The organism is Kribbella sp. VKM Ac-2566 (assembly GCF_004366005.1).
GTDB classification, from domain to species: Bacteria; Actinomycetota; Actinomycetes; order Propionibacteriales; family Kribbellaceae; genus Kribbella; species Kribbella pratensis.
Map to the genome: position 1 here is coordinate 830,829 of NZ_SODT01000011.1, position 54,730 is coordinate 885,558.

The window sequence follows — 54,730 nt, forward strand, 5'->3', positions numbered from 1 at the left end:
CTCGCTGTCCAGGCCGCCGAGGGTGCGCGGGCGAGCCGCGCCGCCAAGCAGCTGGCAGCGGTCGCCCGCGAACACGGCGCCGGTCCGTCTAGACGGACACCTGAAAGCTAGTCGTGTGTGAGTCGCCGGGCTGGAGTACGACGAGGTCCTGACCGGTGCGGAACGCGTCCGGCGGGCAGGTCATCGGCTCGACCGCGAGCGCCGTACGCCCGACCGCCTCGCCGGTGAACAGCTGCATCCACGGCGTGTCACTCGTCAGCACCGAGCGGGCACCGCTGTCCGGATCGGTCAGCGACACCGACCACGTACCGCCGCCCAGTCCGGTGAACGCGTTGTCGATCGAGGTCGAGCCGATCAGCCGGGGCTCACGGAAGTCGTACGGCGTTCCTTCGACCGGTGTGAGGCCCGTCGGGACCATCCGGTCCGCGGATACCTCGAGCCGCTGCGCTGCGGAGAACTCGAGGAGGCAGTCGTCGATCTGGCGACCGACGCTGAGGTAGGGGTGTGCTCCATAGCCGTACGGCGCTGACGTCCGGCCGACGTTGGTGGCCGTGGCGGTCACGGTCAGGCGGTCGGTGAGGTGATAGGTCAGGCGGAGCTCGAGCTGGTGCGGGTACCCGGGCTGGCCGAACAGCTGGTGCCCGGCGACCACCGTCGACGGGTCGGATCCGTCGTCGACGCGCTGCCAATTCGCCCAGCGGGTCAGGCCGTGGATCGCGTTCTGGCGGGCCGGTTCGGTCAGGTACAGCTGCTGATCGACGCCCTCGAACGTGTACTGCCCGTCCGTGATCCGGTTCGGCCACGGGAACAGGTGCTGGCCGAGTCCGGCATGCGCCGCCTCGTCCTCGCCGTACGCGAGCAGGACCGGGCGCCCGCCGTACGTGAGCTCCCGCAGCCCGCCGCCGACACTCACCACCGTCCCCTCGTACCCGCCGCCACGGAGGACCCATTGCTCACCTGAAGGCAGAACACTCATGTCCCTATCCTCGCCGATCCGACGCCAACGACAGGAGGTAGTCCGCGATGGAGGACCCTTCCTCGCCTGGCTCCTGCGGTGGTAGCTGGCTGGAGCGGACTACTTCCTGTCCTTAGCGCTGTCCATCTGGGGCGACCCCGTTCGTGGTGATGCTGTAGACACGCTGACAGGAGGTACGACGTGAAGTACTTGTTGCTGATCAATGCCGGCGAGCTGGACCTGCAGGACACGCCGGTGGGGTGTGAGCCGGAGGACTGGATGCGGTTCGACAAGGAGATCACCGACGCGGGGGTGGTGGTCGCGTCCGAGTCGCTGGCCGATCTGGTCACCGCGACCCGCGTCCAGGTCGCGAACGACGGCAAGCGGACCGTGACCGACGGGCCGTTCGCGGAGACCAGGGAGGTGCTCGGCGGGTTCTACGTGATCGACGTACCGGACCTGGACGTCGCGCTCGACTGGGCCGCGCGGTGCCCGGGATCGCGGGGCGGCGGCTCGGTCGTGGTGCGACCGGTCGCGGAGTTCCCGGGAGCGTGACGATGGACCAGGTCGAGGCGGTCTTCCGGGAGGAGCGCGGCCGCTTGCTCGCAGCGTTGGCCCGGCGGTTCGGGGACCTCGACCTGGCCGAGGAGGTCACGTCGGAGGCGATCGAGGCGGCGCTCACGCGCTGGCCCGTCGACGGCGTACCGCCGAACCCGGGCGGCTGGTTGATGACCACCGCCCGGCGCAAGGCGGTCGACCGGCTGCGCAGGGACCAGGTGTACGCCGCCAAACTCGCGATCCTTCACGTCGAGGCGGACCGTCCCGCGCCGCAGGCGACCGGGGACGAACTGCCCGACGAGCGGCTGCAGCTGTTCTTCACCTGCACCCACCCGGCGCTCGCCGCCGAGGACCGTGGCGCGCTGACGCTGCGGTGCCTCGCCGGGCTGACCACGCCGGAGGTCGCGCGGGCGTTCCTGGTCCCGACCGCGACGATGGCCAAGCGGATCGTCCGCGCGAAGAAGAAGATCCGGGAGGCGCGGATCCCGTTCCGCGTCCCCGGCCCGGACGAGCTGCCGGAGCGACTGCCCGGCGTCCTGCAGGTGATCTACTCGGTCTTCACCGAGGGGTACGCCGCCAGCTCCGGACCGTACCTGCAACGCCTGGACCTGGCCGAGGAAGCGATCCGCCTGGCCCGGATCCTGCACCGGCTGCTCCCGGACGCCCGCGAGGCGACCGGTCTGCTCGCGCTGATGCTGCTGATCCACGCCCGCCGCGACGCCCGCAGCGGCCCGGACGGCGAGATCGTCCTGCTCGAGGACCAGGACCGGAGCCGCTGGGACCAGGAGATGATCGCCGAAGGCCGCGACCTGGTCGTCGCCGCGCTCACCGGCAGCCCACCCGGACCGTACGCCGTCCAGGCCGCGATCAACGCTGTTCACGACGAGGCGACCAACTTCGCAGACACGGACTGGCCGCAGATCGTCCAGCTGTACGACGTACTCCTCGAGCTCGACCCGTCACCCGTGATCGCGCTCAACCGCGCCGCCGCGATCGCGCTGCGCGACGGCCCCGAGGCAGGACTCAGCCTCCTGGACGAGCTGGCCGCGGAACCCGTCCTCCGGGACTACCACCCGTTCGCGCTCGCCCGCGCCGACCTCCTGCAGCGCCTCGACCGCGTCCCGGAGGCGATCGCCGCCTACGAACACGCGCTCACCCTCGCCGGTTCCGAACCCGAACGCGAACACGTCCGCCGCCGGATCGCCGTACTCAGATCTCCTAGCCGAACGGACCGCTGATCGGTCAGGATGCTGTGGTATGGAGACCGTTTACGAAGCTGCGGGTGGGGCGGACGGCATGCTGCGGCTGGCGGCGGCGTGGCACGAGCGGGTGATGGCGGACGAGATCGTCAGCCACGCGTTCCACGGCGGGGCGAAGCCGGATCACACCGAGCGGCTGGCGGCGTACTGGGGTGAAGCTCTCGGTGGGCCGCCGGCCTACACCACGACGTACGGCGACGAGGCGTCGGTGCAGCGCCGGCACGCCGGGAACGGCGAGCACGACGAGATGAACCACCGCGCGATCGCCTGCTTCGACGAGGCGGTGATCGCGGCCGGCATCGACGACGAGCGGACCCGGTCCGTGCTGCACGACTACTTCGCCTGGACGACCTTCAACACGATGTATCGGCACCGGCTCGACGACATCGACGCCGGTCAGCCCGTCCAGCGGTGGTCCTGGGACGGACTGGAAGCGTGACCGACCGCCTCTCCAGGCTCGCCCGCAGCTGGGACGAGGCGGCCGGCGGCTACGAGGCGTACTTCGTCCCACGCTTCGCCCCCTGGGTCCAGGCCGCGGTCGACGCCGTGCGCGAGCTGCCCGACGGTCCGGTCGTCTGCCGTGCTGCGGCACCTTCCCCGAGCTGGACCTGCTCGCCCCGCGCTTCCCGGACCGGCGGATCATCGGGGTCGACCTGTCGGCCGAGATGGTCCGGCTGGCCCGTCGGCGGGCGGGTGAGCGGTCGCTGGTCGAGGTCGTTCAAGGCGACGCCTCCAGGCTCGAACCGGCCTGGTCCCCGGCGGCGGTGGTCTCCGTGTTCGGGCTGCAGCAGCTCGCCGATCCGGTGACGGCGATCCGGTCCTGGTACGACGTACTCCGGACGGACGGCCGCCTGTGCGTGCTCTATTGGCCGGAGGTGATCGAGGAGACGGGTCCGTTCGAGTTGCTCGACAAGGTGATCGGCGCCGAGCGCGACCGCTCCTGGGAGGACGCGTTGCTCCCGGCGCTGGACGGCGCGGTGATCGAGCGGGACGACCTGATCTCGTATCCGATGACGCATCCCGACGCGGCGACGTACTTCGACGCGGCCGACCACGCCGGGCCGCTGCGGGCGCTCGCGTTGGCGCGCGGCGACGACTATGTTGCGGACCTGCGGGAGCGGTACGTCGCGGCGGCGCCGGCGGGAGAGTGGACCCACCGTCCGCGGGCGCGGCTGATCGCGGTCAGGAAGCCGCGGAGTCGTGCGGGGGCAGCGCGACCGACTTCGTGACGAGCTCGAGCGCGGGGTCGAACGGTACGGAGGGGTTGCCGTCGACGATGACGTGGGCGCGGGAGCGGGTGGCCTGCTCGGCGAAGTGATCGCGCTCCCAGCGCATCCACTCCAGCCAGTGGTCGCGGAGGGCCTCGCCGTCGCGTTCGATGCCGCGGTCCAGGCGGACCTCGTTGGACGTCTCGACCCAGAGTCGCAGCGCCTGCCAGTGCGCCGCGTCCCGGTCGCAGGCGGTGACACCGTCGACGATCAGCAGGTCCACGGTGTTCGGTACGACGTGCAGCTCGGCGTACGCGCCCTGGTACCAGTCGTACCGGCGGTACCGTCCTTCGCGGCCGTCGGCCAGCCGTTGCAGGACGTGGTCGCGGAGCAGCGCGAAGCCGCGCTCGGCTCCGGCCCAGCCGTCGTACAGGTCGTCCATGTGGATGACGTAGGTGTTCAGGTCACGGGCCTTGGCCCGGGCCTCGAGGGCGGCGGCGACGGTCGTCTTGCCGGATCCGGCGGGGCCGTCGATGCCAATCAGCCTGGTCCGGCCGAGGCGCGGCACATCGGCCTGGACGTTGTCCAGCAGCGAGTCGATGGTCAGGGGGTGCGGGCCTTGGTCAAGGGCCTTGTCAGTTGATTCCATGGCGCTTCAGGATGTCCTCGATCTCGTCGAACTCCGACGATTCCGGCTGCTTGGCCTTCCCCTTTGACGGTTTAGCAGCCTTGGCGGTGGTGGCTGATGCCGGCGCGGGTCCGGTAGCAGTCAGCTCTCCCGCGGGCGAGGCGGGCTTCTTCTGTGCCTTCTGGTTCCCACTGCGGCCGCGGGCCACACCGGAGACGACGTACAGCACGACTGACACGCCGAACAGCGCGACTCCGGCCCACACGGTCGGCGAGAAGATCAGGTGGGTGACCCAGCTCACGGAGGAGCGGACCACGTCCCAGACCAGTTCCAGCAGGCCGGTCAGGTACAGCGAGACCGGTAGCAGGGACCACGCCACACCGCGCGTGCCGGCCGCCAAGCCGCGGCGCCGCCAGGCGAACCACGAGCCGATCAGACCGAGCAGCGTGAGGCCTACGCAGAACGGCAGCAGCGTCAAATCGTTGAAGTCAGGCACATACCCAGGCTCGCACAGTTGGCGCGTGATCCAAGAGGGGAACAGCCCTGACGCACCCCTGAAACAGTGGTCCGGGGAGAATGAGCGCCGTGCAACCACCAGAGCGGCGTTTGGCCTTCACCGGTTTCGACAACGACGACGGGTCGGCGGACCCGGCGCTGGCTCGGGCGCTCACCGACGGCGACGGGGGAGCGGTGCTGGCGGCGCTCACCAAGGCACGGCTGCTGGTGCCGGTGGTCGCGATGCTGGGCGAGGTCGAGTACGACGAGAACGGGTTGGCGCACGACAAGACGTCCGACATGGCCGTCGCGCTGCTCAAGGGACAGGACGGGCGGAACGCACTGCTCGCGTTCACGGGCACTGAGGCCCTGACCCGTTGGAGTCCGGAGGCGCGCCCGATGCCGGCCCAGACGCAGTTGGTTGCCACCGCGGCGATCCAGGAAGGCGCGGCCGCGATCGTGCTGGACATCGCCGGCCCGGCCGCGGGCGTGATCGAGACCGACGACGTACGGCGTTTGGCCGCCGGCCTCCAGGTGGTGCGCCTGGAAGACGGCGGCTACGCGTGGATCGAACCGGCCGGATCAGACCCCTCCAACAGCTGAGCCGGCCGTCTTTCCGGAAACTATTCGTCGCGTGGTGACGATTTCTTTCCGGAAAGGTCAGCCGACCGGGGAGCTGAGTGCGTCCATCGGCTTGGAGCGCATGGCGATGCGGCCGGTGATCGCGGTGGTCGGCAGGACCAGGAGCAGGACGACGGCCACCCAGATCAGCAGAACCCAGACCGGTCCGGACGGGATCGGCCAGCCGCGGGTCGCCAGCGCGATCGGGAACACGGTGAACGCTGCTGTGACCAGCCCGGCGACCAGTCCTAGCGCCGCGATGAGCAGGCCCTCCAGACGAAGCATCCGGGAGACTTCGCGACGTGTAGACCCGGTCAGCCGCTGCAGCCCGAACTCGCGCCGGCGATCCAGCACCGCGACAGCGATCGTGTTGATCGACGCGATGGCCGTGTACGCGACTGCGATGGCGGCGAGCAGATAGGCGATCCACGCGTCCACGCCGAGCCCGGTGTCCAAGCCTTCGCCGAGCAGTTCGCGTTCACCGATCGTCGTACCCGGCCACTTCGACAAATCCGGGTGCACCTTGTTGCTGGTCTTCAGCAGGAGCTGGCTGGGCAGGCCGCTGGTCGTGTGGGCGGCGAGCAGTTGCGCGGGCAGCAGGAGAGACTCGTAGCCGGACGGTCCCTCGGCAAGGGCGACCACCTTCACCTTGACCAGCGCGTTGTCGCCGAGACGCAGGCCGATCTGCGAGCCGACGCCGACCTTGAGCTTCTTCGCAGTACCCGGCGGGAGCGCGACGGTGTCACCGGTCAAGTCGTCCAGCGAACCCTGCTTCACCTTGCCCTTGTAGACCGGACCGCTCAGGCCGAGCAGAGGCCAGGCGTCGCTGGTGTGCGACTTGTCGTACGGCTCCTCGATCCAGCCCTTGCTGCGGACCACCTCCGACACCGTGGTCACACCCGGCATCGACCGGACCGAGTCCGTCAGCGACGCCGGGATGCCGCCCGAGGTGGAGGTGAGGACCACATTGCCGGCCAGGTTCTTCGTGAACGCGTGGACTGCCGCCTTCTGCTGCGTGCTCTGCGAGTAGATGTTGCCCATGGCAATCGCCGTGGCGATGGTGATCGGGACCAGGATCGCGCCGACCTGCACCGCGCGGACCCGCAGGTTGATCACCGCGAGTGTGCCGCTGGTCCCGCGCTTCTCGACCAGCCGCGTGATGCGCGGGAGCAGCGCCCGCTGGATCACCAGCGGCGCGAGGACCGCGACCGCGATCGAGCCGGTCAGGCCGGCCGGTCCACCGATCGCCGCAGCGTTGGCCGGGCCCATGAACGGTGTGGACAAGGCGATCGCCGCCGTCGCACCGGCGAAGACGAGACCGATGACGATCCGCACTCGGCTCAGCGCCACGTTCGGTACGGCGGCCTCGGCCAGCGCCTGGATCGGGCGGATCCGGGCGGCCCGTCCGGCGGCGAACCCGACGGTCACCCGCAGTACGGCGAACGCGAGGACGGCCGCGCCGGCGAACGGCAGCGCGCCCTGGTCGAACCGCAGCTGTGACGGCACGATGCCGCCGTCGGCGAGCCTTCCGAAGATCCAGGTACCGGCGATCCGGCCGCACAGCAGCCCGAGCACGAGCCCGATCACCCCGACCACCATCGTCTCGGCGATCACCATCTTGCCAACCTGACGTGGGGTCGCACCGCTGGCTCGGAGCAGCGCGAGTTCGCGGCGGCGCTGGCGCACCGACAGCCCGATCGTGGCTGAGACCACGAGCGCCATCACAACGGCCACCATCCCACCGAAGACGCCGGACATGATGATCAGCGGCAGACCGGTCGCGATCCCGGAGAACTCCGCGACGCCGCGCTCGTCCCCCGTATAGGCCTTCACACCGGCCGGCAGGTCGAGCCGCTTCGCGAGCTCCCGAACCGACGTACCGTCCGCGGGGAACACCCCGATCGCATCCAGACCGTCCGGGACGTCCGCGTCGGCGAAGAAGACCGGCGGTACGTCGACCTGCTGCTGGGCGACCGCGATACCGGCGAGGGTGAACGTGCGCGGCTCGCCGCCGATGGTGACCGTCAGGGTGTCGCCGGGTTTCGCGCCGTCCGCCAGCCGCTGGTCGAGCACGACCTGCCCCGCCCGGGGTGCCCGGCCGGCGGTCAACGTGTAGGGAGTCAGCGCCGCAGACGTCCAGCCGTGACCCGCAAGCGCCGTACCAGACGGTTCGAGCGACGTGATGACGGCGGGGAAGGAGCGGTCGGAGATTGCTTTGGCGACGCCGGGCGTGGTGGTGAGCTTGGTGAGCAGGGCCGGGTCGAGGCGGTGGCGTTCCGGGAAGGCGGCGGAGCCGCTGCCGTTCGGTGGGTGGTATGCCGGGTCACCGGTGACCACGATCGGGGCCGCGGACAGTCGTTGGGGTGGGGCGTTCAGGCGCAGCCCGGTCTCGAGCAGACCTCCGGCGGCGCTGAGCAGCGCCCCGCCGAGCAGGACCGCGACGAAGATGGCGAGGAAGGCAGCGGTCCGGTACCGCAGGGTGGTGACGGCGAGGCGGAACATGGGTCAGCTCTCCGTGGGTGAGAGGCGGCCGGCGCTCAGCTGGGCGAGCTCAGCGGCGACGGCCTCGGCGGTGGGGTGGACGGCCCCTCGACGCAACTCGGACACGATCCGGCCGTCGACGAGGAAGACGACACGATCGGCGTACGACGCCGCGACCGGGTCGTGGGTGACCATCACGATCGTCTGACCGAGCCGGCGGGACTGGTCGCGGAGCAGTGTGAGCACCTCGAGCGCGGTGGTGGTGTCCAGCGCGCCGGTCGGCTCGTCGGCGAAGGTGATCGCGGTCCGGCCGGCGAGAGCCCGGGCGATCGCCACCCGCTGCTGCTGACCGCCGGACAACTCGCTCGGCCGGTGCTTGACGCGCTCGCCGAGACCGACCGCCTGGATGACCTCGGTCACCCAGGCGTCGTCCGGCTGCTTGCCGGCCAGCGTCATCGGGAGTACGACGTTCTGCCGCACCGTCAGCGCCGGCATCAGGTTGAAGGACTGGAAGATGAAGGCGACGTGCTCGCGGCGCAGCTCGGTCAGCGAGGTCTCGTCGAGGCCACGCAGTGACCGGCCCGCCAGGTGGACGTCACCGGTCGTCGGGGTGTCGAGGCCGGCCGCGCAGTGCAGCAGCGTGCTCTTGCCGGAGCCGGACGGGCCCATCACGGCGGTGAAGGTGCCGGCGGCGAACTCGTAGGTCACACCGGCCAGCGCGTCGACCGCGCCGGGCCCGGTGCCGTAGACCTTACGCACGTCGGTCAGTTGTACGGGCGCGTTGCCTGTGTTGTTCACGGCGCGACCAGTACGTCGGACTTGCGGTGGTAGGACTCGTTGGTCCACCACAGGATCGCCACGATCGCGCCGAGGCCGAGGTCCGACCAGAGCCACCACGGGCCGTCGAAATGACCGAAGACCGCCAGCGTCAGCCAGACCACGAACTGGACCACGCAGGCGACCACCCAGACGCCGGTGAAGGCCTGGAGCGCCACGGTCAGCCCGCGGGGCGGCGCCGCGTTCGCGACACCCGACAGGATGCTGCGCAGTTCGCCGCGGGTCCGGGCCGCGAGGACCTGGTCCTGACGGTCGCTTGCCTGCGACGGGGTCAGCGCGGCCTGTCGTACGGCGCTGTCGAGCTTGCTGATCGCGGCTCGGCGATCGGTGTCGGTGAGCTGGACCTGGTCCGGCGTCAGCAGGGGTTCGAGGATCGTGTTCATGAGCTGTTCCCTTCGGCTGGTTCCTGAGGTGGGGTTCCGATGTGAAACAGCGTATGGGTTGAACAGTTTCGGATCGCGGTGCTCAGGACCCGTTTTCGAGGTGGACCTAGCTCCACTGTTCGCCGGCGTACGGCGTGCGTCAGGATGGGGGTATGACCGAGGATCGCGCGGACCTGCCGCCGGGGCTCGCCCTCTCGTGGGGCGTGCAGCCGGTGCAGCGGCGCGGCCCGAAGCCGGCGCTGTCGGTCGAGCAGATCGTGGCCACCGGCATCGAGTTCGGCGACCGGTACGGGTTCGAGGCGGTCTCGCTGCAGCGGATCGCGGCACAGCTCGGCGTCAGCACGAACGCGATGTACCGCTACGTCCGGTCCAAGGAAGAGCTGATCGTCCTGGTTCACGACACGGCGGTCGGGCTGCCGCCGGAGCTGCCGTCCGGCTGGCGTGCGGCGGCGATCGCGTGGGTGGATGCGCAGGTCAAGTTGTACGAGGACCGCCCGTGGTTGCTCGACGTACCGATCCGTGGCGCGCCCGTCACTCCGAACCTGCTGCGCTGGGTCGAGGTGATGCTGGCGGCGCTAGCGGAAACCGGGCTCAGTCAGCACGACAACCTCGGGTGCCTGATGCTCCTGGACGGGTACGCGCGGAACTACGCCGGCCTGGCGCGTCAGCTCGGCGCGAGCGATCGCACGCCGGTGCAGGCGGAGGAGGTCGGACAGTTCCTCGTCCCGCGGCTGATGGAGGGCGAGTATCCGACGCTGGTGTCGCTCTACCTCAACCAGGAGTACGAGGACGAGCTCGACGACGACCTCGAGTTCGGCCTCGCCCGCATCCTCGACGGCATCGAAGTCCTGATCACGCGGAAAAGCTAGGGCAGGGCGATGCGGACGGGTCCGTTCGCGCGGGCCTCGACCCAGTGCAGGTGGAATTCGCTGCCGGGGGCAACTTCCGCGCGACGATCCGGCTCGGTGCGGAGGTTGATCGGCGCGGTCAGCGTGGTGGCGGCTGCTTGCTGTTGTACGCCGTTCGCTTGCACCTCGGCGATCACGCCCGCCAGTGCCTGCGCGGCCGGTTTACGTTGGTGGTCGACGGTGAACAGGCCGAGGTCGTACTCGCGGTCCGGGAAGTCGAGCAGGCGCCGGTCGATGTCGTGCGACGACCACCAGGTCACGCCGTACAGGGACTGGTTCGTGAGCACCGTCTCGACAGTACGGCGGGTGAACTCGGCCTGGAGGTCGACGGGGATGTCGGGTCCCGGCACGCCGATCTCCTGCAGCCACACCGGCCGCCCGGGATCGATTGCGGTGGCCCGGGCGAGCTCGATCAGGTAGTCGGCGTGGGTGAGGGTGGCCGGACCCAGGGGACCGTCCACTCGTGAGACCCCGTTGAAAACCCACGAGTGGACAGTGGTCAGGTCACCCAGGTCCACCGCGTCGACGGGGTGGAACGGATGGTCGCCCTTGTACCAGGCGTCGTCGAAGACCGAGTGCAGGGCGAGTACGTCGGGTGCCGCCTTCTTCAGCGTCGTCAGCAGGTCCTGTGCCCACGCGGTCGACGTCTCGGGCGTGGTGGTGCTGTCCGGCCAGAGGTTGTTGACCTCGTTGCCGAGCGTGATCGCGAAGACGTTCGGCTTCGTCGCGACCGCGCGGGCCACGGCATCGACGTACGCCGTGAGACCGTCGCGGACCGTGCTGTCCTCGAACAGGCTGCTCTTGTGCCAGGTCAGCACCCACGACGGGAGGAAGTCGAAGCTGGACAGGTGCCCCTGGATCAGGTCGACGGCGACGGTCATGCCGTGCTCCGCGGCGGCCTCGATCGTGTCGAGCAGGTCGGCGATCGCCTGCTCGCGGATGATCGCCCGGTTCGGCTGGATCCAAGGCCAGACCGGGAACACCCGGACGTGATCCAGACCCATCCCGGCCAGGTCCGCGAAGTCCCGGCGTACCGCGTCGCCGTCGTAGTCCAGCCAGCTGTAGAACCATCCCGCCGAGGGAACGTAGTTCGCACCGAACCGGGGCGTGACGGACTCCGAAGCCATGCCGAGGATGCTAAATCGGTTTAGGCCACAAGAGCAACTGCGGTCCAGATCAGCTCGGAGGCGCAGTCGACTCGCGGACCGTGAGGACCGGGTCGGGGGTGCGGCGGTTCACGACTGTGGTGGGGTCGGCGATGGTTTCGAGGAGGACCTCGGCGGCCTGGCGGCCGAAGTCGAACGTGTCGCGGGACAGGGCCGTCAGCGCCGGGTGCATGAGCTGGGTCAGGATCGAGTCGTCGAACGCGACGATCGACAGCTCGCCAGGCACCGAGACGCCCATCTCCATCGCGACGCCGAGGCCGGCGACCGCCATCACGTCACTGTCGTAGACGATCGCGGTCGGGCGATCGGACTGGGACAGCAGCTTGCGGGTGATCGCTGCGCCCTCCGAGTCGCTGAAGTCCGTGGTCAGCGACGGAGCGTCGAGCAGTCCGAGCCGGGGTGCGGCGTCGCGGACGGCCCGGATCCGGCGCTGCGTGTGCTGGAAGTTCGGCGTACCGGCGACGTGGGCGATCCGGCGGTGGCCGAGGGCGGCCAGGTACTCGACGATCGACAGCATCGCGTCGCGGTCGTCGGCCCAGACCGAGGCCAGTGCACCCTTGCCGCCGCGGCCGCCGATCACCACGGCCGGCAGTTCGAGCGCCCTGAGCTCGTCGACCCGCGGGTCTTTCACGGTCAGGTCGACCAGGATCACGCCGTCGACCCGGTGCTCCGACGTCCAGCGCCGGTACACCTCGATCTCGGCTGCCGTGTCCTCGACGATCAGCAACTGCAGCGAGATCGACTCCGCCGACAGCCCCGACTGCACGCCGGACAGCAGGTGCGCGAAGAACGGCTCGACCCCGAGCGTCCGGGCCGGCCGTGCGATCACCATGCCGACCGAGTCGACCCGGGACGCCCCGAGCGCGCGCGCCGCGCTGTGCGGCCGCCAGCTCATCTGCTCGGCGATCTTCAGGATCCGCTCCCGGGTCGCGTCGCTGACCCCCGGCCGCCCGTTCAGCGCGAACGACACCGCGCCCTTGGACACCCCGGCCCTGGTCGCGATGTCCGCGATCGTCGGTCTAGCCATCGTCGTACCTCCTGCCCTTGACAGCGGATTCTACGATGTGGATAGTTCGGGAGCTATACCGGTTTATCAATTCCAGGAGATCCCATGCGTAGACGCCGTTCGGCGCTCGTGGCAAGTCTTGCCGCCGCCGCCCTCACCCTCGCAGGTTGCGGCCTCGGTTCCGAGGACTCGGGCAGCAGCGGCGGCGCCAAGCCGACCGTCGACGCGGGAGCCCAGGTGACCGGTGAGGTCAGCTTCCAGACCTGGGCGCTGAAGCCCAAGTTCACGTCGTACGTCGAAGGCGTCATCAAGGCGTTCGAGGCGAAGTACCCGGGCACGCACGTCACCTGGCTCGACCAGCCCGGCGACGGCTACGACAAGAAGGTGCTGAGCCAGGCCTCGGCCGGCCAGCTTCCGGACGTCACGAACCTGCCGCCCGACTTCGCCCTCAGCCTGGCCAAGCAGAACATGCTGCTCGACGTCGCCGCCGCGGACCCGAAGCTGAACGAGGAGTACGTCGAGGGCGGCGTGCAGGCGTACCAGTACCAGGGGATGGACGGCACGTTCGGCTACCCGTGGTACCTGAACACCGACATCGACTACTGGAACGCGACCAAGTTCGCCGCGGCCGGCCTGGACGTGAAGAACCCGCCGAAGACCTTCGACGAGCTGCTCGCCGCCGCGAAGACGATGCACGACAAGACCGGCGGCAAGGAATACCTGATGAGCCGGCTGCCGGGCATCGGCGACTTCACCAACGCCGGGATCAAGATCCTCTCCGACGACGGCAAGAAGTTCACCTTCAACACCCCCGAGGCCGCCGCGCTGCTGGACAAGTACCGCGACGCCTACAAGGCGGGCTACATGCCGCGCGACATCCTGACCAACGAGTACCTGGGCAACTCCAAGCTCTTCACCCAGGGCAAGGTCGCCTGGACCACCGGCGGCGGCAACGCGATCCAGGACTTCGTGAAGGACAACCCGTCGCTGAAGGGCAAGGTCGTCCCGTCGCCGGCGCTGGACACCCCGCCGCTGTACGTGCAGGGGCTGTCGGTCTCGGCCAAGTCCAAGAACCAGGCCGCGGCGATCGCGCTCGCCCGCTTCGTCACCAACGCCGAGAACCAGGCCGCGTTCGCGAAGATCGTGAACATCTTCCCGTCCACCAAGGCCTCCGCCTCCGACCCGTACTTCTCCAAGTCCGACGGCACGCCGGAGAGTGACGCGAAGGTGCTCGCGTTCCAGTCGCTGGCCAAGGCCAAGGTGCTGCAGCCGCCGGTGATCAGCGGCGCGACCAACGACTTCATCGGGCAGCAGATCTCGCTGGCGATCTCCGGCAAGATCTCGTCCCAGGCAGCCCTCGACGCCGCGGTGGCCAAGGCCAACCAGCTACTCACTCAGTGATGCGTTACAACCGTTGGTTCACCCCGTGGGTGCTGGTGATCCCAGCACTCGCGTGGTTGCTGGTGTTCAACCTCTGGCCGTCGATCAACACCGTCATCTTGTCGTTCACGAACGCCAAGCCGATCGGCGGCGGCCACTTCGTCGGGCTGAAGAACTTCGAGACCCTGCTGCACGACGAGCAGTTGCGGTGGGCGCTGCTGAACAGCGTCATCTACATGGTGGTCTGCCTGCCGTTCCTGACCGTCCTGCCGTTGCTGCTCGCCGTACTGGTGGAGAAGAAGCTGCCCGGGATCACGTTCTTCCGGACCGCGTTCTACACCCCGGTGGTGGCGTCCGCGGTCGTGGTGGCGCTGATCTGGCAGTGGATCCTGGACGACCGCGGCCTGGTCAACGGTCTGGCCGAGAAGCTCGGGGTGATCTCCGGGCCGCTGCCGTTCCTGTCCGACCAGTGGTTGTTGTTGCTCAGCGCAATCAGTCTGACGATCTGGAAGGGGCTCGGGTACTACATGATCATCTATCTGGCCGCCCTCGGGAACGTCGGGCGTGAACTGCACGAGGCGGCCGCGGTCGACGGCGCCGGGCCGCTGCGGCGGTTCGTGCACGTGACCGTCCCCGGCGTACGGGGGACGATGATCCTGATCTCGATCCTGATCTCCGTGTCGGCGCTGCGGGTGTTCTCCGAGCTGTTCATCCTCAGCGGCGGCAAGGGCGGTCCGGGTGGCCGGGACAACTCGGTCGTGATGCTGATCCAGCAGTACAGCCAGGGCTTCGAGGGCAACCTCGGGTACGCGTCGGCCTTGTCGATCGTGCTGTTCTTCGTCACCGTCGTACCGATGCTGGTGCTGGCCCGTCTCAACCGCCGGGGAGCAGAAGCATGAGTGTTGTCACTGATCCGGCGCGGCCGGCTGTTGCGCCTGAGGCGCCGAAGACCGTACGGCGGCGGCGTTCGTCCGGGTTCAACTCGGTGTCGCCGCGGGAGAAGGTCGCGCGGTACGTGTTGCTGGTGTTCGTGCTGCTGATCACGATCGGGCCGTTCCTCTGGCAACTGTCGACGTCGCTGAAGGGCTCCGGGGAGGACATCTACACCCGGATCCCGCGGCTGCTGCCGGCACAGCCGACGTTCGACCACTACAAGGAGGTCACCGACACCATCCCGGTCTGGGACTACGCGCGGAACTCGCTGGTGGTCGCGTTCCTGGTTGTCGGCGGCAACGTGATCGGCTCCTCGCTGGCCGGGTTCGCCTTGTCCCGGTTGCAGTTCCGCGGCCGCAAGATCGTCCTCGGGCTGTTCCTGGCGACCCTCGTGCTGCCGGGTGAGGTCACGATCATTTCGCAGTACGTGACGGTCCGCGAGTTCGGGCTGGCGAACACGCTCTTCGGCGTCGCACTGCCTGGGATGATCGGTGCGCTGAACGTCTTGCTGATGTACAACGCGTTCCGGTCGCTGCCGGTCGAAGTCGACCAGGCTGCGGTCGTGGACGGCGCGAACGCGTGGCAACGGTTCCTGTACATCGGCCTGCCGTCGGTGCGCGGGACGATCAGCGTGGTCGCGATCTTCGCGTTCATCGGCGCCTGGGACGACTTCCTCTGGCCGCTGATCGTGCTGACCGATCCGAACAAATACACGCTGACCGTCGGCCTGCAGTACCTGTCCGGCACGTTCAGCAACAACCCGCGGCTGATCGCGGCGGGCACGATGATCGCGTTCATCCCGATCGTGATCGTCTTCGCCACCCTGCAACGCTTCTTCTTCAAGGGCGTCGAGGAAGGCGCCGTCAAGGGATAGCGCAACCGGCTCCGACCTGGTGCAGGTCGGAGCCGGCTGTTTCGCGTGGACTACCGCACGAGCACGATCGAGTTGATCGGCGTGTAGTCGTGCGGCAGGTACTCGCCGGTGGCGCGGTAAACCGGGCCGCAGCCGGTGCCGTTGTAGCCCAGATCGAGCCCTTTCGGCCAGGCCCGAAACGGGTTGTCAGCGCATCCGGGTCTCGGCGAGGTCCAGCCAGTGAGTCGTGGCGGACGGGGTGTGGTGGCGGATGGACCAGTCGACCTGGCGCAAGGACATGTGGGCCCAGTAGAGGCGCAGTACGGCGGGATTGAGCGTGTTCTCGAGGAGTTCGTCGTACCAGGTCAGGTCCGCGTCGGGAAGACGGACGTGGGCGTCGAACCGCAGGGTGACCAGCGCGAACAGGCGGTCGCCGCGGCCGATGCCGTCCCAGTCGACGATCCCGGTGATCTGTCCGGTCTCGGTCAGAACGTTCCCGGTGTGGAAGTCGAGGTGCACCAGGTCGTCGCCGGTCATGTCGCTCGGCTCGTCCCGGCCGACCTCGTGGATCCGGTCCAGGAGCCTCCGCGTGCGGTCGTCGTACCGCTGGAGGGACTCGTGCAGACAGAAGCCGGGTCCGCTCTCGAGCAGGTACATCGACGGGACCGGCAGGTCGGGGGCCAGCCCGGTGAAGTGGTCGGTCAGGGCGATCATCGACTCCAGCAACGCGCGGTCGACGGTCTCCGGTGGTCGTCCTGGCAGGCGCTCCTGCACCACGCCGACGCCGTCCGGCAGGTCCGCCAGCAGTTGGTACTGCGGGACAGGCAGCCCGCCCCGCCGCGCTGCCTCGAGAACCTCCGCCGTACGCCGAAGGTCGGCCAGGGAACCGAATCCGCGCGTCAGTACGCCGTCCCGCCCATCGGGCCAGCGCACGAACGCGGCACCGACCTCGCCTCCGCCCGCCTGCCCGACGAACTCCAGCCCCGCGCCGCTCGCCCGATTGACCTCCCGCAGCAACTGCTGCGCATCGAGTTTCGCCACCGGGGCCGGCATGCCGTCATGAGTCACAGCGCCTCACCGTAGTTGACCTGGAGTGCACTCCAGGTCGCAGGATGGACCGCATGACTACGTACGCACCGGCCGAGGCCTCCGAGCGCACCGGTCTGAGTTTGGACACCCTGCGCTACTACGAACGTCTCGGACTGTTCGGTCCGGTACGTCGAACTTCCGCGGGGCGCCGCGTCTACAGCGACCACGACGTGGCGTGGGTCGGGCTCCTGGTGTGCCTGCGGAACGCCGGACTGGGGATCAGCGACCTGCAGCGGTTGATGGGCCGGCTGCGGGACCGCTCGGGCGGCCCGACCGGTGTGGTCGAGCTGCTCGAGGAGCACCGGTCCCGCCTCCACGGTGAGATCGCGAAGATGAACGTCGCCCTCGACGTACTCGACGACAAGATCGCTCATTACCGTGGCGCGGCAGATCAGTCGAAGAAGTAGGGGTAGGGGACCGACTCCGGCCGGCTGGCGACGTCGAGTCGTTCCTGGTGCTCCGGCGTGAGCGAGAACTCCGCGGCCCCGAGGAGATCGTCGAGGTACTCCGGCGTCCGGGGACCGATGATCGGCGCGGTCACGCCGGGACGCTGCATCAGCCAGCGGACAGCGACCTGGGGGAGTGTGCGACCGGTCTCGGCCGCGACCGCCGTCAGCTCGTCGATCACGTGCCATGTGTGCTCATTGGCATAGCGGTCCCACGAGTGGGTGCCGGGCGTGGAGACCTTGCTGTCCTGGGGTGGTGCGGTCATGCCGCGCCGGAACGCGCCGGACAGCCAGCCTGAGCGCAGTGGCGACCAGGTGATGACGCCGAGGCCCTCGTTCTTGCAGACCGGCAGCAGCTCCCACTCGGGCGAGCGGTCCAGCAAGGTGTAGAGCGGCTGGAGGCTGGAGAGCGGCTCCCAGCCGTTCTGCGCGCACAGGTCCACCGCCTTCTGCAGCTGCCAGCCGCGGAAGTTGCTGACTCCGATGTAGCGGACCTTGCCGGCCCGCACGAGGCCGTCCAGCGTCGACAGCGACTCGGTGAGCGGCACGCTGTCGTCCCAGAGATGGAGCTGGTAGAGATCGACATAGTCGGTGCCGAGGCGCCGCAGGCTCGCGTCGATCGCGTCGAGGATGTGCTTGCGGGACAGTCCTTGGTCCGTAGGCCGCGGACCGACCCGTCCCCAGACCTTGGTGGCGATGACGTAGTCGGAGCGTTGCTGCGTCTTCAGCCAGCGTCCGAGCACTTCCTCGGACGCGCCGGCGCCGTACACGTCGGCAGTGTCGATGAACGTCCCGCCGACGTCGGTGAACTTCTGCAGGATCTTCCGGCTGTCCTGCTCGTCCGTCCGGTCGCCGAACATCATCGCGCCCAGGCAGAGCTCGCTGACCTTCAGGCCTGTCGTTCCGAGATTCTTGTAGTCCATCTCCCCGACGCTAGGAGCTGGACCGCACTCCAGCTCAAGACCCGCTGCCTCAAGACCTCTGCGTCGCCGAGGGGTACACCGCGCCGGTGTACTTCTCGCCGGGGCCTTGGCCGGCCTCGTCCTGGATGGTGCTGGCTTCGCGGAACGCGAGTTGGAGGGAGCGGAGGCCGTCCTTCAACGGCGCCGCGTGGTGGTGGCCGAGCGCGGGAGCGGCGGCGTCCAGGAGGCCGGCCAGCGAGTCGATCAGCGAGCGGGCCTCGTCGAGGTCCTTGTGGTCCGGCAGGTCCGCGGCGAGGCCGAGGTTGACGGCGGCGGCGCTCATCAGGTGCAGTGCGGCGGTGGAGATGATCTCCACGGCGGGGACCTCGGCGATGTCGCGGGACGCGGTCGAGAGGGGGTCGGGCTGTGAGGTGGCATCTGCGTCGGTCATGCTGCTACTCTTGCATGGCGACCGACCCGGTCCATTGGTGACCCCTGAGCGGAATAGTTCAGGACCGCCCGTGGTTCGAGTCTAAGCGGAGGGCCACCTCCCACCCAGTCGATGAACAGTCGGCGGGTCCCGGTCATGTTGAGAGCCACTGGAGGACATCCGGAGGATCACAACGACAGTACGGTGTACCAGCCGCAAGGTCGGACCGTCGTACATCTGGGAATTGGGCCTTCGTGTGATCGCACGAGGGCCTTTGTGTTTTCCCAGGGATTACACGGGGCTCGCGGTGATCGCGAGGTGGCACCCAGTACGAGTTCAACCCCAGGAGGACCCATCACCACTGATTTGCGCGTCAACGAGCGCATCCGCGTTCCCGAGGTGCGGCTGGTCGGACCGAACGGTGAGCAGGTAGGCATCGTTCGGATCGAGGACGCACTTCGGCTGGCCCAGGAAGCCGATCTCGACCTGGTCGAGGTCGCCGCAACCGCCCGGCCTCCGGTCTGCAAGTTGATGGATTTCGGCAAGTACAAGTACGAGACCGCGCAGAAGGCGCGCGAGTCCCGCCGGAACCAGACCAACACCATCATCAAAGAGATGAAGCTGCGGCCGAAGATCGACCCGCACGACTACGAGACCAAGAAGGGTCACGTGGTGCGGTTCCTGAAGGCCGGGGACAAGGTCAAGATCACCATCATGTTCCGCGGTCGTGAGCAGTCCAGGCCGGAGCTCGGCTTCCGGTTGCTGCAGCGGCTGGCCGAAGACGTGACCGAGCTCGGCTTCGTCGAGTCGTCGCCGCGTCAGGACGGCCGGAACATGATCATGGTGCTCGGACCGCACAAGAAGAAGTCCGAAGCGCGCGTGGACGTGGAAGCCGAGAAGGCGCAGCGGAAGGCCGAGCGCGAGGCCGAGGAAGAGGCCGAGCGCGCACAGCGTGCCGAGCAGGTTCAGGCCCACGAGGCCGAACGCGCCGCCGGAGTCACCAAGAAGCCGAAGGGTCCGGCCGACAACCTCGACCCGGAGTGACGGAACGCTCCGGCCGCCCGAGGCAGCCGGAGCCCGTCGTACCGACGATCGAGTCAACGAAGAAAACCAGGAGCACACAGCCATGCCGAAGATGAAGACCCACTCGGGGATGAAGAAGCGCGTCCGGGTCACCGGGTCGGGCAAGATCCGTCGTGAGCAGACCGGTGTCCGCCACCTCGCCGAGGCGAAGTCCTCGAAGCGCAAGCGCCGCCTGTCCGGCACCGTCGAGGTCGCCCCGGCGTACGTCAAGAAGGCCAAGAAGCTTCTCGGCATCTGAGGCCCCTGCCTCGCCCCTCCCGAACATCCCCCGCCGCGTGGGCGATCCTGTCTCCGGCGCAGAAATACAAGGAGTAACACCTCATGGCACGCGTGAAGCGGGCAGTCAACGCCCACAAGAAGCGCCGGGTCGTACTCGAGCAGGCCAGCGGTTACCGCGGCCAGCGCTCGCGGCTGTACCGCAAGGCGAAGGAGCAGGTCACCCACTCGCTCGTCTACGCCTACCGTGACCGCAAGGCGCGCAAGGGCGACTTCCGGAAGCTGTGGATCCAGCGCATCAACGCCGCGGTCCGCGCCGAGGACCTGACCTACAACCGCTTCATCCAGGGTCTGCGCCTGGCCGAGGTCGAGGTGGACCGCAAGATCCTCGCCGACCTCGCCGTCAACGACCCGGCCGCGTTCTCCGCGCTCGTGCAGGTGGCCAAGGCCGCCCTGCCGGCCGACGTGAACGCGCCGAAGACCGACGCGGCCTGAGCTCCACCCCGCGAGTAGCACACCCGAAGTGGCGAGTCCCGGTCTGCTGACCGCGCAATCCGCGCGGATCAAACAGGCCCGGCGGCTCGCCACTCGTGCGTTCCGGCGCAAGACCGGCCGCTTCCTGGTCGAAGGCCCACAGGCAGTCCGGGAGGCTCTCGAACATCGCGAGCTCGTGGTCGAGGTGTACGCCGAACCCGCGCTGGCGACCCGGCATCGTGACCTCTACGACCTCGCCGTGGCGGCCGGCGTCCCGTGGTTCGAGGTCGATCGCGCCGCCGTCGAAAGCTTGAGCGAGACCGTCACCTCACAAGGGGTCGTTGCGGTCTGCTCGCTGGTGACCGTTCCGCTGCCGGACAGCTCGTTCAAGCTCGTCGCCGCCGGCGTCCAGGTCCGCGACCCCGGCAACGTCGGCACCTTGATCCGTACGGCGGACGCGGCCGGCGCGGATGCCGTCGTACTGACGTCGGAGTCCGTCGACCCGCACAACCCGAAGGCGGTCCGGGCCAGCGTCGGCAGCATCTTCCATGTGCCGATCAGCACGGACGTCGACATCGTCGCGGCGGTGCAGACCTGGCGTGAGCACGGCCTGCAGGTGCTCGCCGCCGACGGGTACGGCGCGACCGACCTGGACACCTGCATCGACGACGGAACCCTCGCGAAGCCGACCGTGTGGCTGTTCGGCAACGAGGCCCACGGCTTGCCGGACGGCATCAACACTCTCGTCGACCATTCGGTGAGGGTCCCGATCTACGGCCGCGCCGAGTCGCTCAACCTGGCCACCGCCGCCGCGGTCTGCCTGTACGCCTCGGCCCGGGCGCAGCGCCGGTGATCTTCGATCTGCCGGGGCGGTTCTGGCGCGGGAACCTGCACACGCACTCGAACCTGTCCGACGGGGCGTTGTCGCCGGCCGAGACCGCGCAGGTCTACCGGGATGCCGGGTACGACTTCGTGGCGATTACCGATCACTTCCGCGCGGAGTACGGATTCCCGATGACGGACACGCGGGAGCTGCGGTCGGACGGGTTCACCACGCTGATCGGCGCCGAGTTGCACGCGCCGCGAACCGAGGCCGGCCAGGCGTGGCACATCGTGGCGGTCGGACTGCCGCTGGACTTCGCGGCACCGGACGAGACGGAGACCGGGCCTGAGCTCGCGCGTCGCGCGCGGGCCGCGGGCGCGTGGATCGGGATGGCGCATCCGTCGGCGTCGCTGCTGACGGCCGTCGACGCGGAGAGCCTGGACGCGGCCCACTCGGTCGAGGTCTACAACGCACTGTCCGACCGCGAGAACCGCGGCGACAGTTGGCACCTCACCGATGTCCTCCTGAACCGCGGTCACCGACTGACGACGTACGCCGCCGATGACGCTCACCTGCAACCCCAGGACCCGCCACCCTGCCAGGCCTGGATCCACGTCCGCGCCGAAACCCTCGACCCGGACGCCCTCCTGATCGCGTTGAAGGCCGGCCACTTCTACTCCAGCACAGGCCCCGAGCTGTACGACGTACGCATCGAAGGCGACGAGATCACCGTCCACTGCTCACCCGCCACCAAGATCCTCCTGACCGGCGGCCACCCCGGCGCCGAGGTAATCCAAGGCACCAACCTCACCGAGTGCACGTTCCCCCTAGGCCTGTTCCGCAATACCCACTGCCGCATCACTACCGAAGACACATCCGGCGCCCGAGCCTGGACCAACCCGATCCACCTTGGCCGCGGTTGACGTTGGGGTGGGGGCGTGTCAGCGTTTGGGTAGCGCGCGCCAGGGCGCCTCCTCTCCGCGGCAAGCACCGAGTGCACCTGGAACGGCAGGACCTTCGAAGATGGCCGGTGATCCTTCGGGACGGCCTGGTTCAGCGGAGCGGGTTGTCCTGGAAGGACCGTCGATGTCGACCATGCCGCTGCCCGCGAAGGCGAGTCTCAGTCAGTTGCGCGCCCGGGCGAAGGAGCTCCGTAAGGCAGTCGCCAAGGGCAGGCCCGATGCGATCGAGCGGGCCCGCGCACACCACCCGTCGTACGACGAGGCGGGCTTCACGTTGCGGGATGCGCAGTTGACCATCGCCCGCGAGTACGGACTGGCCAGCTGGCAGGAGCTGATGGAGAAGGTGGCCACGGAGCTCGTCGAGGGCCGGGAGCTGCACCGGTACTTCGGCGTCGAGCTGAACAACGAGACCTGGGACCTGCTCGAGCAGATCGACGAGAACAGTCCGCTGCTCGACCAGGAGCGGTTGCTGTACGGCGCGTACGCCGCCTGCCTGCACTGGCTCGAAGCCGGGAATGAGGCCAACCACGCCCGCGGCGAGCACCTGATCGCGCGGGTCGCATTGCGGATCGGCAGGACCGAGATCGGACTGCGGCACGCCCGCCGCTGTCTCGAACTCGTGCAGGCGTTCCCGGAGCAGATGGCCGACTGGGACGAGCCCTTCGCGCGGGAGGCGCTCGCTCGGGCGCTCGCGGCGATCGGCTCGCGTGATCAGGCGCTGGCCGAGCTTCGCCGGGCCGAGGAGCTCACGAAGCAGGTCGCCCAGGACGGCGATCGCGAGGTGCTGCTGACCGAACTCGCCAAGGAGCCCTGGTTCGGGCTCACTTCTTGACGCGGGACTCGAGGCCGTCGAGGAGGGCGTCCAGGCCGAAGACGAAGTTTTCGGTGAGGCCGGCGTCGAGGTCCATCGCGGTACGGCGGCGTACCGACTTCTGCATCTCTGGGTAGTCGCTCGCGACCGATTGGGCCTGTTCCAGGATCTCGCTGACCCAGTTCTCCTCGGAGCGGCCGGACTTGCGGACCATCTCGCGGGTGGCGACCTCGGCGCTGACCGTGCCGAGGACGTACGACATCACGCTGCCCATCGCGAGGTCGATCTCGTGCTCGGAGAAGCCGGCGGCACCGAACAGGACCAGGCCGCGGGAGCCCATCGACATCGCGTTCGGGCCGATGCTCGGGCGGGTGTACATCACCTCGGGCAGCCACGGGTGCCGCAGTACGGCGGATCGCAGGCTGTGCCCGAACAGCAGCGCACCGGCTCGCCATCCGGCGAGCTCTGGCTCGGGTACGTCGATCTCGCCCCAGACCTCGTCGATCAGCAGGTCGATCAGGTCGTCCTTGGTGTCGACGTACCAGTAGATGCTGGTCGCACCAGCCACCAGCTTGGCGGCCAGTTTGCGCATGCTCAGCCCGGAGACGCCCTCCGTGTCGAGGATGTCCATCGCGGCCGCCACGATCTGCTTCCGGCTGAGGGTCTCCCGGGGAGAGGTGGCCTTGCGTTCGCGGGTCCAGATCGAGTCCTTCACACCGACCATCCTACAAAGGGCTCGCACACTGTACGAGATCGTCGTACAGTGTGCGAGTGACTAGTACACCGTTCGAGTCTGAAGCCGCCACCACCGAGGGGCATCCCCGGCGCTGGTGGATCCTGTTGATCCTGTGTCTGAGCCTGATGGTGCTGGTCGTCGACAACACCGTGCTCAACCTGGCGATCCCGTCGCTGATGCGCGATCTGGGCGCGACGCCCGCGGACATCCAGTGGGTGATCGACGCGTACATCCTGGCGTTCGCGGGACTGCTGCTGACCGCCGGAAGCCTCTCCGACCGGTTCGGCCGGCGAAAGATGCTGCTGCTCGGGCTGGTGGTGTTCGGCCTGGCGTCGCTGCTGGCGACCCTGGCCGAGAACCCGTGGCAACTGATCGCGTGCCGCGGCCTGATGGGGGTCGGCGGCTCGTTGCTGATGCCGAGCACGCTGTCGCTGCTGTTCACGGTGTTCCCGCCGGAGGAGCAGCGCAAGGCGATGGCGGGCTGGTCGATGGTCGCGATGGTGGGCGTGGTGGCCGGCCCGACGGTCGGCGGCGTACTGCTGAACCACTTCTGGTGGGGCTCCATCTTCTGGCTGAACGTGCCGATCGCGATCCTGGCGATCATCGGCACGCTGGCGCTGATCCCGGAGTCGAAGGGCCCGGCGCGCGACGTCGACCCGGCGGGCGCCATCCTGACGATCGTCGGTATGGCGTCGATCGTCTGGGCGATCGTCTCGATCCCGCTGCACGGCTGGGGCTCCGGGCGGGTGCTCGGCGCGCTCGCGGTCGGTGTGGTCGCGTTGACCGCGTTCGCGTTGTGGGAGAAGCGCAGTGCGCATCCGATGGTGCCGTTGGCGCTGTTCAAGGACCGGCGGTTCAGTGGTACGAGTTTCTCGATCGTGCTGCTGTCGTTCACCGCGGGCGGTTTGCTGCTGGCGTTGACGCAGTACCTGCAGTTCGCGCTCGGGTACACGCCGCTGAAGGCCGGCCTGGCGCTGATCCCGTATGCGCTGTCCGCGGCGCTGTTCAACGGCCTCGGAGCGACGCTCGGGAAGAAGATCGCGGACCGGACGCTGATCTCGATCGGTCTGCTGATCATCGCGGGCAGCTTCGGCATCCTGACCCAGGTGTCCGACACGAGCGGGTACGGATTGTTGATCATCGGCCTGCTGGTGATGGGGATCGGCGGTGGCCTGGCCGGTCCGGCGGCGTACACGCTGTTGATGCAGGCCGTTCCGCCGGAGCACCGCGGTGTCGGCTCGGCGATGAACGACACCGTGCAGCAGACGGGTGCCGCGCTGTCGGTCGCCGTACTGGGCAGTGTGCTCGCCGCGGCGTACTCGTCGGCCCTGCCGGACGCCGTTCCGGAGGCGGCCCGCAAGTCGATCGCCGACACCATCGCGCTCGGCCCGGACTTCCTCGGCGCGGCCAAGCACGCCTTCGTCGACGCCATGTCCATCGCGATGACGGTCGGCGCGATCGGCGCGGTCGCCGGGGCAGTGGTCGCGCTGGCAGTCCTCCCGAAGGGCGAGAAGAAGGTGCAGGAGGCAGCTCCGGCGGTTGACGACGCAGTGCGCTGACACCGGGCTTTGACACCGGGCGCTGACAGCATGCAGGTATGACGCGACGGTGGCCGACCCGTTCCCACGCGACGACACCGGCCGGCGCGTTCCGCTGGAGGGCCTGTGTCTGATCAGGGGATCGCGAACCTGGTCCTGATGTCGTTGTTCATCCTGCTCCCGATCGCCCTCGGCACGATGCTGTTCGGGCGGTCCCGCGGGAACCGGTTCGTGCTGAAGTGGGCGCGAGGTCTCGCGATCCTGGCGGTCGTCCTGGCGACCGTGTACGACGTGGCCGGGGCGGTGTGCCTGATCCTCGCGGAGCCCGAGCCAGGCCACGAGCCATGGGCGGATCCCGCCGCAGTTGTCGACTACCCGACCTTCTTCATCCCCATCGGCGTAGGCGCGCTCCTAGCGGGGGCCGGCGTCCTGGTCGGAGCAATCCGCGCCAGGCACCGCCTGGGCTAACCCTCGGCTTGGGGAGATTTTCGTGCCGAATCGGGAAGGAACTCTCCCCAAGTCCGCTGTCCACAGGAGAGGAAGCGGCGGGGCGGAGGGCGGTGGGACGAGTGCAGGTTCTTGGGCATGGAGGACAGAAGCGAAGATCGAGGTTCCGCGGCTGGTCGGGCGCCCCTCACGGCTGCTCGGTTGCTGTGTAGTGGGTTGGGGAGGGTTTTGTGCCGATCCGGGAGTAAAAGCCTCCCCAAGCCCTCGGGTGGGGTGGTTGTGGACGGGCGATTCACGGTCTTGGGGGTTGGGTTCTTAGACTGCAATCCGCAGACGTATCAACCCGAGAGCGAGCCATGTCCGGTCCCAACACTGATTACGACCCGGTCGAAGTGACGCCGCTGCATGCCGAAGAGGTGGAGCGGACCCGCGACGAGGCGCTGACGGCGTTTACCGAGGCGGCCGATCTGGCTGCCTTGCAGGAGGCCAAGACCGTGCACCTCGGCGACAAGTCGCCGATCGTGCTCGCCAACCGGGAGATCGGCGCCCTGCCGCCGCAGGCCCGCAAGGAGGCCGGTCAGCGGATCGGCGCCGCGCGGAAGGCGATCAACGAGGGGTTCGCGTCCCGGCTCGCGGTGCTCGAGGCCGAGCACGAGGAGCAGATGCTGGCCACCGAGCGGGTTGACGTGACGCTGCCGTGGCACACCCCGCAGCTCGGCGCGCGGCACCCGCTGTCGCTGATCTCCGAGCAGGTCGCGGACGTGTTCACCGCGCTCGGCTGGGATGTCGCGGAGGGCCCCGAGGTCGAGGCCGAGTGGCTGAACTTCGACGCCCTGAACTTCCAGCCCGACCACCCGGCGCGGCAGATGCAAGACACCTTCTTCGTCGAGCCGGCCGGCTCCGGCAAGGTCCTGCGGACTCACACGTCGCCGGTGCAGGCGCGGTCGATGCTGTCCCGGAAGCCGCCGATCTACGTGATCTGCCCGGGTCGCGTGTTCCGCACCGACGAGCTGGACGCGACGCACACGCCGGTCTTCTACCAGGTCGAGGGCCTGGTGGTGGACGAAGGCATCACGCTCGCGCACCTGAAGGGCACGCTCGACCACTTCGTCGTCTCGATGTTCGGTGAAGGTCTGGAGGCGCGGCTGCGGCCGAACTTCTTCCCGTTCACCGAGCCGTCGGCCGAGGTGGACCTGAAGTGTTTCGTCTGCCGCGGCGCCTCCGTCGGCAACCCGGACCGGCCGTGCCGGACCTGTGGCAGCGAGGGCTGGATCGAGTGGGGCGGCTGCGGCGTCGTGAACCCGCGGGTCCTGCAGGCCAACGGTATCGACACCGACCGGTACTCCGGTTTCGCCTTCGGCATGGGCCTGGAGCGGACGCTGATGTTCCGCAACGGTGTCGAGGACATGCGGGACATGGTCGAGGGTGACGTGCGGTTCAGCCGCCAGTTCGGGATGGAGATCTGATGCGGGTCCCACTGTCATGGCTTCGTGAGTACGTCGACCTGGCGGCTGACGTCACCGGCCGCCAGGTCGCGGAGCAGCTGATCCGGGCCGGACTCGAGGTGGAGACCGTCGAGGAGTCCGATCTGACCGGCCCGCTCGTGGTCGGCAAGGTTCTCACGTACGAGAACGAGCCGCAGAAGAACGGCAAGACGATCCGCTGGTGCTCGCTCGACATCGGCAAGGACGAGCCGCAGTGGGTCGTCTGCGGTGCGCACAACTTCGAGGTCGGTGATCTCGTGGTCGTCGTGCTGCCGGGTGCGGTGCTGCCGGGCGGGTTCGCGATCTCGGCGCGGAAGACCTACGGGCACGTGTCGAACGGCATGATCTGCTCGAGCGCCGAGCTCGGTCTCGGTGACGACGGCACGCACGGCATCGTCGTGCTGGAGCCGGGCGAGGCCACACCGGGCGACGACGCGATCGAGTTGCTGGCGCTGCGGGACGACGTACTGGACATCGCGGTGACGCCGGATCGTGGGTACTGCCTGTCGATCCGTGGTGTCGCGCGCGAGGCGGCGACGGCGTACGGCGTATCGCTGAAGGACCCGGCTGACCTGACTCTCACCGGCTCCGGGGAGAACGGCTACCCGGTGCGGGTCGACGACGCCAAGGCATGCAGTGTGTTCGTCACGCGGACCGTGACCGGGATCGACGCGACGGCGTTGTCGCCGCGGTGGATGCAGAAGCGGCTGCTCGCGGCCGGGATGCGGCCGATCTCGATCGGGGTCGACGTCGCGAACTACGTGATGCTCGAGCTCGGTCAGCCGATCCACACCTACGACAAGGCGCGGCTGTCGGGCGAGATCGTCGTACGGCGGGCGAACGCCGGCGAGAAGCTGATGACGCTGGACGACCAGACGCGTGAGCTGGACGCCGAGGACCTGCTGATCACCGACGACTCCGGTCCGATCGGTGTCGCCGGTGTGATGGGCGGTGCGTCGACGGAGATCTCCGACGCCACCACGGACGTGGTGATCGAGGCCGCGCACTTCGACCCGATCGTGATCGCGCGGGCGTCGCGCCGGCACAAGCTCTCGTCGGAGGCGTCGCGCCGGTTCGAGCGCGAGGTCGACCCGAACCTGCCGCGGTACGCCGCCCAGCGCGTCGCGGACCTGCTGGCCGAATACGCGGGCGGCACGATCCTCCCGGACGAGACCGTCGTCGACACCCACCCGAAGCCGGCCCCCGTCACGATCCGCGCCGACCATGCAGCTCGCGTGGCGGGTGCTGTGATCACGCTCGACGAGACGGTTCGGCACCTGGCTTCGGTGGGCTGCACGATCGAGGCTGCGGCGGCGGATGCGGTCGCGGCGCCGTTGGCCGCGGGTGCGCACGCTCCCGTGTTGGCCGAGGTCGGCGTCACCACCGTCGGGTCCACCCACGTCGAGGGTGACGATCTGTTGACGGTGACTCCGCCGTCGTGGCGGCCGGACCTGCGGGACCCCAACGACTTCGCCGAAGAAGTCATCCGGTTGTTCGGGTTCGACAACGTGCCGTCGGTCCTGCCGGCCGCGCCGGGTGGGCAGGGGCTGACGGTTTCGCAGCGCCGGCGTCGCCGGGTGGCGACCGCGCTCGTCGGGGCGGGCCTGACCGAGGTGGTGTCGTACCCGTTCACGGGTGCCGCCGACTTCGACGCGATGGGCCTCCCGGCCGACGACGTCCGCCGTACGACGGTCAAGCTCGTCAACCCGATCTCCGACGAAGAGCCGTCGATGCAGACGACCCTGCTCGCGACCCTGCTCCGGACCGCCGAGCGCAATGTCGGCCGTGGCGCGAACGACCTGGCGATCTTCCAGACCGGCCTGGTGTTCCTGCCGAAGGCGGAGACGAAGGCCGCGCCGCTCCCGTCGGTCGCGCACCGTCCGAGCGACGCCGAGGTCCAGTCGCTGTACGACGCACTCCCGGATCAGCCGCTGCACGTCGGTGTGGTGCTGACCGGTGCGCTGGCCCCGACCGGATGGTGGGGCAAGGGCCGCCCGGCCGGATGGGCCGACGCGGTGCAGATCGCGCGGCTGATCGCGTCGGTGGTCGGGGTCGAGCCGATCGTGAAGAACGTGGAGCTCGCGCCGTGGCACCCGGGGCGGTGTGCGGAGTTCTCGGTCGGAGGCCCAGACGGCATGGTGGTCGGTCACGCGGGTGAGCTGCATCCGAAGGTGTGTCAGGCGTTCGGCCTGCCGGCTCGGTCGAGTGCGGTCGAGCTGGATCTCGATGCGTTGATCGCGGCGGGTCCGGAGTCAATCGCGGCCCAGCCGTTCTCGTCGTACCCGGTGGCCAAGGAGGACGTGGCGTTGATCGTCCCGGCCGAGGTCGCGGCGGCCGACGTACAGGCGGCGCTGACCGAAGGCGCGGGTGAACTGCTGGAGTCGGTCCGGCTGTTCGACGTGTACACCGGTGAGCAGATCGGCGAGGGCAAGAAGTCGCTCGCGTTCGCGCTGCGGTTCCGGGCGCCGGACCGGACGCTGAAGGAGAACGAGGTCGCCGACGCCCGCCAGGCGGCCGTCCAGGTAACCGTCGACCGCTTCGGCGCCGTCCAACGGGTCGGCTGAGAACCATGAGCCGGGGCGCCGCGGCGCGCTCAGCCGCCGGGTCGAGGGAAATGTGCGGGGCCTCGGCCAGCGGATCGGGCCGGTGCCGGCGATGAGCGGCAGTCACCCGCGGGTCGCGGTGGCCGCGCCGAACACCGCCGCGGCCGAGGCCGGTGTGCGCGTTGCCGCGGAGGGCGGCAACGCGGTGGATGCTGCGATTGCCGCCACGCTCGTCACGATGGTGAACGAGATCGGAGTGGTGTCGCCGGCCTCAGGTGGGTTTGTCACGTTGCAGGTCGCGGGTGGTGACGCGGTCACCATCGACGGCTGGGTGGAGATGCCCGGCCGCGGCCTGCCGACGGATCGATTCGGGCGCGGCGTCTGGGACATCACCACCGACTACGGCGGCGGTACGACGACCACCGTCGGCCACGGCTCCGTCGCCACGCCCGGCGGGATGAAGGCCCTCGACCTGGCCCACCGCCGCTCCGGCAAGGCACCGTGGCACGAGGTCGTGCAGCCCGCGATCGACGTCGCCCGCAACGGCTTCCCGCTGAGCCGGACCTCGGGCTACTACCTCGGTTTCACCCACGAGATCATCTTCGGCTGGCACCAGCCGAGCCACGGGGTCGTGCACGACGGCGACGGCGAGGTGATCAAGGCCGGCAGCATCGTCGTGATCCCGGAGCTCGCCGAAGCCCTCGAACTCGTCGCCCGCGACGGCGCCGAGACGATGTACACGGGCCAGCTCGCCGAGCTCCTGATCCACGACATGGCCTCGAACGAAGGCATCCTCACCGCGGAAGACCTGGCCGCGTACGAGGCCGTCGTACGCCCGGCCCTCGTCGTCAACCAGAACGGCTGGCGCCTCGCCACCAACCCACCGCCCGCGGTCGGGGGAGTGGCCGTCGCCGCGATGCTCGCGTTGCTCGACGGCGTACCGTCCGACGGCAGCTGGAGCCAGTCCGAGCTGGAACGGCTGATCGACGTCCAGTACGCCGTACTCGGCCAGCGGCTCGCCGAGCTGGACAGGGAGGACGTGCGCAAGCTGGAGGGCCAGAAGGTGCTCGACCTCGCCGCGGCCGGCGACCTCCGCGCGTTGAGCTCACCGAGTACGGCGACGGTCTCGGTCGTCGACGACGAGGGTGACGCATGCGCGATCACGGTCTCGTCCGGCTACGGGTCCGGCGTACTCACACCTGGCACCGGGATCTGGCTCAACAACGCGCTCGGCGAGCAGGAGCTCCTGCACGGCGGCCCGCACAGCCTCGCGCCCGGCACCCGGCTCACCTCGAACATGGCGCCGAGCGTCGCCCGCCGCGACAGCGACGGCGCCGTACTCGCGATCAGTTCACCCGGGTCGGACCGCATCCCGACCGCGCTCGCGCAGGTGTATGCGCTCTACACCCACGGCGGCCTGCGGCTCCGCGAGGCCGTCGAGCATCCACGGCTGCACGTTCGGGTCCGCGAGGACGTGGTCGTCGACTACGAGGACGACCTGCCGGTCTCCGGGTCGACCGCGTTGCCGACCCGCCCGATGCCGCCGCACTCGATGTACTTCGGCGGCGTCGCGGCCGCGCTCTGGGACCCGTCCGACGGCCTGCTCGCCGTCGGCGACCCGCGCCGAACCGGTGCGGTGGCCATCTCTCCCTGATCGAGCTGATCGAGACTAGTAAGGTCAGGCCACCAGGATCCGAAAGGCAGTCGATGCGGGACACCCACCCCGAGCTCTCCGTCGTCGTACCGATGTACGACGAGGAAGAGGTGCTGCCGATCTTCTTCGAGCGGATGCATCCACTGCTCGACGGCCTGGGGATCAGCTACGAACTGCTGGTCGTCGACGACGGCAGCCGGGACCGGACCGCGGCGCTGCTCCTCGACGCGGCCAAGGACTGGCCCCAGCTCCGGGTCGTCCGCCTGCTCCGCAACAGCGGGCACCAGGCCGCGCAGTCGGCCGGCTTCCGCCGCGCCCGCGGGCAGTACGTCGTCACGATCGACGCCGACCTCCAGGATCCGCCCGAGGTGATCGCGGAGTTCCTGCAGGCCGTCCGTGAGCAGGATGTCGATGTCGTGTACGGCGTACGCTCCGACCGCTCGAGCGACTCCTGGGCGAAACGTACGTCGGCGCGGCTGTACTACCGGTTGATGTGCCGCCTGGTCGGTAAGGACATCCCGTTCGACGCGGCCGACTTCCGGCTGGTGACCCGCCGGGTGGTGGACGCGGTGAACGCGCTCCCCGACGACGGCCGGGTGTTCCGTCTGGTGATCCCGTGGCTCGGCTTCCCGAGCGCCGAGGTCAAGTACGTCCGGGCGGAGCGGGCCGCCGGTACGACGAAGTACAGCGTCTCCAAGATGGTCCGGCTCGCGTTCGACAGCGTGACCGCGTTCTCGGCCGCCCCGCTGCGGCTGGCGACCTGGCTGGGGTTGCTCGGTGGCGCGATGTCCGGGCTGTTCGTGGTCGGCGCCCTGGTGATCAAGCTGACCGGACGAAGCATCCCCGGTTGGACGTCGACGGTCCTCGCGGTCAGCGTGATCGGCGCGATCCAGCTGTTGTGCCTCGGCCTGCTGGGTGAGTACGTCGCCCGCTTGTTCCAGTCGAGCCAGCGCAGACCGCAGTTCCTCGTTGGCTACGACAGCCTCACGGACCACGGGCATCAGGAGCCCGTTCACCAGAGCACTCAGACCAAGAGATGAAACGGGCTGCCCCGTGGCTGCTGCCGATCCTGGTGGCGGTCGGTGGGTTCATATCGCTCGGCGACGTCGGTATCGGTCCGCTCGTCAAGTACGCCGCTTACTTCGCCGGAGCGATCGCGCTGCCCGGCACGTTGCTGCTGAGGGCCGCGTGGCGCAGTACCGGCAACTGGGCTGAGGATCTCGGACTCGGGTCGGTCGTCGGGGCGACGTGGCAGTTGATCGGCTGGGCGATCTTCACCGCGCTCGGTTGGCAGCGCTGGTTGATCGTGTGGCCGGCGCTCGTCCTGATCGGTTTCGCTCTCGTCGGGCGGCAGCACTTCCGGATCGCCGAGCCCAGACCGCTACCGGTTGCGTGGACGGTCGGGTTGGCGGTGTCCGCGGCGGTGATGGTCGGCGCAGCCACCTTCGGCGTGATGGCGTACCACCCGATGCCGCCGTACGGCGAGGCCTACTACCCCGACCTCCTGTACCACCTGTCGATGGTGCAGGAGCTGACCCGCACCGTGCCGCCCGAGATTCCGCAGGTCGTCAACGAGCGGCTCGAGTACCACTGGTTCGCGAACGCCGACATGGCCGCGGCGGTCGACGTCACGCGACTCACACCAATGGTCGTACTGTTCCGGCTCTGGGTCCTGCCGTGGCTGGTCGTTTCGCTGCTCGTCTGCGCCACACTCGCCCGCGTCGTCAGCCGTACCTGGTGGACCGGCGTACTCGCAGCACTCGCGCTAGCTGCACCACAGCTGTTCCTCCTCGTCGACACGAGCGTCAACCTCGCACCACCAGTGAGCCTGCTCAGCCCGTCGCAGACGTTCGGCATGGTCGCCGCCGTCACTGCGGCCACCCTCCTGATCGACCTCCTCTTCCGAAGAACAGACCCCTTTGGACGTAAGGAGTTGTGGGGCGGGGTTGTGGCGGTGGTCGTGGCGGGGGTTGGGGGTGGGGCCAAGCCGACCGTCTTGCCGTTGCTCGTCGGAGCGATGGGCCTTGCGGCGTTGTACCTACTCGTGACGGCACGGCGCGTGCCGTGGCTCTTGGTCGGTACGACGGCGGTGCTGCTCGTCGTCGGGGCGATCACCTTCCTGACCGTGGCCGGCAGTACCAGTGGGTCGCGGCTGCAGTTCCTCGCCGTACTGAAGTCGCTGCCCGTCTACACCGCGGCCACTGGCGACAAGACGCAGCCGGGAGACGGCGGGCTGATCCTGCCGGCGCTGGCGCACGGCGAGGTGATCGGAACGCTCAGCCTGCTGCTCGGACTGCTGCTGACTCTGCAGGCGATGTCCTGGGCCGGATTCGGCGTCGTCGGCCGGAAGGACCCGGTCGCGTGGTTCCTGCTCGGCGCGATGGTCGCGGGGTGGGCGGGCTACCTGCTGATCGACCACCCGTCGGTGAGCGAGTCGTACTTCATCTACACCGCGGCGCCGTTCAGTCTGGCCGGAGCCGGCTGGTTCGCAGCAACCAGTGCGCGTGCCTCCGGTCGCCCGGTCCCGATCGCAATCGCTGCCTTCGTCCTGTCGATCGGGTACGCCGGTCTGATCGTCTGGGCTCGTGGTGTGCCGGCAGCCTCGACCGGTCGGCAGCTGTGGTTGAGCACGCGGATGTTGCTCGTGGTCCTCGGCATCACGCTCTTCCTCCTGCTCGTGTGGCGTCTGACGTTGCGACAAGCCGGTGGCGGCATGTTCGTCGTACTGGTGCTGCTCTCGACTGCGCCGATCAGTTCCTTCCTGCAGAGCGCCATACGCGGTGACACCGAGAAAGCGCCGACGTACCGGGCCGCGCGGTGGTGGGTGTACCCGGACGAGGCCGAAGCCGCGCTCTGGCTCGGGCAGCACTCCGCGCCGACCGATGTGGTGGCGACGAACACCTGGTGCCGCCCGGCGGGCCCGCTCGCGCCAGGATGTGACGCCCGCGGGTACCTGGTCAGTGGGATCGCCGGACGCCGCACGCTGCTCGAGGGTTGGGCGTACACGAACCAGGCGATGGCCAAGCAAGGCGACGGCGGCCGCCGCTACACCGAGCAGCCGTCACCGTGGCCGGACCGCGTCGCCCTCACCAACCAGGCCCTCACCTCACCAACCGCCGAGGTGCTGCGAAGGCTGCGCGACGAGTACGGCGTTCGCTGGCTGTACGCCGACACACGCAACGGACCCGTGGCACCGGCGCTCGACCAGCTCGCCGTACGCCGACACAGCGTCGGCAAGGTCCGGATCTACGACCTCGGAGAGTGATTGTCCCGTAACATCGGGTCCGCGCAGACCGTTAACGTCTACGCAGGCCCGCCCGCCACGCGGCCGCAGCAATGCACCTGAATTGCTCGGGAGGGCGGGACACATGCGGGCAACCCGACCGGGGGCCATTCTTCTTGCCACCGGCCTCTTGAGCCTGGGGACCGTCACCGCGACCGCGTATCAGCTGCCGACGTCGCCCTTCACGGAAGCGACCACGGAAATGCCCGGCTCAGGGCTGCGGCAGACGATCGCCGCAAGCGGGCTGACCGAGCTCGGCGACCCAACGACGGCCGGCTTCCGCACCGCCGGACCGACCACCTATCAGCCTTCGATCGGCAAGGACGCTCCGGCGCAGGACGTGGTGGTGAACACCGGCGACTGCGCATCCACCGGCGGTTGCGGCGACCGCGGCACGGTGACGATCGCGTTCTCCCAGCCCGTCCGCAACCCGGTCCTGCACCTCGGCGGCCTCGGCGGATCCGTCACCCGGACCGTGAACGGCCGGACGACCGCGCAGTCCGAACTGCACTCGGTCCTGAAGCTCACCACCGCCGGCCTCAGCCTCACGAAGCTCGGACAGGGCAACAACCTCACGGTCACCAGCGACACGATCACCGCCACGAACCACGACACCGGCCCGAACTGCGTGAACACCAAGTCCCCGTCCGGCCTCGATACCTCCGCGACCGCTGCCTGCGGATCGGTCCGCGTGAACGGAGTGGTCACCAAGGTCGGCTTCGACGTGTCGGCGCTGTTCACGAAGCATCCGAAACTGCCCGCGCTGAACAACGGGTCCTCCGGCGACGCGTTCTCGATCGTCGCGTCCGTCCCCGAGGATTTCGGCGACGCACCGACGTCGTACGGCGCGGCGTGGTCGGTGCTGAGCGACGTACAGCTCGGCAAGGATGTCACCGAGGACAACTCCGGCGTCGCGAACGGCACGACCGGGCCGGCCACACCGGATCAGGCCGATGACGGTGTCGTTTTGACACCGCTTCGCACCAACCAGACGACGTACACGGCCGATCTGCAGTTGGCCGGTACGTCGAAGGCAGGGCGGGCGTGTGCGTGGATCGACGTCAACGGCAACGGAACCTTCGACTCGGGCGAGCGGGCCTGCGCCCCGTTCGCCGCCAACCAGGCGACCGTCACACTGCGGTGGGCCGAGCTCGCTCCGAAGGCGGGGGCGTCGTACGCGCGGGTGCGGGTCGGGTACACCGATGCGCAGGTCGAGAAGCCGATCGGCGCGTCCGATGCCGGCGAGGTCGAGGACTATCCGTTCACGATCACGCCGCCGCCACCGCCGGTCCTGACCGACGACGCCGCGACGACCGGGTTCAACACGGCGGTCGTCGTTCCGGTGCTCGACAACGACAAGCCGGGCGACCCGAGTACGCCGCTCGCGCCCGCGACCCTCTGCCTCGTCGATGGTGCGAAGTGCGTGCAGATGGTGAACGTCGTCGGCCAGGCGAAGTACGTCGCCAAACCCGACGGCACCGTCCGCGTCGAACCGGTGCCGGGCTTCGTCGGTTCGGCCAAGCCGGTTGTCTATCGCGTTGCCGACAGCAACGGTACGGCCGCCACTGCCAAGCTGACCCTCACCGTCTCCCTCCCGGATCGCCCGGTGGCGACCCCCGATGCGGCGACCACGCCGCAGAACGTCAGCGTGGCCGTCAAGCCGCTTGCCAACGACCACGCGGCCGCGGGCGTGCAGCTCGTGCCCGGTTCCGTCGTACTGCGCGATCCGGCTGATTGCGCGTTCAAGAAGAAGGTCGTGATCGCGGGCGAGGGCGAGTACGTCGTGAAGCCCGACGGCGGCGTCGACTTCGTCCCGAAACCGCAGTTCACCGGCGTCGGTACGTCGATCGGCTACCGCGTCACCGACACCACCCACCAGACCGCCGAGTCCACGCTCGCCGTCACGGTCACGCCGGTGACGCCGATCGCCAACGGTGACTCGGTCTCGACCGCGTTCGACACCGACCTCGTCGTACCCGTGCTGGACAACGACCTTCCAGGCTCACCGGACGCCCCGCTCGTGCCCGCCACGCTGCGGCTCGTCGACCCGGTCAGCAAGAAGCTCGTCGACAAGGTGACGATCGCCCGGCAAGGCACCTACCTGGTCGCGGCCGGCAAGGTGACCTTCCAGCCGCTGCACGGGTTCACCGGCGTGGGTACGCCGGTGGCGTATCAGGTGCTCGACAAGAACGGTACGGCGACGCGCGCCGAGCTGACCGTTTCCGTCGCCGCACCCGGCCCACCGGTCGCGAACCCGGACACGATCACCACGGTGCAGGGCCGCTCCGTCGTCGCCGCGGTCCTCGCGAACGACAAGCCGGGGCCGACGGGTGCCGCGCTCCAGCCGGGCAGCGTGCGCCTGCTGACGTCCACGCAGCCTGTGCTGTCGCTCGTCATCGCAGGCCAAGGCAAGTACTTGGTGAAGTCGGACGGCACGGTGCTGTTCGAGCCGCTGCCGACGTTCAGCGGCACCGCGACCGCGGTCGGCTACCAGGTTGCCGACAGCCACAACGCCATCGGGAAGTCGACGTTGACCGCACGGGTCACCAAGGTGCAGCCCGACGCGTCCGACGACACCACGGGTACGGCGTACGACACGAACGTGAGCGTGCCGGTGCTGGCGAACGACACGGCCGGCGATCCGTCGGTGCCGCTGGTTCCGAGCGCCGTGCGGATGATCGACCCGACCACCAAGCTGCCGACCGCGACCCTCGTGATCCCCGGTCAGGCGACGTACACGACGAAGGCGGACGGGAAGGTCGAGGTCGACCCGCTGCCCAAGTTCACCGGCGCCGCGACGCCGGTCACGTACCGCGTCTCGGACGTGAACGGTACGACGGCCACGGCAACGCTGACCGTCACGGTCGCCAAACCGCCCGCGCCGACGACCACACCCGACACCGCGACCGGCAAGCAGAACCTCCCGCTGCGGGTCACACCGCTCGCCAACGACAAGGCCGGCCTCGGCACATCACTCGATCCGCGCAGCCTCACGCTCGTGGATCCGACAGACGGCTCGTTGAAGAAGGTCGTGAAGATCCCGGGGCAGGCCGACTACCAGGTCAACCCGGACGGCGCGGTCACCGTCGCCCCGCTGCCGGGCTTCACCGGTACGGCGACCAAGGTGACGTACCGGATCGCCGACCTGTTCGGTCAGACCGCGCGGTCGACGATCACGGTTACGATCACGCCGATCACCCCGGTCGCGGCCGACGACACCGCGCGGACGCCGTACGGCAAGAGCGTCACGGTGCAGGTGCTCGCGAACGACAAGCCGGGCGACCCGACGGCGCCGCTGGTGCCGGGCAGTCTGCTGCTCGTCGATCCGGCCGACGGGGTGCTGAAGACAGCGGTGCGGATCCCGAACGAGGGCGTCTACACCGCAGTAGGGGGAGCGGTTCGCGCAGACCCATCGGCGACGTTCCGCGGTCCTGGTACGCCGGTGACGTACCAGGTTGCTGATTCCAACGGGACGACGACGAGCGCCCGGTTGACCGTCGTCGTCGGCCAGCCGCCGGTCGCGTTCGTCGACAACGCCTCGACGCTGCAGAACGTGACGGTGACCGTGAACGTGCTGTCCAACGACCGGCCGGGCACCGACGCTCAGCTCGAGAAGGGCTCCGTCGGGTTGAACGGGTCCGCCAAGAAGGTGACGATTCCTCGTGAGGGCACCTATGTGGTACTGCCGAGTGGGTCGATCGAGTTCGATCCTCTACCCGTTTTCCGGGGCAAGGCAAGTCCGGTGCAGTACCGGGTCGCGGACTCGGACGGCAATGTCGCGACCTCGACGTTGAGCATGACCGTGACACCGGTCAACCCGGTCGCGGTCGACGACTCGGCGATCACGCCGTACGGGCATGTGATCGCGGTGAACGTGCCGGCGAACGACAAGCCCGGCGACGCGTCGGCGCCGCTGAAGCCGGCAAGCGTGGTGCTGAAGGACGCCGCCGGTCAGTACGGCAAGACGATGTCGCGGGCCGGTGAGGGAACGTACGCGGTTGATGCTTACGGCGCGGTCAAGTTCACGCCGGCCAAGGGGTTCCAGGGCGTCACGACGCCGACGACGTACCGGATCGCCGACGCCAACGGGACGACCGCGGAAGGTCTGCTGCTGTTGACGGTCGGCAAGGGACCGAAGGCGGTCGCGGATCCGGTCGGCACCAAGCAGAACGTGACGGTCACCGTCGATCCGCTGGCGAACGACGAGCCCGGGACGGGCGCGGAATTCGATCCGGCGTCGCTCCAGGTGTACGGCGGGACGTGGGGACAGCGGGCGGTCGTCGCGGGGCAGGGCGTGTTCATCGTGAAGGCCGGGAAGATCACGTTCGACCCGGAGCCGGCATTCCGCGGGGTCGTGTCGGTCGCGTACCGGGTCAGTGACACGACCGGGAACAAGGCGAGCGCCTCTGTCACGGCGACGGTCGCGCCGGTCGTTCCGGTGATCAAGGACGACGTCGCGACCACGCCGTACGAGGCCGCGATCACGGTCGCCGTACTGATGAACGACAAGCCTGGCGATGTGAGCGCGCCCCTCGTCGCAGGCGGCGTACGGCTGATCGACCCGGTGAACGGCGATCCGCTAGCAGTGCTAGCCGTGCCGGGAGAGGGGACGTTCACGGTGCAACCGTCCGGTGCCATCCGGTTCGCACCGGTGGCCGGGTTCGTGGGGGTCGCCGTCCCGGTCGGGTATCAGGTTGCCGACCGCAACGGCACGATCGCCTCCGGTTCGCTGACGATCACGGTGCAGGCGCATCCGGTCGCCGTACCGGACGAGGCGCGGACCAAGCAGCACGTCGCGGTGACGATCGACCCGCTCGCCAACGACAAGCCAGGTCCGGCCGCGACCCTCGACCCGGCATCGGTGCTGCTCCTCGGAGCGGGTGGCGCCCTGGTCAACCGGGTCACTATCGCTGGGCAGGGCACGTACGTCGTTGACGACGGCAAGGTCACGTTCACCCCGGAAGCGAAGTTCACAGGCACCGCGCGACCGGCGGCCTACAACGTGAAGGACAGCAACCAGAACTCCGCCCGGGCGACCATCACGGTGACGGTCGTGCCGGTGCGGCCGGTTGTCATGGACGACAGTGCGGAGACCGCCTTCGGTACGGCGGTCGACGTCAACGTGCTCGCCAACGACAAGCCCGGTGACCCGTCGGCGCCGCTCCGCCCGAGTTCCGTCGTACTGCGCGATCCGGCCGACGGCACGGAGAAGAAGTCCGTGACCGTGCCGCACGAAGGCACGTTCGTGGTCGGCGATGGGGTCAGGTTCACGCCGGTGAAGGGCTTCGTCGGTACGACGCATGCGCTGGCCTACCGCGCCACCGACGCGAACGGTACGTCGGACACCGCGCTCCTCGACGTCACGGTGGCGGGACCGTTGCTCGCGAAGGCCGCACCCGACACGGCAACCGGTACGCCGGGCAACCCGGTCGCGGTGAACCCGTTGCTCAACGACAGTGGCACGATCAAGCCGAGCTCCGTCTGCCTGCGTACGCCGGACGGCACGTGTGCGAAGAGCGTCACGAACGGCGCGGGCACCTGGTCGGTCGGCACGGACGGCACCGTCACCCTCAAGCCGGTCGCCGCCTTCACCGGGACCGCGAAGGTCACCTACGAGCGGACCGACGAAACCGGCGAGACGGTCACCGCACCGGTCAAGTTCACCGTCGGCGCCGAGCCCACGGACACTCCCCGCACCCTCAACCGCGCCGAACTTCCCGAGACCGGCGGACCGCCACCCATCATCCTCACCCTCGGCACCCTCGTCGCCGCCCTTGGTGCCACCCTGGTCGTTCTTGCTCGGACGCGGAGGTAGATGCTGCGGACCTGCAGCACTCATCAACCGGCCCGCTTGAGCGGGTCTCGCGCTCAACCCGACGTCCCGACCGACCTCCAGGCGCGGTTGATGAGTGGCACACGTCCGCTCGAACGGCTATAGATCCAGCACCATCATGATTTCGTCGCGGTAGTCGTCGGGGGCCACGCGGACTGCGCGTGGGTGGGCGCCGACGACGCGGTAGCCGAGGGGGCCGTAGAACTTCTCCAGGCCGAGGCCGCTGCGGACGGTGAGCTGCAGTTGCTCGAGGCCCAGGTCGACGGCGGAGCCGCGCAGACCTTCCATCAGGATCCGGCCGGCACCGGTGCCCTGGCACTCCGGGTGAACCATCACCCGCAGCACCGTCCGCCAGTGCGCCTGCAGCCCGCTGCCGCGGCTCACCAGCATGCCCATCCCGACGTACCGCTCTCCGTTGTGCAGCACGCCGAGCAGGTCCACCCCGGCCGCGACCCGGCCGAGGGCGCCGTCGAGGTTCTCCGCGATCTGCTCGACCGGCGCCGGCGCGGTGTACCCGACCGCGCCGCCCGCGTTCGTCGCCGCGACCCAGGTGTCCAGCAGATCCGCCCGCAACCCCGGAGCGAGCGCCTCCTCCGGTTCCGTCACCAGGTATTTCACCGCACCTCCATCTGCGACTGAGTTGCAGATAGCTTACGACTCCAGCGACTGCCGGTCCGGCACGGTACCCAGCTTGTCGGGGTTGCGGATCAGGTACAGCTCGGTGATTCGGCCGTCCGTGCTCTTCATGAACGTGACCGTGTCGGGCTCGTCGTTGTAGTACGCGACGTAGGCCAGCTCGTCGTTCAGCGACGCCATCCGGATCTCGAACCCCGGGTTGTCCGCGAGGACCGCGAACAGCCAGCGGGCGATCTTTTCCGCGCCGTGGATCGGCCGGAGGGCGGCCCTCTTCTTCCCGCCGCCGTCGCTGATCAGTACGGCATCCGGCGCGAGCAGCGCGACCACTTGGTCGAAGTCGCCGGACCCGGCCGCCTGCATGAACCGCATCGTCAGCTCGTCGTGGCGCGCCTTGTCGACGTGATGCCGCGGCTGCCGCGCCTGCACATGCTCGCGGGCCCGATGCGCGAGCTGCCGTACGGCGGCCTCGGACCGGCCGAGGGTGTCCGCGATCTCGTCGTACGGCAGATCGAAGACCTCGCGGAGGACGAACGTGGCGCGTTCGAGCGGCGAAAGGGTCTCGAGTACGACGAGCATCGCCATGCTGACCGAGTCCGCGAGCTCGACCGCGGCCGCTGGGTCGTCGTCGGTCGCCAGCGGTTCCGGCAGCCACGGGCCGACGTACTGCTCGCGCCGGGACTTCTGCTCGCGCAACCGGTTCAGCGCCAGACGCGTGGTGATGCGGATCAGGTACGCCCGCGGGTCGCGGATGTCGTCGTGATCGATCGCGGCCCAGCGCAACCACGCCTCCTGGACCACGTCCTCGGCGTCGCTCACACTGCCGACCACGCGGTACGCCGCCCCGACCAGGACGGACCGGTGCTCGGCGAACTCGCGGGCCAGTTCCTCCTCGGTCACTGAACCGGCCTCAATTCGCAGAACTCCTTGTAGCCCTGGCTGGTCAGTCCGAGGGCGGCGTTGATCCGTGAGCGGTAGTTCTCCAGCGCCGCGATCGCGGTCAGCTCGACCAGCTGCTCCTCGCTCAGGTCCTGCCGCAGCCGCTCGACCTGCTCGTCGGTGACCTCCGGCGGAGTGGCCGTCATCGCTTCGGTGTAGTCCATCACCGCGCGCTCCAGATCCGTGTAGACCTCGCTGTCCCGCCACTTTGGCACATCGTGCAGCTTCGCCGGGTCAATCCCCTGGTGGTGGAACTCCCAATATCCGAAGTCCATGCACCAGCTGCACCCGATCCGCGCCGACGTCACCATCACCGCGAGCGCCTTGAGCTCCGGGTCCAGCGCCTTCCACCGCTCCGCGGTCGCCTCCAGCAAGGTCGTCGACAGCAGCACCCGCCGGTTGTGCAGCGCGACCTTCACCGGATCCGGCACCTTCCGGAACTTCCGCCGGCTGCCCCATTCCACCAGCCGCACCACCAACGACCGCCGATGCTCCATACCGACCCGCGCCATCCCAACCTCCAAGATTCGTTCGTCACCCCGAGGACACGCCCCGCCCCCGCCGTGTGACATGACCCCGCTCACACCGCCAACCTCAACTTTGAGAACCCACCAACCATGAAACGGGCGGAAAAGTGGTTGGTGGGTTCCCAAAGTTGGATTTGGGGTACGAGGGTGATGGCGAGGGATTGGATATTCATCCGCCTCGTGGCATACTCATTCACATGAGTGTGACGGTGGCGGTGGCCGGTGCCAGTGGGTATGCGGGGGGCGAGCTGCTCCGGTTGCTGAGTAGCCACCCCGAGGTGGAGATCGGCGCGCTGACCGCCGGCGGGAACGCCGGTACGGCGCTCGGCGTGCACCACCCGCACCTCGTGCCGCTGGCCGGGCGCATCCTGGTCGAGACCACGGCGGAGAACCTCGCCGGTCACGACGTGGTGTTCCTGGCCCTGCCGCACGGACAGTCCGCCGTCATTGCCGAGCAGCTCGGAGATGACGTCACCGTGATCGACTGCGGCGCGGACTTCCGGCTGATCGAGGCCGAGGCGTGGGTCGAGTTCTACGGCGGCGAGCACGCCGGCGCCTGGCCGTACGGGCTCCCCGAGCTCCCGGGTCAACGCGACAAGCTCCGCGGGTCGAACCGGGTCGCCGTACCTGGGTGTTACCCCACGGTCTCCACCTTGGCCCTGCTCCCCGCCGTACAGAACGGGCTCGTCGACCCCACCCAGTTGGTGGTCGTCGCCGTCAGCGGTACGTCGGGTGCGGGCAAGGCCCCGAAGGCGCACCTGCTGGGCGCCGAGGTGATGGGATCCGCCTCGGCGTACGGCGTCGGCGGCGTGCATCGCCATACGCCGGAGATCGAGCAGAACCTCACGCCGTACGCCGATGCGCCGGTGAGCGTCTCGTTCACGCCGGTGCTCGCGCCGATGGCTCGCGGCATCCTCGCCACCTGCAGCGCACCGGTTGCCGACGGCACCGACTACGCCGCGCTCCGGAAGGCCTACGAGGACGCGTACGCCGACGAGCCGTTCATCCATCTGTTGCCCGAGGGGCAATGGCCGCAGACGCAGGCCACCCTCGGCGCGAACACCGTGCAGTTGCAGATCGCCCTGGACCAGCGCACCGGCCGCGCCGTCGTCGTGGCCGCGATGGACAACCTCACCAAGGGCACCGCCGGCGCCGCCGTGCAGTGCATGAACCTGGCCACCGGTCTCGACGAGACCCTGGCCCTGCCTCTCGTAGGAGTCGCCCCGTGACCCTTGCCGTCACCCCAGCCACCCAAGTCGATCGGAGCGCCGGGGTCACCGCGCCGGCAGGCTTCCGCGCGGCCGGGGTGATCGCCGGGATCAAACCAGCCGGTACGCCGGACCTCACCGTCGTGGTCAACGACGGCCCGCACGACGTCGCCGCGGGGGTCTTCACCACGAACAAGGTGAAGGCCGCGCCGGTGCTGTGGTCGCAGCAGGTCCTGACCGCCGGCAAGCTGAAGGCCGTCGTCCTCAACTCCGGCGGCGCGAACGCCTGCACCGGACCCGAGGGTTTCCAGGACACCCACAAGACCGCGGAGAAGGTGGCGTCGGTGCTCGGCATCGGTGCCGCTGAGGTCGGGGTCTGCTCGACGGGGCTGATCGGCGAACGCCTCCCGATGGACAAGCTGATCCCCGGGATCGACGCGGCCGTCGCGGCGCTCGGTGATGATGCGGCCGCCGGGCTCGCTGCCGCCACTGCGGTGATGACCACGGACAACGTGCCGAAGCAGGCCGTGCTGAAGCACCCGGACGGCTGGAGCATCGGCGGGTTCGCGAAGGGCGCCGGGATGTGCGCGCCGAACATGGCGACGATGCTCAGCGTGATCACCACCGACGCCGTCCTCGACCAGCCGCATCTCGACCACGTGCTCCGGAACGCGGTCGGCAAGACGTTCAACCGGCTCGACGTCGACGGCGGTACGTCGACCAACGACACCGTCCTGCTCCTGAGCTCTGGTGCCTCGGGGATCACGGTGACTCCTGAGGCGTTCGAGACGGCCCTCACGGCCCTGGCTGCTGACCTGGTGAAGCAGTTGCAGGCCGACGCCGAGGGCGTCACCAAGCACGTGAGCATCACGGTGCAGGGCGCCGCGACCGAGGCCGAGGCGCTGGCCGCCGCCAAGGTCGTTGCCGAGGACAACCTGTGCAAGACCGCGTTCTTCGCTTCCGACCCGAACTGGGGCCGGATCGCGATGGCGGTCGGCAACGCGCCCACCGCGTTCGACCCGTCGCTGCTCGACATCACCCTGAACGGCGCCGCCATCTGTGTCGCCGGCGGCAAGGGCGTCGACCGCTCCGAGGCGGACCTCAGCGGTCTGGAGATCGACGTGGTCATCGACCTGCACGCCGGCCCCGCGTCGGCGACCGTCCTCACCACGGACCTCTCGCACGCGTACGTCGAAGAGAACTCGGCGTACTCGTCATGATCTTTCCGGAAGCGGTGGAGAAGGCCGCTGTACTGACCGAGGCGCTGCCGTGGCTGAAGCAGTTCCACGGGAAGACTGTCGTGGTGAAGTACGGCGGGAACGCGATGGTCGACGAGAAACTCAAGAGAGCGTTTGCTGAGGACATCGTCTTCCTCCGGTACGCCGGGGTGCGTGTCGTCGTCGTTCACGGCGGCGGACCGCAGATCAGCGACATGCTCGGCCGGCTCGGCATCGACAGCGAGTTCCGCGGCGGGCTCCGGGTCACCACGCCCGAGGCGATGGATGTTGTCGGCATGGTGCTGGTCGGCAAGGTCGGCCGGGAGTTGGTCGGCCTGCTGAACGCGCACGGCCCGTTCGCGGTGGGGATGTCCGGTGAGGACGCGGGCCTGTTCACCGCGGAACGCCGTACAGCGCTGGTCGACGGCGAGCAGGTCGACATCGGGCTGGTCGGTGACGTGGTCGAGGTCCGGCCGGAGGCGGTGGTCGACCTGATCGACGCAGGCCGGATCCCGGTGGTGTCGACGATCGCGCCCGACGAGGACGGACTCGCGCACAACGTGAACGCGGACACCGCCGCCGCGGCGCTGGCCTCGGCGCTCGGTGCGGAGAAGCTCGTCGTACTGACCGACGTGGCCGGGCTCTATCGGAACTGGCCCGACAGCGACGAGATCATCACCCAGATCGACACCGATGAGCTCGCGGAGTTGCTGCCGTCGCTGGCGTCCGGCATGGTGCCGAAGATGGAAGCCTGCCTGCGCGCGGTCCAGTCCGGCGTCTCCCGAGCCACCGTGATCGACGGCCGCGTGCCGCACTCGCTGCTACTGGAAATCTTCACCGATGCCGGAGTTGGAACCCAGGTGATCCCGTCATGACCGAACTGCTGACCGTCGACGGCACGCAGGCCGCGCTCACCGAGCGGTACTCCAGTGCGCTGATGAACACGTTCGGCGCCCCGAAGCGGGTGCTGGTCCGCGGCGAGGGCGCGTACCTGTGGGATGCCGACGGCAACAAGTACCTCGACCTGCTCGGTGGGCTCGCGGTGAACTGTCTCGGGCACGCGCACCCTTTCGTGGTGTCCGCGGTGACGTCGCAGCTCGCCACCCTGGGCCATGTCTCGAACTTCTTCGCCTCCGCGCCGCAGATCGCGCTCGCCGAGAAGCTGCTCGGTCTCTTCGACGTCCCGGGCAAGGTGTTCTTCACGAACTCCGGCACCGAGGCGAACGAGGCCGCGTTCAAGATCACCCGCCGTACCGGCCGGACCAAGATCGTCTCGACGGTCGGCGCCTTCCACGGGCGGTCGATGGGCGCGCTCGCGATCACCTGGAAGCCGGCGTACCGGGAGGCGTTCGCGCCGCTGCCCGGCGACGTCGAGTTCGTCCCGTACGGCGACGCGGACGCGCTGGCCGCGGCGGTCGACGACGAGACCGCGGCCGTGGTGCTCGAGCCGATCCAGGGCGAGAACGGTGTCGTCGTACCGCCGGCCGGATACTTGCAGGCGGCGCGGCGGATCACGTCCGAGCACGGCGCGCTGCTGTGGATCGACGAGATCCAGACCGGGATCGGCCGGACCGGGACCTGGTTCGGGTACGAGGCCGACGGGATCACTCCGGACCTGGTGACCGTCGCGAAGGGGCTCGGGGCCGGGATCCCGATCGGTGCGTGTATCGGTCTCGGCGCGGCCGCGGACCTGCTGCAGCCGGGGAACCACGGGACCACGTTCGGCGGCAACCCGGTCGCGGCGATCGCCGGGCTGGCGGTGCTGACCGTCATCGAGAGGGACGGCCTGCTCGCGCAGGTGAATGCCGTCGGCAACCACCTCGCGTCGTCGATCATCGCGCTCGACCACCCGCTGATCGCGGGTGTCCGGGGTCGCGGGCTGCTGCTCGCGATCCAGCTGACCAAGCCGGTGTCGGACCAGGTGGCGGCGCTCGCGCTGGAGGCCGGGTTCGTGATCAACAACCCCATCCCGGACGCGTTGCGGCTGGCGCCGCCGTACATCCTCAGCAAGGCTGATGCGGACAGTTTCGTCGCGGCCCTCCCGGGCCTGCTCGACAAGGTGGAGGCGTAATGGTGCGGCACTTCCTGCGGGACGACGACCTCTCGCCGGTCGAGCAGGACGAAGTACTGACGCTGGCCGCGCAGCTGGCAGGGGACCGGTACGGGCACAAGCCGCTCGAGGGTCCGAAGACCGTGGCGGTGATCTTCGACAAGACGTCGACGCGGACGCGGATCTCGTTCGCGGTCGGGATCTCGGAGCTGGGCGGCGTACCGCTGATCATCGACGCGCAGACCTCGCAGCTCGGTCGCGGCGAGCCGATCGCGGACACCACGCGGGTGCTGGACCGGCAGGTCGCGGCGATCGTGTGGCGGACGTTCGGGCAATCGCGGATCGAGGAGATGGCGGCCGCGTCGTCGGTGCCGGTCGTGAACGCGCTGACCGACGAGTTCCACCCGTGCCAGATCCTCGCGGACCTGCAGACGGTACGCCAGCACAAGGGCTCGACGGCCGGGCTGAAGCTGGTCTACCTGGGCGACGGCGCCAACAACATGGCGCACTCCTACCTGCTCGGCGGCGCGACCGCCGGCATGCACGTCGTGATCGGATCGCCTGCGGACTACCAGCCGGATCCGGACGTGGTCGTGAGCGCGGCGGCGATCGCCGAGAAGACCGGCGGATCGGTTGCCTGGACGGAGGACCCGATAGCGGCCGTCGACGGTGCCGATGTCGTTGCCACCGACACCTGGGTGTCGATGGGCCAGGAAGCCGAGGCAGCTGACCGTGAAGCGCCGTTCGTGCCGTACGCCGTGACTGAGCAACTGCTCGGCAAGGCGAAGCCGGATGCGATCGTCCTGCACTGCCTGCCCGCCTATCGTGGCAAGGAGATCGAGGCGGCCGTCATCGACGGACCGCAGTCGGTCGTCTGGGACGAGGCCGAGAACCGGCTGCACGCGCAGAAGGCGCTGCTGTCGTGGCTGCTGGCAAGGAGTTTTCAGGGATGAGCATCGCCGTACCGACCACCAAGATCGCGCGGCAGCAGCGGATCGTCGATCTGCTCGGGCGGCAGCCGGTGCGGTCGCAGACCGAGCTGGCTGATCTGCTTGCCGCGTCGGGGCTGGCGGTCGGGCAGGCGACGCTGTCCCGGGACCTGGTCGAGATCGGTGCGGTGAAGGTCCGTGACTCGGCCGGCCAGCTCGTGTACGCCGTGCCAGGTGAAGGCGGTGACCGTACGCCGCGTGCCGGTGAGGCTGCTGCGTTCGAAGCCCGGCTGGCCCGGGTGGCGTCCGAGCTGCTCGTGTCGGCGGAGGGCAGCGCCAACCTGGTCATCCTGCGAACCCCGCCGGGGGCGGCCCAGTACTTCGCGTCGGCTATCGACCACGTGGGCCTGGACGACGTCCTCGGCACCATCGCCGGCGACGACACCGTGATGGTCGTCTCCCGGAACCCGACCGGCGGTCAGGACCTGGCCGCCCGTTTCCTGTCCCTCGCAGCCCGCGAACCGAAGTAGAGGAAGTGTCTTGAGTACTGGAGAGAGCGGCGCCCGGGATTCGGCATTGTGGGGGGCCCGGTTCTCGGGCGGACCAGCCGACGCGCTGGCGGCGTTGAGCAAGTCGACAGACTTCGACTGGCGGCTGGCGCCGTACGACATCGCCGGGTCGAAGGCTCACGCCAAGGTGCTGCACCGCGCGGGTCTGCTCACGGACGACGATCTGGCGGCGATGTTGGAGGGCCTCGACGGGCTGCTGGCCGACGTACTGTCCGGAGAGTTCCTCCCCGCTGCGGAGGACGAGGACGTGCACACCGCGCTGGAGCACGGTCTGCTCGTTCGGCTCGGTGCCGAGCTGGGTGGGCGGCTGCGTGCGGGGCGGTCGCGAAACGACCAGGTCGCCACGCTGTTCAAGAGCTACCTGCGCGAACACGGCCGGATCATCGGTCGGTTGCTGCTGGAGCAGGTGAACACGCTGGCGGATCAGGCCGAGCGGCATCTGGGTGTGGCGATGCCCGGGCGGACGCATCTGCAGCACGCGCAGCCGGTTCTGCTGTCGCATCATCTGCTCGCGCACGCGTGGCCGCTGATCCGGGATCTGGATCGACTCGCCGACTGGGACGCTCGGGTCGCCGCGGATTCGCCGTACGGCTCGGGGGCCCTGGCCGGCAGCTCGCTGGGGCTGGATCCTCAGTTCGTCGCGGTCGAGCTGGGGTTCACGAACTCCTCGGCGAACTCGATCGACGGTACGTCGTCGCGGGACTTCGTCGCGGAGTTCGCGTTCGTCACCGCGCAGATCGGCGTCGACCTGTCCCGGCAGGCCGAAGAGGTGATCCTCTGGGCGACCAAGGAGTTCGGGTTCGTCGAGCTGGACGACGCGTTCTCGACCGGGTCGAGCATCATGCCGCAGAAGAAGAACCCCGACATCGCCGAGCTCGCCCGCGGCAAGGCCGGGCGGCTGATCGGCAACCTGAGCGGTCTGCTGGCGACGCTCAAGGCGCAGCCGCTCGCGTACAACCGGGACCTGCAGGAGGACAAGGAACCGGTCTTCGACTCCATCGACACCCTCGAGGTGCTGCTGCCCGCATTCACCGGGATGATCCAGACGCTGCGCTTCAACGCGGAACGTCTCGAGGAGCTGGCACCGCAGGGCTTCTCGCTGGCGACCGACATCGCCGAGTGGCTGGTCCGCCAGAAGGTCCCGTTCCGCGTCGCCCACGAACTGGCCGGCGCGTGCGTCCAGGAATGCGAGAAGCGCGGCATCGAGCTCTGGGACCTGACCGACGAGGATCTGGCCGCCATCTCGCCGGATCTGACTCCGGAGGTCCGCTCCGTCCTCACCGTCGAAGGGTCCCTCGCCTCCCGCAACACCCGAGGCGGAACCGCGCAAGACCGGGTCACCGAACAACTGGCTGAACTCCGCGACCGCGCCACCGCCCACACCACCCGCCTGACCTGACGTGAGCCGATCGGATAGAGCACAGGGTTGGTGATCCGCTCGCGTTGGGTATCCGTGGTCGGCCGATCGCGCCAGACCCCGAAGCCACGCTTCCCGGAACATTTTCGTCACCGGCTGGCACTTTTGTTCCGTCCCCGCGGCGAGCAGACGACGGGTTATCCCCGCGCGTTGGGGGTTCTCTACTGATACATGAGTGGAGAACCCTGCACGCGAGGGGATAATCGCCGCTCTGACGGTGACTGAGGTAGGTCGGTCCCGTCCGAGGGCTGGGTGTTGCGTCATCTAGGGTGCTGCGCATGCGTCGTTCGTTGCTTGCCGGTCCTGTGTTGGAGGTGGCGCCGCGGCTGTTGGGGATGGTGCTGCGCAGCACCACCTCCGATGGGACGGTGGCGGTCCGACTGACCGAGGTCGAGGCGTACGACGGGCCGAACGACCCTGGCTCGCATGCGTACCGGGGTCAAACGTCGCGCAACGCGGTGATGTTCGGCCCGGCCGGCTTCCTCTACGTGTACTTCACCTACGGAATGCACTTCTGCATGAACGTCGTCGCCGGCTCGGAAGGCCAGCCGTCCGCTGTCCTGCTCCGCGCCGGCGAGGTGATCGAAGGCGTCGAACTCGCCCGCGTCCGCCGCGGTCGGCTGACCGAGCAGAAGGTCGTCGTCAACCAGGCGGCCGGAATCCGACCGGGCCCGATCGCCAAACGACGCAATGGCAATCCAGATCGCGATCTTGCGCGCGGGCCGGCTCGGTTGTGTGTTGCCCTGGGCATCGGACGTGAAGGCAACGGCGTCGACCTGCTGGCGAAGAACTCACCGATCGAGCTGCTCGACGGTCCCGGCTTCGACGGCGTACCCGCGACCGGCCCACGCGTCGGCCTGCGCGAGGCCGCCGACCGCCCCTGGCGCTTCTGGATCCCGAACGACCCGACAGTTTCGCCTTACCGCCCGCATGTCCCGAAAAAACGCGCCTAGCGGTTGGCCAGCTCGAGCACGTAGTCCAACTGCGGCAGCCCGTGCTCCACCTCCGGGTCTGGGAACAGCCCGACGTGCTGCACCCCGGCCGCCTCCAGTGTCTCCACATGCGCCGCCGCGTCGTCGAGCGTGCCGATTGCCCCGATAGCGGTCCACCAGTCGCTCGGCATCCCCACCAGGCCCGCCTCGCCCGATGCGTCGTACAGCTTCTTCATCTCGTCGAAGAACGGCAGCGCGGTCAGCTGCGGCGGCCGCTCACCGATCCGCCACCCGAGCCACGGCGCGGTCCACTCGTACGCCGTTTTGCGGTCTTCGCGCACGCACATCGCCGCGAACACGGCGACCACGAACCCCTCGGGCGATCCGGCATACTCCACCGACTGACGCACGTACGGCGCGGTCGCCGGCTCGGCCAGTACGACACCGCCCGCGACCCGCCCCGCGAGCGCCATCGACTTCGGACCCTGGACACCGAGCAGGATCGGCGGCACCTCCGCCGGCGGTGCGTCCAGCTTCACCTTGTCGAGGAAGACCGTCTTGCCCTCGAAGCTGACCTCCTCGCCACGGAGCAGCCGGGTGACGCTGGTCGTCACTTCCTCGAGCGCAGTCAGCGGCGACTTCGGCCGGACCCCCATCTGGCCCATCCACGACTGCACGCCATGACCGATACCGGGCAGGAACCGCCCCGGCCCGAGCGCCTCCAGCGTCGCGAACTCCATTGCGGTCACCGCGGCCGTGCGGGCGACCGCCGGCACGATCCCGAGCCCGACGGTCAGCCGCTCGGTCGACGTCAGCGCGGCCGACACCAGCGACGGTCCGGCCGTGAAGAAGCAGTCCTCGATGATCCACAGCTCGTCCGCGCCACCACGGTCGAGCCGCCGCGCCACGTCGGTGACAAGCGCAGCCGGGTACGTACGCGGGAAGCACATTCCTAAGGCGGTCATGGGGAGACGGTAGGGGAGAGCGCCGACAGTTCGTGAACGACGGGTCAAAGGTGTGCGCGCGCCGCGAGGGAGGGCGACTAGCGGACCGTGCTGCGGGTAGGTTTCTGGTATGGCCCGTCCGCACTACTCGTCCCGTCTCGAGGACTGGTTCAACCTCGGGTTGCAGGCGGTACTTCGGCGTCGTGGCTGGCAGGAGCGGATCATCCCGCAGGTCGGTTACGGCAACACCGAGTTCGTCCGGGTGCTGGCCCGCGTGGTGCTCGGGCGGGACCCGCGCAACCAGCCGCGGTACGACGAAGACCAGGTGATGCGCGGCTGGCGCGTGTTCGTGACGGCGCCGGCGACCAAGGTGCCGGTGACGGTCACCGTCGGCGGGCAGACGTTCGACGCCGTGACCGATCGCGGCGGGTTCATCGACCTGAACGTGCCGGTGGTGCTGCCGCCTGGCTGGCACGAGATCGTGCTGGGCGTTCATGGCGACCGGCAGGCGCGGGCGCGGATCTTCGTCCCGGACCCGGAGGCCACGTTCGGTCTGGTCAGCGACATCGACGACACGGTGATCCTGACGATGCTGCCCCGTCCGCTGATCGCGGCCTGGAACACGTTCGTCCGCGACGAGCAGGCGCGCCGCGTCGTACCAGGAATGGCCGGTCTCTACGAGGAGTTGCTGGCGGACCACCCGGGCGCCCCGATGTTCTACCTCTCCACAGGAGCGTGGAACACCGCACCGACGCTGACTCGCTTCCTCGCACGGCACGGGTACCCGCCGGGGCCGTTGCTGATGACGGACTGGGGGCCGACGAACACCGGCTGGTTCCGCAGCGGCCAGGAACACAAGCGGACCGCGCTGCGCCGGCTGGCGCGTGAGTTCCCCAACGTGCGCTGGGTGCTGATCGGGGACGACGGCCAGCACGACCCCCAGCTGTACGGCGACTTCGCGCAGACGCACCCCGACCACGTGCTCGCCATCGGCATCCGCCAGCTCACCCCGGCCGAGCAGGTCCTGTCGCACGGTCTACCGGTCCCTAACCCGGACCCTGGCGCCCACGACCCACACCGGCCGACTGCCGTGACGGTGCAAGGTCCGGACGGACATGCCCTCCGTCCACAGCTCCGCTCGGTGCTGACACGTCCCGAACCCACCTGAGTCGCCGCACGCCGGCGTACAGGACACTAGTGCTGACCGACGTACTCGAGGAGAGAACTAGTGACCGAACGCCGCACTCAGGTGCTTGACGACCTGGAGAGCCGTGGCCTGATCGCCCACTCCACCGATCCGGATGCCCTCCGGGCCTCGATGGCGGCGGGACCGATCACCTCCTATGTCGGTTTCGACCCCACCGCGCCCAGCCTGCACATGGGCAACCTGCTGCAGCTGCTGACACTGCGGCGGCTCCAGTTGGCCGGCCACAACCCGATCGGGCTCGTTGGCGGCGCCACCGGGTTGATCGGTGACCCCAAGGAGACGTCCGAGCGGGTGCTCAACCCGAAGGACATCGTCCACGAGTGGGTCGAGAAGGTCCGCGGACAGGTGGAGAAGTTCGTCGACTTCGACCAGTCGCTGCCGAACCCGGCCCGGATCGTCAACAACTACGACTGGACCAAGGACCTCAACACGCTCGACTTCCTACGGGACATCGGGAAGCACTTCCCGGTGAACCGGATGCTCGGCCGCGAGGTGGTCAAGGCGCGGCTGGAGCAGGGGATCAGCTACACGGAGTTCAGCTACGTGCTGCTGCAGTCGCTGGACTTCCTCGAGCTGTACCGGCGGCACAACTGCACTCTGCAGACCGGCGGCAGCGACCAGTGGGGGAACCTGACGGCGGGCGTCGAGCTGATCCGTCGTACCGACGCCGGCAAGGCGCATGCACTGGCGACGCCACTGGTGACCAAGGCCGACGGCACGAAGTTCGGGAAGACCGAGTCCGGGACGGTGTGGCTGGACCGGGAGCTGACGACGCCGTACGCGTTCTACCAGTTCTGGTTCAACAGCGACGACCGCGACGTGATGCAGCTGGTGCGGTTCTACACGTTCCGTACGGCGGACGAGATGGCCGCCCTCGAGCAGGCGACTGCCGAACGGCCACAGGCACGGGAAGCGCAACGGGTACTGGCCGAGGACGTGACGACCTTGGTCCATGGGGCCGAGGAGACTCGGCGGGTGCAGGAGGCCTCGAAGGCCTTGTTCGGCCAGGGGGAGCTGGGGTCCCTGGACGGCTCCACGCTCGTGGCAGCACTGCGCGAAGCACCGCACGTGGAGCTGGGCGCCGGCGAACCGATGCCGACGTACGGCGACCTGCTGGTGAAGTCGGGCCTGGTGGCGAGCAAGTCGGCCGCACGGCGCACGGTCGCCGAAGGTGGCGCGTACCTGAACAACGAGAAGGTGAAGGACGCGGAGTACGTGCCGGCCGCGGAGGACCTGCTGCCGGGTGGCGTGCTGGTGCTGCGCCGTGGGAAGCGTTCATTTGCAGGGGTTCTGGCAGCGCCGACGCAGGGCTGACGGCTGCGGTGTGGGAGTGGGCTCCACTCCCACAACCGGGTTGCCGAAGGCAAATTACAACCCTGTGATTCAGCCCACCGGGAGCCGATTTGACCGGTCACCTGCGAGCCACGTAATGTTCTTCTTGTTGGAGCGAAGCGCGGGACGCGAAAGCGGCCGGCCGCTCCGAACCCCCCAAGGCTAGAGCAGCCGAAACGTGTCCTCGGACTCGGGTCGGCCGACTGGACGCGGGTGGAGGGTCAGAAAAATTGAGTCTTGACTCGGTGGATCTGGTCCGGTAAAGTAACGCAGGTTGCCCCGGGAGCCTGGCTGCAAGGCCAAGCTGCGGTGTGCGTCCGATTCTTGAGAACTCAACAGCGTGCCGAAAGTCAATGCCGAAATTGTAGTATCCCCGTTCACAGGCATTGGATGATTCTTCT

Annotated in this window: 52 protein-coding genes (1 of these 52 running past the window's edge); 35 read left to right on the forward strand and 17 right to left on the reverse strand. The window is 68.9% G+C overall.

The features are described 5' to 3' along the window. Positions 1 to 111, forward strand: the end of a protein-coding gene (locus tag EV647_RS26785) for a PH domain-containing protein (RefSeq protein ID WP_134007443.1). It extends 366 nt beyond the left edge of the window; 111 of the gene's 477 nt are visible here — the last part of the coding sequence; the start codon falls outside the window, past its left edge; it ends in the stop codon at positions 109 to 111. Here the strand turns inward: EV647_RS26785 and EV647_RS26790 are convergent. After that, complete coding sequence (locus tag EV647_RS26790) at positions 89 to 976, reverse strand: aldose 1-epimerase family protein (RefSeq protein ID WP_134007445.1); 888 nt, start codon at positions 974 to 976, stop codon at positions 89 to 91. The two genes, EV647_RS26785 and EV647_RS26790, sit on opposite strands and share 23 nt — an antisense overlap. Before the next feature lie 180 nt (positions 977 to 1,156). Here EV647_RS26790 and EV647_RS26795 point away from each other — a divergent pair, with 180 nt between their 5' ends. From EV647_RS26795 to EV647_RS26805, 3 genes are read left to right on the forward strand one after another with little or no spacing between them, the layout of a single operon-like run. Next, positions 1,157 to 1,510 carry a YciI family protein gene (locus tag EV647_RS26795; RefSeq protein ID WP_134007447.1) on the forward strand — a complete coding sequence of 118 codons (354 nt, stop codon included), beginning with the start codon at positions 1,157 to 1,159 and terminating at the stop codon, positions 1,508 to 1,510. 2 nt (positions 1,511 to 1,512) lie between these two features. Further along, positions 1,513 to 2,751: an RNA polymerase sigma factor gene (locus tag EV647_RS26800; protein ID WP_134007449.1), complete on the forward strand. Its 1,239-nt coding sequence runs from the start codon at positions 1,513 to 1,515 to the stop codon at positions 2,749 to 2,751. 19 nt (positions 2,752 to 2,770) lie between these two features. Then, positions 2,771 to 3,211, forward strand: coding sequence for an oxidoreductase (locus EV647_RS26805; RefSeq protein ID WP_134007451.1), 441 nt, complete (start codon positions 2,771 to 2,773; stop codon positions 3,209 to 3,211). A gap of 49 nt (positions 3,212 to 3,260) precedes the next feature. Here the strand turns inward: EV647_RS26805 and EV647_RS43130 are convergent, their stop codons facing one another. Further along, positions 3,261 to 3,494 (reverse strand): hypothetical protein, encoded by a 234-nt coding sequence (locus EV647_RS43130; protein WP_238177401.1) that lies wholly within the window; start codon positions 3,492 to 3,494, stop codon positions 3,261 to 3,263. Between EV647_RS43130 and EV647_RS26810 the strand changes: the two genes are divergently transcribed. Beyond that, complete coding sequence (locus EV647_RS26810) at positions 3,414 to 4,001, forward strand: class I SAM-dependent methyltransferase (protein WP_238177411.1); 588 nt, start codon at positions 3,414 to 3,416, stop codon at positions 3,999 to 4,001. The two genes, EV647_RS43130 and EV647_RS26810, sit on opposite strands and share 81 nt — an antisense overlap. Here the strand turns inward: EV647_RS26810 and EV647_RS26815 are convergent. Both EV647_RS26815 and EV647_RS26820 read right to left on the reverse strand, forming a co-directional pair. Next, complete coding sequence (locus tag EV647_RS26815) at positions 3,955 to 4,629, reverse strand: uridine kinase (protein WP_134007453.1); 675 nt, start codon at positions 4,627 to 4,629, stop codon at positions 3,955 to 3,957. The two genes, EV647_RS26810 and EV647_RS26815, sit on opposite strands and share 47 nt — an antisense overlap. Then, positions 4,616 to 5,104 (reverse strand): hypothetical protein, encoded by a 489-nt coding sequence (locus EV647_RS26820; RefSeq protein WP_134007455.1) that lies wholly within the window; start codon positions 5,102 to 5,104, stop codon positions 4,616 to 4,618. Before EV647_RS26820 ends, EV647_RS26815 begins: the two co-directional genes overlap by 14 nt. Positions 5,105 to 5,193: 89 nt before the next feature. Here EV647_RS26820 and EV647_RS26825 point away from each other — a divergent pair, with 89 nt between their 5' ends. Continuing rightward, positions 5,194 to 5,706: an SseB family protein gene (locus tag EV647_RS26825; protein ID WP_238177402.1), complete on the forward strand. Its 513-nt coding sequence runs from the start codon at positions 5,194 to 5,196 to the stop codon at positions 5,704 to 5,706. A gap of 57 nt (positions 5,707 to 5,763) precedes the next feature. Here the strand turns inward: EV647_RS26825 and EV647_RS26830 are convergent, their stop codons facing one another. From EV647_RS26830 to EV647_RS26840, 3 genes are read right to left on the reverse strand one after another with little or no spacing between them, the layout of a single operon-like run. Next, a complete protein-coding gene (locus EV647_RS26830; protein ID WP_134007459.1) occupies positions 5,764 to 8,226 on the reverse strand; it encodes an FtsX-like permease family protein in 2,463 nt (820 codons plus the stop codon). A 3-nt stretch (positions 8,227 to 8,229) separates the two neighbouring features. Continuing rightward, on the reverse strand, positions 8,230 to 9,003 hold the full coding sequence (locus EV647_RS26835; RefSeq protein ID WP_134007461.1) for an ABC transporter ATP-binding protein: 774 nt from the start codon (positions 9,001 to 9,003) through the stop codon (positions 8,230 to 8,232). After that, positions 9,000 to 9,425: a DUF1707 domain-containing protein gene (locus EV647_RS26840; protein WP_134007463.1), complete on the reverse strand. Its 426-nt coding sequence runs from the start codon at positions 9,423 to 9,425 to the stop codon at positions 9,000 to 9,002. The genes EV647_RS26835 and EV647_RS26840 overlap by 4 nt, the downstream gene beginning before the upstream one ends. A gap of 152 nt (positions 9,426 to 9,577) precedes the next feature. Here EV647_RS26840 and EV647_RS26845 point away from each other — a divergent pair, with 152 nt between their 5' ends. Then, positions 9,578 to 10,294 carry a TetR/AcrR family transcriptional regulator gene (locus tag EV647_RS26845; RefSeq protein ID WP_134007465.1) on the forward strand — a complete coding sequence of 239 codons (717 nt, stop codon included), beginning with the start codon at positions 9,578 to 9,580 and terminating at the stop codon, positions 10,292 to 10,294. On the opposite strand, the gene EV647_RS26850 is transcribed toward EV647_RS26845, so the two are convergent. Together EV647_RS26850 and EV647_RS26855 are read right to left on the reverse strand one after the other, a co-directional pair. Then, positions 10,291 to 11,460 (reverse strand): cellulase family glycosylhydrolase, encoded by a 1,170-nt coding sequence (locus tag EV647_RS26850; RefSeq protein WP_134007467.1) that lies wholly within the window; start codon positions 11,458 to 11,460, stop codon positions 10,291 to 10,293. The genes EV647_RS26845 and EV647_RS26850 overlap by 4 nt on opposite strands. 49 nt (positions 11,461 to 11,509) lie before the next feature. Beyond that, on the reverse strand, positions 11,510 to 12,526 hold the full coding sequence (locus EV647_RS26855; protein ID WP_134007469.1) for a LacI family DNA-binding transcriptional regulator: 1,017 nt from the start codon (positions 12,524 to 12,526) through the stop codon (positions 11,510 to 11,512). An 84-nt stretch (positions 12,527 to 12,610) separates the two neighbouring features. On the opposite strand from EV647_RS26855, the gene EV647_RS26860 reads away from it, so the two are divergent. The 3 genes from EV647_RS26860 to EV647_RS26870 are packed head-to-tail and all read left to right on the forward strand — an operon-like array spanning position 12,611 to position 15,692. Next, positions 12,611 to 13,906, forward strand: coding sequence for an ABC transporter substrate-binding protein (locus tag EV647_RS26860; RefSeq protein ID WP_134007471.1), 1,296 nt, complete (start codon positions 12,611 to 12,613; stop codon positions 13,904 to 13,906). Then, positions 13,906 to 14,784, forward strand: a complete 879-nt coding sequence (locus tag EV647_RS26865; protein WP_134007473.1) for a carbohydrate ABC transporter permease — start codon at positions 13,906 to 13,908, stop codon at positions 14,782 to 14,784. Before EV647_RS26860 ends, EV647_RS26865 begins: the two co-directional genes overlap by 1 nt. After that, positions 14,781 to 15,692 carry a carbohydrate ABC transporter permease gene (locus tag EV647_RS26870; protein ID WP_134007475.1) on the forward strand — a complete coding sequence of 304 codons (912 nt, stop codon included), beginning with the start codon at positions 14,781 to 14,783 and terminating at the stop codon, positions 15,690 to 15,692. The genes EV647_RS26865 and EV647_RS26870 overlap by 4 nt, the downstream gene beginning before the upstream one ends. A gap of 186 nt (positions 15,693 to 15,878) precedes the next feature. Here the strand turns inward: EV647_RS26870 and EV647_RS26875 are convergent, their stop codons facing one another. Beyond that, on the reverse strand, positions 15,879 to 16,739 hold the full coding sequence (locus tag EV647_RS26875) for a phosphotransferase (RefSeq protein ID WP_238177403.1): 861 nt from the start codon (positions 16,737 to 16,739) through the stop codon (positions 15,879 to 15,881). A gap of 53 nt (positions 16,740 to 16,792) precedes the next feature. Here EV647_RS26875 and EV647_RS26880 point away from each other — a divergent pair, with 53 nt between their 5' ends. Then, positions 16,793 to 17,167, forward strand: a complete 375-nt coding sequence (locus tag EV647_RS26880) for a MerR family transcriptional regulator (protein ID WP_134007477.1) — start codon at positions 16,793 to 16,795, stop codon at positions 17,165 to 17,167. Here the strand turns inward: EV647_RS26880 and EV647_RS26885 are convergent. Then, the gene (locus EV647_RS26885; RefSeq protein WP_134007479.1) at positions 17,152 to 18,129 is read right to left on the reverse strand and encodes an aldo/keto reductase; all 978 of its coding nucleotides are present in this window, start codon (positions 18,127 to 18,129) and stop codon (positions 17,152 to 17,154) included. The two genes, EV647_RS26880 and EV647_RS26885, sit on opposite strands and share 16 nt — an antisense overlap. 49 nt (positions 18,130 to 18,178) lie before the next feature. Continuing rightward, on the reverse strand, positions 18,179 to 18,559 hold the full coding sequence (locus EV647_RS26890) for a DUF1844 domain-containing protein (RefSeq protein ID WP_133785356.1): 381 nt from the start codon (positions 18,557 to 18,559) through the stop codon (positions 18,179 to 18,181). Between the two features lie 345 nt (positions 18,560 to 18,904). Between EV647_RS26890 and infC the strand changes: the two genes are divergently transcribed. The 6 genes from infC to EV647_RS26920 all read left to right on the forward strand — a co-directional run bounded on the left by infC (position 18,905) and on the right by EV647_RS26920 (position 22,928). Next, complete coding sequence (gene infC, locus EV647_RS26895) at positions 18,905 to 19,582, forward strand: translation initiation factor IF-3 (protein ID WP_238156848.1); 678 nt, start codon at positions 18,905 to 18,907, stop codon at positions 19,580 to 19,582. Positions 19,583 to 19,664: 82 nt separating this feature from the next. After that, complete coding sequence (gene rpmI, locus EV647_RS26900) at positions 19,665 to 19,859, forward strand: 50S ribosomal protein L35 (RefSeq protein ID WP_130383713.1); 195 nt, start codon at positions 19,665 to 19,667, stop codon at positions 19,857 to 19,859. Between the two features lie 83 nt (positions 19,860 to 19,942). Continuing rightward, the gene (gene rplT / locus EV647_RS26905; RefSeq protein ID WP_131296281.1) at positions 19,943 to 20,332 is read left to right on the forward strand and encodes a 50S ribosomal protein L20; all 390 of its coding nucleotides are present in this window, start codon (positions 19,943 to 19,945) and stop codon (positions 20,330 to 20,332) included. Positions 20,333 to 20,360: 28 nt separating this feature from the next. Next, positions 20,361 to 21,164, forward strand: a complete 804-nt coding sequence (locus tag EV647_RS26910; RefSeq protein ID WP_134007481.1) for an RNA methyltransferase — start codon at positions 20,361 to 20,363, stop codon at positions 21,162 to 21,164. Next, positions 21,161 to 22,057 carry a CehA/McbA family metallohydrolase gene (locus EV647_RS26915; protein ID WP_166680438.1) on the forward strand — a complete coding sequence of 299 codons (897 nt, stop codon included), beginning with the start codon at positions 21,161 to 21,163 and terminating at the stop codon, positions 22,055 to 22,057. The genes EV647_RS26910 and EV647_RS26915 overlap by 4 nt, the downstream gene beginning before the upstream one ends. A gap of 163 nt (positions 22,058 to 22,220) precedes the next feature. Beyond that, on the forward strand, positions 22,221 to 22,928 hold the full coding sequence (locus tag EV647_RS26920; protein ID WP_134007483.1) for a hypothetical protein: 708 nt from the start codon (positions 22,221 to 22,223) through the stop codon (positions 22,926 to 22,928). Here the strand turns inward: EV647_RS26920 and EV647_RS26925 are convergent. Beyond that, positions 22,918 to 23,631: a TetR/AcrR family transcriptional regulator gene (locus tag EV647_RS26925; RefSeq protein WP_134007485.1), complete on the reverse strand. Its 714-nt coding sequence runs from the start codon at positions 23,629 to 23,631 to the stop codon at positions 22,918 to 22,920. The two genes, EV647_RS26920 and EV647_RS26925, sit on opposite strands and share 11 nt — an antisense overlap. A gap of 47 nt (positions 23,632 to 23,678) precedes the next feature. On the opposite strand from EV647_RS26925, the gene EV647_RS26930 reads away from it, so the two are divergent. The 8 genes from EV647_RS26930 to EV647_RS26965 all read left to right on the forward strand — a co-directional run bounded on the left by EV647_RS26930 (position 23,679) and on the right by EV647_RS26965 (position 40,407). Further along, the gene (locus tag EV647_RS26930) at positions 23,679 to 25,202 is read left to right on the forward strand and encodes an MFS transporter (protein WP_238177404.1); all 1,524 of its coding nucleotides are present in this window, start codon (positions 23,679 to 23,681) and stop codon (positions 25,200 to 25,202) included. A 105-nt stretch (positions 25,203 to 25,307) separates the two neighbouring features. Next, positions 25,308 to 25,649, forward strand: coding sequence for a hypothetical protein (locus EV647_RS26935; RefSeq protein WP_134007489.1), 342 nt, complete (start codon positions 25,308 to 25,310; stop codon positions 25,647 to 25,649). Positions 25,650 to 25,984: 335 nt separating this feature from the next. Next, on the forward strand, positions 25,985 to 27,094 hold the full coding sequence (pheS, locus tag EV647_RS26940; protein ID WP_134007491.1) for a phenylalanine--tRNA ligase subunit alpha: 1,110 nt from the start codon (positions 25,985 to 25,987) through the stop codon (positions 27,092 to 27,094). Continuing rightward, positions 27,094 to 29,676: a phenylalanine--tRNA ligase subunit beta gene (gene pheT, locus EV647_RS26945; RefSeq protein ID WP_134007493.1), complete on the forward strand. Its 2,583-nt coding sequence runs from the start codon at positions 27,094 to 27,096 to the stop codon at positions 29,674 to 29,676. The genes pheS and pheT overlap by 1 nt, the downstream gene beginning before the upstream one ends. 91 nt (positions 29,677 to 29,767) lie before the next feature. Beyond that, the gene (locus tag EV647_RS26950; protein ID WP_134007495.1) at positions 29,768 to 31,309 is read left to right on the forward strand and encodes a gamma-glutamyltransferase; all 1,542 of its coding nucleotides are present in this window, start codon (positions 29,768 to 29,770) and stop codon (positions 31,307 to 31,309) included. Between the two features lie 53 nt (positions 31,310 to 31,362). Continuing rightward, the gene (locus EV647_RS26955) at positions 31,363 to 32,349 is read left to right on the forward strand and encodes a glycosyltransferase family 2 protein (protein WP_134007497.1); all 987 of its coding nucleotides are present in this window, start codon (positions 31,363 to 31,365) and stop codon (positions 32,347 to 32,349) included. Beyond that, positions 32,346 to 34,574, forward strand: a complete 2,229-nt coding sequence (locus EV647_RS26960) for a hypothetical protein (RefSeq protein ID WP_134007499.1) — start codon at positions 32,346 to 32,348, stop codon at positions 34,572 to 34,574. The genes EV647_RS26955 and EV647_RS26960 overlap by 4 nt, the downstream gene beginning before the upstream one ends. Positions 34,575 to 34,677: 103 nt before the next feature. Beyond that, positions 34,678 to 40,407, forward strand: coding sequence for an Ig-like domain-containing protein (locus EV647_RS26965; RefSeq protein ID WP_134007501.1), 5,730 nt, complete (start codon positions 34,678 to 34,680; stop codon positions 40,405 to 40,407). A gap of 117 nt (positions 40,408 to 40,524) precedes the next feature. Here the strand turns inward: EV647_RS26965 and EV647_RS26970 are convergent, their stop codons facing one another. The 3 genes from EV647_RS26970 to EV647_RS26980 are packed head-to-tail and all read right to left on the reverse strand — an operon-like array spanning position 40,525 to position 42,509. Beyond that, complete coding sequence (locus EV647_RS26970; RefSeq protein ID WP_134007503.1) at positions 40,525 to 41,043, reverse strand: GNAT family N-acetyltransferase; 519 nt, start codon at positions 41,041 to 41,043, stop codon at positions 40,525 to 40,527. Between the two features lie 33 nt (positions 41,044 to 41,076). Then, a complete protein-coding gene (locus tag EV647_RS26975) occupies positions 41,077 to 41,958 on the reverse strand; it encodes an RNA polymerase sigma-70 factor (RefSeq protein WP_134007505.1) in 882 nt (293 codons plus the stop codon). Next, the gene (locus EV647_RS26980; RefSeq protein WP_134007507.1) at positions 41,955 to 42,509 is read right to left on the reverse strand and encodes a carboxymuconolactone decarboxylase family protein; all 555 of its coding nucleotides are present in this window, start codon (positions 42,507 to 42,509) and stop codon (positions 41,955 to 41,957) included. The genes EV647_RS26975 and EV647_RS26980 overlap by 4 nt, the downstream gene beginning before the upstream one ends. A gap of 212 nt (positions 42,510 to 42,721) precedes the next feature. Between EV647_RS26980 and argC the strand changes: the two genes are divergently transcribed. The 8 genes from argC (at position 42,722) to EV647_RS27020 (ending at position 50,867) form a co-directional block, all read left to right on the forward strand. Further along, positions 42,722 to 43,753 (forward strand): N-acetyl-gamma-glutamyl-phosphate reductase, encoded by a 1,032-nt coding sequence (gene argC / locus EV647_RS26985; protein ID WP_134007509.1) that lies wholly within the window; start codon positions 42,722 to 42,724, stop codon positions 43,751 to 43,753. Beyond that, entirely contained in the window at positions 43,750 to 44,952 is a 1,203-nt protein-coding gene (gene argJ, locus EV647_RS26990; RefSeq protein ID WP_134007512.1) for a bifunctional glutamate N-acetyltransferase/amino-acid acetyltransferase ArgJ, read from the forward strand. The genes argC and argJ overlap by 4 nt, the downstream gene beginning before the upstream one ends. Continuing rightward, entirely contained in the window at positions 44,949 to 45,824 is an 876-nt protein-coding gene (gene argB, locus EV647_RS26995) for an acetylglutamate kinase (protein ID WP_134007514.1), read from the forward strand. Before argJ ends, argB begins: the two co-directional genes overlap by 4 nt. Continuing rightward, complete coding sequence (locus tag EV647_RS27000; RefSeq protein WP_134007516.1) at positions 45,821 to 47,020, forward strand: acetylornithine transaminase; 1,200 nt, start codon at positions 45,821 to 45,823, stop codon at positions 47,018 to 47,020. Before argB ends, EV647_RS27000 begins: the two co-directional genes overlap by 4 nt. Then, positions 47,020 to 47,952, forward strand: a complete 933-nt coding sequence (gene argF, locus EV647_RS27005) for an ornithine carbamoyltransferase (RefSeq protein ID WP_134007518.1) — start codon at positions 47,020 to 47,022, stop codon at positions 47,950 to 47,952. Before EV647_RS27000 ends, argF begins: the two co-directional genes overlap by 1 nt. Further along, the gene (locus EV647_RS27010; protein ID WP_134007520.1) at positions 47,949 to 48,458 is read left to right on the forward strand and encodes an arginine repressor; all 510 of its coding nucleotides are present in this window, start codon (positions 47,949 to 47,951) and stop codon (positions 48,456 to 48,458) included. Before argF ends, EV647_RS27010 begins: the two co-directional genes overlap by 4 nt. A gap of 10 nt (positions 48,459 to 48,468) precedes the next feature. Beyond that, complete coding sequence (gene argH / locus EV647_RS27015; RefSeq protein WP_134007522.1) at positions 48,469 to 49,896, forward strand: argininosuccinate lyase; 1,428 nt, start codon at positions 48,469 to 48,471, stop codon at positions 49,894 to 49,896. A gap of 296 nt (positions 49,897 to 50,192) precedes the next feature. Continuing rightward, positions 50,193 to 50,867 (forward strand): DNA-3-methyladenine glycosylase, encoded by a 675-nt coding sequence (locus tag EV647_RS27020; protein WP_134007524.1) that lies wholly within the window; start codon positions 50,193 to 50,195, stop codon positions 50,865 to 50,867. Here the strand turns inward: EV647_RS27020 and EV647_RS27025 are convergent. Then, a complete protein-coding gene (locus EV647_RS27025; protein ID WP_238175526.1) occupies positions 50,864 to 51,811 on the reverse strand; it encodes an LLM class flavin-dependent oxidoreductase in 948 nt (315 codons plus the stop codon). The genes EV647_RS27020 and EV647_RS27025 overlap by 4 nt on opposite strands. Before the next feature lie 109 nt (positions 51,812 to 51,920). Here EV647_RS27025 and EV647_RS27030 point away from each other — a divergent pair, with 109 nt between their 5' ends. Both EV647_RS27030 and tyrS read left to right on the forward strand, forming a co-directional pair. Further along, positions 51,921 to 52,958, forward strand: a complete 1,038-nt coding sequence (locus EV647_RS27030; RefSeq protein WP_133785333.1) for an App1 family protein — start codon at positions 51,921 to 51,923, stop codon at positions 52,956 to 52,958. A 60-nt stretch (positions 52,959 to 53,018) separates the two neighbouring features. After that, positions 53,019 to 54,311 (forward strand): tyrosine--tRNA ligase, encoded by a 1,293-nt coding sequence (tyrS, locus tag EV647_RS27035; RefSeq protein WP_134007526.1) that lies wholly within the window; start codon positions 53,019 to 53,021, stop codon positions 54,309 to 54,311. Positions 54,312 to 54,730: the final 419 nt, after the last annotated feature.

Bases quoted from the DNA above. Each gene is read 5' to 3' on its own strand.
- EV647_RS26790 (WP_134007445.1), bottom strand. From the start codon at position 976: ATGAGTGTTCTGCCTTCAGGTGAGCAATGGGTCCTCCGTGGCGGCGGG.
- EV647_RS26800 (WP_134007449.1), top strand. From the start codon at position 1,513: ATGGACCAGGTCGAGGCGGTCTTCCGGGAGGAGCGCGGCCGCTTGCTC.
- EV647_RS26805 (WP_134007451.1), top strand. From the start codon at position 2,771: ATGGAGACCGTTTACGAAGCTGCGGGTGGGGCGGACGGCATGCTGCGG.
- EV647_RS26815 (WP_134007453.1), bottom strand. From the start codon at position 4,629: ATGGAATCAACTGACAAGGCCCTTGACCAAGGCCCGCACCCCCTGACC.
- EV647_RS26830 (WP_134007459.1), bottom strand. From the start codon at position 8,226: ATGTTCCGCCTCGCCGTCACCACCCTGCGGTACCGGACCGCTGCCTTC.
- EV647_RS26840 (WP_134007463.1), bottom strand. From the start codon at position 9,425: ATGAACACGATCCTCGAACCCCTGCTGACGCCGGACCAGGTCCAGCTC.
- EV647_RS26845 (WP_134007465.1), top strand. From the start codon at position 9,578: ATGACCGAGGATCGCGCGGACCTGCCGCCGGGGCTCGCCCTCTCGTGG.
- EV647_RS26850 (WP_134007467.1), bottom strand. From the start codon at position 11,460: ATGGCTTCGGAGTCCGTCACGCCCCGGTTCGGTGCGAACTACGTTCCC.
- EV647_RS26855 (WP_134007469.1), bottom strand. From the start codon at position 12,526: ATGGCTAGACCGACGATCGCGGACATCGCGACCAGGGCCGGGGTGTCC.
- EV647_RS26860 (WP_134007471.1), top strand. From the start codon at position 12,611: ATGCGTAGACGCCGTTCGGCGCTCGTGGCAAGTCTTGCCGCCGCCGCC.
- EV647_RS26865 (WP_134007473.1), top strand. From the start codon at position 13,906: ATGCGTTACAACCGTTGGTTCACCCCGTGGGTGCTGGTGATCCCAGCA.
- EV647_RS26870 (WP_134007475.1), top strand. From the start codon at position 14,781: ATGAGTGTTGTCACTGATCCGGCGCGGCCGGCTGTTGCGCCTGAGGCG.
- EV647_RS26880 (WP_134007477.1), top strand. From the start codon at position 16,793: ATGACTACGTACGCACCGGCCGAGGCCTCCGAGCGCACCGGTCTGAGT.
- EV647_RS26885 (WP_134007479.1), bottom strand. From the start codon at position 18,129: ATGGACTACAAGAATCTCGGAACGACAGGCCTGAAGGTCAGCGAGCTC.
- EV647_RS26890 (WP_133785356.1), bottom strand. From the start codon at position 18,559: ATGACCGACGCAGATGCCACCTCACAGCCCGACCCCCTCTCGACCGCG.
- rpmI (WP_130383713.1), top strand. From the start codon at position 19,665: ATGCCGAAGATGAAGACCCACTCGGGGATGAAGAAGCGCGTCCGGGTC.
- rplT (WP_131296281.1), top strand. From the start codon at position 19,943: ATGGCACGCGTGAAGCGGGCAGTCAACGCCCACAAGAAGCGCCGGGTC.
- EV647_RS26920 (WP_134007483.1), top strand. From the start codon at position 22,221: ATGTCGACCATGCCGCTGCCCGCGAAGGCGAGTCTCAGTCAGTTGCGC.
- EV647_RS26925 (WP_134007485.1), bottom strand. From the start codon at position 23,631: ATGGTCGGTGTGAAGGACTCGATCTGGACCCGCGAACGCAAGGCCACC.
- pheS (WP_134007491.1), top strand. From the start codon at position 25,985: ATGTCCGGTCCCAACACTGATTACGACCCGGTCGAAGTGACGCCGCTG.
- pheT (WP_134007493.1), top strand. From the start codon at position 27,094: ATGCGGGTCCCACTGTCATGGCTTCGTGAGTACGTCGACCTGGCGGCT.
- EV647_RS26950 (WP_134007495.1), top strand. From the start codon at position 29,768: ATGAGCGGCAGTCACCCGCGGGTCGCGGTGGCCGCGCCGAACACCGCC.
- EV647_RS26955 (WP_134007497.1), top strand. From the start codon at position 31,363: ATGCGGGACACCCACCCCGAGCTCTCCGTCGTCGTACCGATGTACGAC.
- EV647_RS26960 (WP_134007499.1), top strand. From the start codon at position 32,346: ATGAAACGGGCTGCCCCGTGGCTGCTGCCGATCCTGGTGGCGGTCGGT.
- EV647_RS26965 (WP_134007501.1), top strand. From the start codon at position 34,678: ATGCGGGCAACCCGACCGGGGGCCATTCTTCTTGCCACCGGCCTCTTG.
- EV647_RS26980 (WP_134007507.1), bottom strand. From the start codon at position 42,509: ATGGCGCGGGTCGGTATGGAGCATCGGCGGTCGTTGGTGGTGCGGCTG.
- argC (WP_134007509.1), top strand. From the start codon at position 42,722: ATGAGTGTGACGGTGGCGGTGGCCGGTGCCAGTGGGTATGCGGGGGGC.
- argB (WP_134007514.1), top strand. From the start codon at position 44,949: ATGATCTTTCCGGAAGCGGTGGAGAAGGCCGCTGTACTGACCGAGGCG.
- EV647_RS27000 (WP_134007516.1), top strand. From the start codon at position 45,821: ATGACCGAACTGCTGACCGTCGACGGCACGCAGGCCGCGCTCACCGAG.
- argF (WP_134007518.1), top strand. From the start codon at position 47,020: ATGGTGCGGCACTTCCTGCGGGACGACGACCTCTCGCCGGTCGAGCAG.
- EV647_RS27010 (WP_134007520.1), top strand. From the start codon at position 47,949: ATGAGCATCGCCGTACCGACCACCAAGATCGCGCGGCAGCAGCGGATC.
- EV647_RS27020 (WP_134007524.1), top strand. From the start codon at position 50,193: ATGCGTCGTTCGTTGCTTGCCGGTCCTGTGTTGGAGGTGGCGCCGCGG.
- EV647_RS27025 (WP_238175526.1), bottom strand. From the start codon at position 51,811: ATGACCGCCTTAGGAATGTGCTTCCCGCGTACGTACCCGGCTGCGCTT.
- EV647_RS27030 (WP_133785333.1), top strand. From the start codon at position 51,921: ATGGCCCGTCCGCACTACTCGTCCCGTCTCGAGGACTGGTTCAACCTC.